Source organism: Microvirga sp. 3-52, assembly GCF_018383585.1.
GTDB lineage: Bacteria > Pseudomonadota > Alphaproteobacteria > Rhizobiales > Beijerinckiaceae > Microvirga.
In genome coordinates, this window is record NZ_JAHAMK010000001.1 from 223407 (window position 1) to 279422 (window position 56016).

General features: G+C 63.3%; 51 protein-coding genes, 1 tRNA gene and 1 other RNA gene (1 of these 53 cut by a window edge). 36 read left to right on the forward strand and 17 right to left on the reverse strand.

Annotated elements, in window-relative coordinates; translation table 11 throughout:
- The first annotated feature begins 254 nt into the window (after window positions 1-254).
- On the forward strand, window positions 255-479 hold the full coding sequence (locus tag KHP60_RS01090) for a hypothetical protein (RefSeq protein WP_213561684.1): 225 nt from the start codon (window positions 255-257) through the stop codon (window positions 477-479).
- A gap of 139 nt (window positions 480-618) precedes the next feature.
- On the opposite strand, the gene KHP60_RS01095 is transcribed toward KHP60_RS01090, so the two are convergent.
- Window positions 619-1539, reverse strand: coding sequence for a 50S ribosomal protein L11 methyltransferase (locus tag KHP60_RS01095; RefSeq protein WP_213561685.1), 921 nt, complete (start codon window positions 1537-1539; stop codon window positions 619-621).
- Window positions 1540-1695: 156 nt separating this feature from the next.
- Between KHP60_RS01095 and KHP60_RS01100 the strand changes: the two genes are divergently transcribed.
- Entirely contained in the window at window positions 1696-2571 is an 876-nt protein-coding gene (locus KHP60_RS01100; RefSeq protein ID WP_213561686.1) for an SDR family NAD(P)-dependent oxidoreductase, read from the forward strand.
- Between the two features lie 29 nt (window positions 2572-2600).
- Here the strand turns inward: KHP60_RS01100 and KHP60_RS01105 are convergent, their stop codons facing one another.
- Entirely contained in the window at window positions 2601-3872 is a 1272-nt protein-coding gene (locus KHP60_RS01105) for a cyclopropane-fatty-acyl-phospholipid synthase family protein (protein ID WP_213561687.1), read from the reverse strand.
- Between the two features lie 18 nt (window positions 3873-3890).
- Between KHP60_RS01105 and KHP60_RS01110 the strand changes: the two genes are divergently transcribed.
- On the forward strand, window positions 3891-4955 hold the full coding sequence (locus KHP60_RS01110) for a manganese catalase family protein (RefSeq protein WP_249688392.1): 1065 nt from the start codon (window positions 3891-3893) through the stop codon (window positions 4953-4955).
- A gap of 126 nt (window positions 4956-5081) precedes the next feature.
- Here KHP60_RS01110 and KHP60_RS01115 read toward each other — a convergent pair whose 3' ends face one another.
- Window positions 5082-7457, reverse strand: a complete 2376-nt coding sequence (locus KHP60_RS01115) for an ATP-dependent helicase (RefSeq protein ID WP_213561688.1) — start codon at window positions 7455-7457, stop codon at window positions 5082-5084.
- A gap of 148 nt (window positions 7458-7605) precedes the next feature.
- Between KHP60_RS01115 and KHP60_RS01120 the strand changes: the two genes are divergently transcribed.
- Complete coding sequence (locus KHP60_RS01120; protein ID WP_213561689.1) at window positions 7606-7887, forward strand: hypothetical protein; 282 nt, start codon at window positions 7606-7608, stop codon at window positions 7885-7887.
- Here the strand turns inward: KHP60_RS01120 and KHP60_RS01125 are convergent.
- A complete protein-coding gene (locus KHP60_RS01125; protein WP_213561690.1) occupies window positions 7884-8426 on the reverse strand; it encodes a thioesterase family protein in 543 nt (180 codons plus the stop codon). The two genes, KHP60_RS01120 and KHP60_RS01125, sit on opposite strands and share 4 nt — an antisense overlap.
- Window positions 8427-8609: 183 nt before the next feature.
- Between KHP60_RS01125 and KHP60_RS01130 the strand changes: the two genes are divergently transcribed.
- Complete coding sequence (locus tag KHP60_RS01130) at window positions 8610-10040, forward strand: FAD-binding oxidoreductase (protein ID WP_213561691.1); 1431 nt, start codon at window positions 8610-8612, stop codon at window positions 10038-10040.
- An 83-nt stretch (window positions 10041-10123) separates the two neighbouring features.
- Window positions 10124-13696: an AsmA family protein gene (locus tag KHP60_RS01135; protein ID WP_213561692.1), complete on the forward strand. Its 3573-nt coding sequence runs from the start codon at window positions 10124-10126 to the stop codon at window positions 13694-13696.
- Between the two features lie 281 nt (window positions 13697-13977).
- Here the strand turns inward: KHP60_RS01135 and KHP60_RS01140 are convergent, their stop codons facing one another.
- From KHP60_RS01140 to fumC, 3 genes are read right to left on the reverse strand one after another with little or no spacing between them, the layout of a single operon-like run.
- A complete protein-coding gene (locus KHP60_RS01140; protein ID WP_213561693.1) occupies window positions 13978-14229 on the reverse strand; it encodes a ribbon-helix-helix domain-containing protein in 252 nt (83 codons plus the stop codon).
- On the reverse strand, window positions 14230-14418 hold the full coding sequence (locus KHP60_RS01145; protein ID WP_213561694.1) for a DUF4169 family protein: 189 nt from the start codon (window positions 14416-14418) through the stop codon (window positions 14230-14232).
- A 15-nt stretch (window positions 14419-14433) separates the two neighbouring features.
- A complete protein-coding gene (gene fumC / locus KHP60_RS01150) occupies window positions 14434-15828 on the reverse strand; it encodes a class II fumarate hydratase (protein ID WP_213561695.1) in 1395 nt (464 codons plus the stop codon).
- Between the two features lie 88 nt (window positions 15829-15916).
- Here fumC and KHP60_RS01155 point away from each other — a divergent pair, with 88 nt between their 5' ends.
- Complete coding sequence (locus KHP60_RS01155) at window positions 15917-17332, forward strand: cytochrome P450 (RefSeq protein ID WP_213561696.1); 1416 nt, start codon at window positions 15917-15919, stop codon at window positions 17330-17332.
- 16 nt (window positions 17333-17348) lie between these two features.
- Here KHP60_RS01155 and KHP60_RS01160 read toward each other — a convergent pair whose 3' ends face one another.
- Complete coding sequence (locus tag KHP60_RS01160; RefSeq protein WP_213561697.1) at window positions 17349-17963, reverse strand: SspB family protein; 615 nt, start codon at window positions 17961-17963, stop codon at window positions 17349-17351.
- Between the two features lie 23 nt (window positions 17964-17986).
- Window positions 17987-18343: a transfer-messenger RNA gene (gene ssrA / locus KHP60_RS01165) on the reverse strand.
- 403 nt (window positions 18344-18746) lie between these two features.
- Here ssrA and KHP60_RS01170 point away from each other — a divergent pair.
- From KHP60_RS01170 to KHP60_RS01215, 10 genes are all read left to right on the forward strand, one after another.
- Window positions 18747-19541, forward strand: a complete 795-nt coding sequence (locus KHP60_RS01170; protein WP_213561698.1) for a thymidylate synthase — start codon at window positions 18747-18749, stop codon at window positions 19539-19541.
- A gap of 6 nt (window positions 19542-19547) precedes the next feature.
- Window positions 19548-19853 carry a DUF2293 domain-containing protein gene (locus tag KHP60_RS01175; RefSeq protein WP_213561699.1) on the forward strand — a complete coding sequence of 102 codons (306 nt, stop codon included), beginning with the start codon at window positions 19548-19550 and terminating at the stop codon, window positions 19851-19853.
- A gap of 37 nt (window positions 19854-19890) precedes the next feature.
- Complete coding sequence (locus KHP60_RS01180) at window positions 19891-20373, forward strand: GNAT family N-acetyltransferase (RefSeq protein ID WP_213561700.1); 483 nt, start codon at window positions 19891-19893, stop codon at window positions 20371-20373.
- Entirely contained in the window at window positions 20370-20882 is a 513-nt protein-coding gene (locus KHP60_RS01185; protein WP_213561701.1) for a dihydrofolate reductase, read from the forward strand. Before KHP60_RS01180 ends, KHP60_RS01185 begins: the two co-directional genes overlap by 4 nt.
- A 135-nt stretch (window positions 20883-21017) precedes the next feature.
- Window positions 21018-22163, forward strand: a complete 1146-nt coding sequence (gene hflK / locus KHP60_RS01190; RefSeq protein WP_213561702.1) for an FtsH protease activity modulator HflK — start codon at window positions 21018-21020, stop codon at window positions 22161-22163.
- Window positions 22160-23092, forward strand: a complete 933-nt coding sequence (hflC, locus tag KHP60_RS01195) for a protease modulator HflC (RefSeq protein ID WP_213561703.1) — start codon at window positions 22160-22162, stop codon at window positions 23090-23092. The genes hflK and hflC overlap by 4 nt, the downstream gene beginning before the upstream one ends.
- Before the next feature lie 7 nt (window positions 23093-23099).
- The gene (locus tag KHP60_RS01200) at window positions 23100-23291 is read left to right on the forward strand and encodes a DUF2065 domain-containing protein (RefSeq protein WP_213561704.1); all 192 of its coding nucleotides are present in this window, start codon (window positions 23100-23102) and stop codon (window positions 23289-23291) included.
- Between the two features lie 122 nt (window positions 23292-23413).
- On the forward strand, window positions 23414-24928 hold the full coding sequence (locus KHP60_RS01205; RefSeq protein ID WP_213561705.1) for a DegQ family serine endoprotease: 1515 nt from the start codon (window positions 23414-23416) through the stop codon (window positions 24926-24928).
- 176 nt (window positions 24929-25104) lie between these two features.
- Complete coding sequence (gene acs, locus KHP60_RS01210) at window positions 25105-27048, forward strand: acetate--CoA ligase (protein WP_213561706.1); 1944 nt, start codon at window positions 25105-25107, stop codon at window positions 27046-27048.
- A 220-nt stretch (window positions 27049-27268) separates the two neighbouring features.
- The gene (locus KHP60_RS01215) at window positions 27269-28090 is read left to right on the forward strand and encodes an alpha/beta fold hydrolase (protein WP_213561707.1); all 822 of its coding nucleotides are present in this window, start codon (window positions 27269-27271) and stop codon (window positions 28088-28090) included.
- A 27-nt stretch (window positions 28091-28117) separates the two neighbouring features.
- Here the strand turns inward: KHP60_RS01215 and serB are convergent, their stop codons facing one another.
- Window positions 28118-29032: a phosphoserine phosphatase SerB gene (gene serB / locus KHP60_RS01220; RefSeq protein ID WP_213561708.1), complete on the reverse strand. Its 915-nt coding sequence runs from the start codon at window positions 29030-29032 to the stop codon at window positions 28118-28120.
- 14 nt (window positions 29033-29046) lie between these two features.
- Here serB and miaA point away from each other — a divergent pair, with 14 nt between their 5' ends.
- The gene (gene miaA, locus KHP60_RS01225; RefSeq protein ID WP_213561709.1) at window positions 29047-29979 is read left to right on the forward strand and encodes a tRNA (adenosine(37)-N6)-dimethylallyltransferase MiaA; all 933 of its coding nucleotides are present in this window, start codon (window positions 29047-29049) and stop codon (window positions 29977-29979) included.
- Here miaA and KHP60_RS01230 read toward each other — a convergent pair.
- A complete protein-coding gene (locus tag KHP60_RS01230) occupies window positions 29957-30784 on the reverse strand; it encodes an RMD1 family protein (protein ID WP_213561710.1) in 828 nt (275 codons plus the stop codon). The two genes, miaA and KHP60_RS01230, sit on opposite strands and share 23 nt — an antisense overlap.
- Window positions 30785-31059: 275 nt before the next feature.
- Here KHP60_RS01230 and KHP60_RS01235 point away from each other — a divergent pair, with 275 nt between their 5' ends.
- From KHP60_RS01235 to ilvN, 3 genes are read left to right on the forward strand one after another with little or no spacing between them, the layout of a single operon-like run.
- A complete protein-coding gene (locus tag KHP60_RS01235; RefSeq protein ID WP_213561711.1) occupies window positions 31060-32832 on the forward strand; it encodes an acetolactate synthase 3 large subunit in 1773 nt (590 codons plus the stop codon).
- Window positions 32833-32846: 14 nt separating this feature from the next.
- Window positions 32847-33527 carry a glutathione S-transferase family protein gene (locus KHP60_RS01240; RefSeq protein WP_213561712.1) on the forward strand — a complete coding sequence of 227 codons (681 nt, stop codon included), beginning with the start codon at window positions 32847-32849 and terminating at the stop codon, window positions 33525-33527.
- Window positions 33528-33556: 29 nt separating this feature from the next.
- Entirely contained in the window at window positions 33557-34114 is a 558-nt protein-coding gene (gene ilvN / locus KHP60_RS01245) for an acetolactate synthase small subunit (RefSeq protein WP_213561713.1), read from the forward strand.
- Here the strand turns inward: ilvN and KHP60_RS01250 are convergent.
- A complete protein-coding gene (locus KHP60_RS01250) occupies window positions 34104-34649 on the reverse strand; it encodes a DUF924 family protein (RefSeq protein WP_213561714.1) in 546 nt (181 codons plus the stop codon). The two genes, ilvN and KHP60_RS01250, sit on opposite strands and share 11 nt — an antisense overlap.
- 282 nt (window positions 34650-34931) lie before the next feature.
- On the opposite strand from KHP60_RS01250, the gene ilvC reads away from it, so the two are divergent.
- The gene (gene ilvC, locus KHP60_RS01255; protein ID WP_213561715.1) at window positions 34932-35951 is read left to right on the forward strand and encodes a ketol-acid reductoisomerase; all 1020 of its coding nucleotides are present in this window, start codon (window positions 34932-34934) and stop codon (window positions 35949-35951) included.
- Between the two features lie 131 nt (window positions 35952-36082).
- A complete protein-coding gene (locus tag KHP60_RS01260) occupies window positions 36083-37834 on the forward strand; it encodes a patatin-like phospholipase family protein (RefSeq protein ID WP_213561716.1) in 1752 nt (583 codons plus the stop codon).
- A gap of 23 nt (window positions 37835-37857) precedes the next feature.
- On the opposite strand, the gene KHP60_RS01265 is transcribed toward KHP60_RS01260, so the two are convergent.
- The 3 genes from KHP60_RS01265 to KHP60_RS01275 all read right to left on the reverse strand — a co-directional run bounded on the left by KHP60_RS01265 (window position 37858) and on the right by KHP60_RS01275 (window position 39053).
- Window positions 37858-38205 carry a hypothetical protein gene (locus KHP60_RS01265; RefSeq protein WP_213561717.1) on the reverse strand — a complete coding sequence of 116 codons (348 nt, stop codon included), beginning with the start codon at window positions 38203-38205 and terminating at the stop codon, window positions 37858-37860.
- A 106-nt stretch (window positions 38206-38311) separates the two neighbouring features.
- Window positions 38312-38467 (reverse strand): hypothetical protein, encoded by a 156-nt coding sequence (locus KHP60_RS01270; RefSeq protein WP_162820167.1) that lies wholly within the window; start codon window positions 38465-38467, stop codon window positions 38312-38314.
- 64 nt (window positions 38468-38531) lie between these two features.
- On the reverse strand, window positions 38532-39053 hold the full coding sequence (locus KHP60_RS01275; protein ID WP_213561718.1) for a DedA family protein: 522 nt from the start codon (window positions 39051-39053) through the stop codon (window positions 38532-38534).
- Window positions 39054-39207: 154 nt separating this feature from the next.
- Between KHP60_RS01275 and pdxY the strand changes: the two genes are divergently transcribed.
- From pdxY to KHP60_RS01305, 6 genes are all read left to right on the forward strand, one after another.
- A complete protein-coding gene (pdxY, locus tag KHP60_RS01280; RefSeq protein ID WP_213561719.1) occupies window positions 39208-40056 on the forward strand; it encodes a pyridoxal kinase PdxY in 849 nt (282 codons plus the stop codon).
- A 138-nt stretch (window positions 40057-40194) separates the two neighbouring features.
- A complete protein-coding gene (locus KHP60_RS01285) occupies window positions 40195-41007 on the forward strand; it encodes an ABC transporter ATP-binding protein (protein WP_213561720.1) in 813 nt (270 codons plus the stop codon).
- Entirely contained in the window at window positions 41007-41798 is a 792-nt protein-coding gene (locus KHP60_RS01290; protein ID WP_213561721.1) for an ABC transporter permease, read from the forward strand. Before KHP60_RS01285 ends, KHP60_RS01290 begins: the two co-directional genes overlap by 1 nt.
- A gap of 38 nt (window positions 41799-41836) precedes the next feature.
- On the forward strand, window positions 41837-42859 hold the full coding sequence (locus tag KHP60_RS01295; RefSeq protein ID WP_213561722.1) for an ABC transporter substrate-binding protein: 1023 nt from the start codon (window positions 41837-41839) through the stop codon (window positions 42857-42859).
- 483 nt (window positions 42860-43342) lie between these two features.
- Window positions 43343-44248 (forward strand): PhzF family phenazine biosynthesis protein, encoded by a 906-nt coding sequence (locus KHP60_RS01300; protein ID WP_213561723.1) that lies wholly within the window; start codon window positions 43343-43345, stop codon window positions 44246-44248.
- Window positions 44245-44958 (forward strand): NUDIX hydrolase, encoded by a 714-nt coding sequence (locus KHP60_RS01305; RefSeq protein WP_213561724.1) that lies wholly within the window; start codon window positions 44245-44247, stop codon window positions 44956-44958. The genes KHP60_RS01300 and KHP60_RS01305 overlap by 4 nt, the downstream gene beginning before the upstream one ends.
- On the opposite strand, the gene KHP60_RS01310 is transcribed toward KHP60_RS01305, so the two are convergent.
- Window positions 44949-45278 (reverse strand): hypothetical protein, encoded by a 330-nt coding sequence (locus KHP60_RS01310; protein WP_213561725.1) that lies wholly within the window; start codon window positions 45276-45278, stop codon window positions 44949-44951. The two genes, KHP60_RS01305 and KHP60_RS01310, sit on opposite strands and share 10 nt — an antisense overlap.
- A gap of 439 nt (window positions 45279-45717) precedes the next feature.
- On the opposite strand from KHP60_RS01310, the gene KHP60_RS01315 reads away from it, so the two are divergent.
- Window positions 45718-47280: a 2-isopropylmalate synthase gene (locus KHP60_RS01315; protein ID WP_213561726.1), complete on the forward strand. Its 1563-nt coding sequence runs from the start codon at window positions 45718-45720 to the stop codon at window positions 47278-47280.
- A 236-nt stretch (window positions 47281-47516) separates the two neighbouring features.
- On the opposite strand, the gene KHP60_RS01320 is transcribed toward KHP60_RS01315, so the two are convergent.
- Window positions 47517-47592, reverse strand: a tRNA-Lys gene (locus KHP60_RS01320).
- Window positions 47593-47849: 257 nt separating this feature from the next.
- Between KHP60_RS01320 and KHP60_RS01325 the strand changes: the two genes are divergently transcribed.
- From KHP60_RS01325 to KHP60_RS01350, 6 genes are all read left to right on the forward strand, one after another.
- Window positions 47850-50162 (forward strand): FdhF/YdeP family oxidoreductase, encoded by a 2313-nt coding sequence (locus KHP60_RS01325; protein ID WP_213561727.1) that lies wholly within the window; start codon window positions 47850-47852, stop codon window positions 50160-50162.
- Entirely contained in the window at window positions 50159-50974 is an 816-nt protein-coding gene (gene fdhD / locus KHP60_RS01330; RefSeq protein WP_213561728.1) for a formate dehydrogenase accessory sulfurtransferase FdhD, read from the forward strand. The genes KHP60_RS01325 and fdhD overlap by 4 nt, the downstream gene beginning before the upstream one ends.
- A 92-nt stretch (window positions 50975-51066) precedes the next feature.
- Window positions 51067-51717, forward strand: coding sequence for a cytochrome c3 family protein (locus tag KHP60_RS01335; protein WP_213561729.1), 651 nt, complete (start codon window positions 51067-51069; stop codon window positions 51715-51717).
- Complete coding sequence (locus tag KHP60_RS01340) at window positions 51705-54635, forward strand: TAT-variant-translocated molybdopterin oxidoreductase (protein ID WP_213561730.1); 2931 nt, start codon at window positions 51705-51707, stop codon at window positions 54633-54635. Before KHP60_RS01335 ends, KHP60_RS01340 begins: the two co-directional genes overlap by 13 nt.
- Window positions 54636-54638: 3 nt before the next feature.
- Window positions 54639-55952, forward strand: coding sequence for an NrfD/PsrC family molybdoenzyme membrane anchor subunit (nrfD, locus tag KHP60_RS01345; protein WP_213561731.1), 1314 nt, complete (start codon window positions 54639-54641; stop codon window positions 55950-55952).
- On the forward strand, window positions 55949-56016 hold the 5' portion of the coding sequence (locus tag KHP60_RS01350; RefSeq protein ID WP_213561732.1) for a DUF3341 domain-containing protein. The gene runs 472 nt beyond the window's last position; 68 of the gene's 540 nt are visible here — the first part of the coding sequence; its start codon is at window positions 55949-55951; its stop codon lies beyond the right edge, outside the window. Before nrfD ends, KHP60_RS01350 begins: the two co-directional genes overlap by 4 nt.

Consider the following 56016-nt stretch of genomic DNA (forward strand, 5'->3'; position numbering starts at 1 on the left):
ACTTTTCGGGTTGTTCCAATGGAAACGCAGGCAGCCGAGTTCCCCACGGATGGTGCTGTATTCTGCGGCGACAGGCCCGCAAAATATGCACAGAGTGCCTGCCAGCTAATCATTTATGAAGGTGTCCTGCAATGGACGCATGACAATCATGTGATCTTGTGACTTCAACTAAAGTCGGACCGAGCTTATCTTCCTGATAACGAAAACAGGGGAGCGCTGAAGGGTCTCAGCACCAATCTGTTGGAGATGAGCCCATGATCACAGCCGTTTTATCGTCCGCCCTCGTCGGTCGCGTACAAGCCCCTTTGAAGCTTTCGCAGATGGCTACACGCTTCGTGAGCGCGCTCGTGGAGAGCCGCGCCAGGAGCGCCGCACGGGAGTTGCGCCGCCACGAGGCTTTCGTGAGCGACCTGAGCCGTAGGCAGGACCATTCATCGCTATTCCTGGGCCAATCCGAGCTTTTGCCCGTCAAGATTTAACAGTTCTCTTTCAAAACGAGACAACACCATAATCATCATCACGGCCATGAAGGCCATCCGCGACGTCTGGGCTGAAAGCCTCAAGCTGCGCAGCGAGCTCGCCAAGCGCTATCCGGGTGTTCTGTCCGAGTAATGAGAATTAGTGGCGGGGTAGCGGACGAGCGTTGCCCCGCCTCAGCACCAGCGCCGCCCAGCCGTCGAGATCGTAGCGGCGCTGCAGATACCAGCCCTGATGGGCATAGGCCGACAGGACTCCGGGAACGTCTCGAGCCAGCAGGCCCGACAGAATGATCGTCCCGTCCCGGCTCGCCACATGCGCCAGCGAGGGTGCCAGCATCCGCAGGGGCTTTGCCAGGATATTGGCAAAGACCAGATCGAAATGGCCCGCACGGTCAGCCTCCGCATGGCGGATGCCGGGGCCTACGTAGAGCTTCATAAAGGCCCCGATCCCGTTCAGCCGCGCATTCTCGCGCGCCACGCGCACCGCTTCCGGATCGATGTCTCCAGCCACCACGGGCCGTTTCAAAATCTTCGCTGCGGCAAAACCCAGAATGCCCGTGCCGGTGCCGACATCGAGCACATGGCGGGGCGTGCGCATCTTCAGCTCATCCACAAAAGCGAGCAGGCAGCCTTTGGTCGTGCCGTGATGCCCCGTGCCGAAGGCCAAGCCCGCCTCGATCTCTATGGCGATGTCGCTGGGGCGGCGCTCGTGACGATCATGCGAGCCATGGACGAATATGCGGCCCGCACGGACAGGCTTGAGACCCTCCAGCGAAGCCTTCACCCAATCCTTCTGTTCGAGCGGAAGGAAAACGCCCTTGTCCGCCTCTGCCCCGACGAGGGGACGCAACAAGTCACGAATTGCTGCCTCGTCGGGCTGATGCGCGAAATAGGCCTCCAGCATCCACGGCCCGCCATCCTTCGTCTCGAAGGAGGCAACGGCCGTCTCGGCCGGATCGAAGATCTCGCCGATCATGTCGGTCATGACGCGTGCGGAGCGCTCGTCCGTGGTGATGCGGAAGACGTGGGTGGGGCGATTGGGGTGCAGACCTTCGAGCATGACCTCGCCTTACCACCCCTCGGGCCGGAGGTCACCTGTCCGTGAGATCCGGCTTTCCCTGGAACCGTCAGGGTGGCGTCCCGTTGTGCCCTCACCTGATGTCGGCCGTGGTCTGCGGATCGACGGCTGCGATTTTTCTCTCCCAGGAGATCCCCAATGCCCGGACGTCTTTTCGATAAGGTGACCATCGTGACGGGTGCCGGTACCGGTATCGGTGAAGCGATCGCGCTCAAGTTTGCCCAGGAGGGCGCGCGTCTTCTCCTTGTCGGTCTGCCGGACGATCCGGTGGAGGATGTCGCTCGCACGATCAACGGAGCCGGTGGCTTCGCGGAGATCTACCTCGGCGACATCGCCGACGAGCACCATGCTCAGGCAGCCGTCGAAGCCTGCGTGAGTGCTTATGGCCGCATCGACATTCTCATCAACAATGCAGGAGTCTTCCTGGCCGTTGCCGAGACGCAGGATTATCCCACCGACAAATTCGACGAGACGTTTCGCTCGAATGTGCGCTCGGTCTTCCTGATGACCAAGTTCGCCTTACCCCATCTGCAGGAGACGCACGGCAACATCATCGCCACGGGATCGGAGGCCGGCATGCTCGGCCACCCAAAAAATACCCCCTATGGCGGCACGAAGGCCTTCATTCATTCCTTCATACGTGGTGTGGCAGCGGAACAAGTTCCCTATGGCGTGCGTGCCAATTGCGTGTGCCCCGGCCCCATCGATACCGCGTGGACGCACAAATCTACGGGGCCAATGGATGCTGAGCTCGCAACCATGATCACGCAGGCGACCCCCATGGGCCGGCGGGGCACGCCGGAGGAGGTCGCGAACGTGTTCTGCTTCCTGGCCTCCGATGAGGCGAGCTTCGTCACGGGCGCGCTTTACACGGTGGACGGCGGCATCACGATTTCGAAAGGACCGGTCGGCGCCAAGGCCTCATCGCATTTCAAGAAGCAACCGAAAGGCAAGCTGCCAACGCGCCACTCGCATGATGGCTTGAAGAACAAGGATTACGAGACCCTGACCTGAGCCGGAATTCGAGGAACTGACGCTCGCTCTCAGGCGGGCGTCAGTTCTCTGGCTCCTTCGAGAACTTTGAGGCGCTCGGCTTCCTTGGCCTTGTACACGCGCTGGGTATCCGTGATGTAATCGCGCACGACGGGCGCTGCATCGCGCTTGCGCGCCAGCTGCATGTGGAACACGAGCTGGCTGCCAGTCGTGAACATGGTCTCGGCGCTGATGAGATAGAACTCGAACATCCGGCAGAAGCGCTCGTCGTACATGGCAGCGATCTTCTCCCGGTTGGCTTCGAAGCGCCGATGCCAATGGTTGAGCGTCATGGCGTAATGAAGGCGCAGGAACTCAAGGTCGGTCACCCACAATTGGTTCTGCTCGACAACCGGGAAAACCTCCGACAGGGCAGGGGAGTAGGCGCCGGGAAAGATGTATTTGCGCAGCCATGGGCTCGCGGTGCCGGGCGGGCTCATCTTGCCGATGGAGTGCAGCACCATGAGGCCGTCATCGTCGAGAAGCGCATTGATCTTGGCGAAGAACTCACCGTAATGCTGCACGCCCACATGCTCGAACATGCCGACCGAGACGATGCGATCGAACTTCTTCTCCACCTTACGATAATCAAGCAGCTCGAAGCGAACACGATCGGACAGGCCGGCTCGCCGCGCCTTCTCGTTCGAGAGTTCGTACTGCTCTTTCGAGAGTGTGACACCCGTGACGTCCACGTCCTCCATTGCGGCGAGGTAGAGCGCGAGGTCGCCCCAGCCGCTCCCGATGTCGAGGATCTTCAGGCCGGGCTTGAGCTGAAGCTTCGAGGCGATGAGTCGCAGCTTGTTCTGTTGTGCCTCTTCCAGCGTGTCGTCGTCGTTCATGAAGTAGGCACAGGAATACTGCATCCCCTTGTCGAGGAAGAGCTTGTAGAAGTCGTTTCCGAGATCGTAGTGATGCGCCACATTCTGCTGCGCCTTGCCGACGGGGTTTGCCTGCTGGAATCGCTTTACGGTCCGCGAGATGCGCTTCAGCACGTTCTGGAGCGGATAATTGGCCAGGGTCGAGCGGTTCATCGAGAAGAGGTTGAGGAAGTCTCTCAAGTTGGAGCCATCCTCGAAGCTCATGCGCCCATCCATATAGGCTTCGCCCGCATGCAGTTCCGGATTGAGAAAGAGCTTATGATAGAGGGAGCGATCCGTGAGCCGCATGGTGACGCTCGGCCCGGGCTTTTCCCCGCCGAATACATGCACGGCGCCCTCCGCGTCGATCACCCTCAGGGTGCCTGCGCGAATAAACGACTTCAGCATATGGGACAGCGGGAACATCGGAGCCTCTTCGATTGCTTGGTTGCACGGGATGGTTCCACAGTTGCAGGCAGGTTGCTAGAGGGAAAACCAGCAGATCAGAACCAGTCTAAAGTGCAGGAAGGACAGCCTATTTGGGGAACAACCATTAGTCGCTCCGGTTGGAAGGCTGACCCTCGTGGGGCCGGGGGCATCATCCAATTCATCGAACAGGAGCAGCCGATGTTCTTCCGTCAGAAGCAAATGGCGTATCACGCCAAGCCGGATAAACCCGATCCCATCTTCGCAAAAATGCTTCAGGAGCCCCTCGGCGGCCAATGGGGCGAGATCAGCGTGATGATGACCTATCTGTTCCAGGGCTGGAACTGCCGCGGTCCGCAGAAATACAAGGACATGATCATGGACATAGGCACCGAGGAAATCGGCCATGTCGAGATGCTCGCCACCATGATCGCGCGCCTGCTCGAAACCTCACCGATCGAGCAGCAGGAGGATATGGCCAAGAACTCGGTGGTCGGAGCCGTGATGGGCGGGGCTCGCGTCGAGGACGCTATCGTTGCCGGCATGAACCCGCAGCATTACATAGTCACAGGCCTTGGCTCCCATCCGAGCGACAGCGTGGGCAATCATTGGACCTCGAAATATACCGTTGCGAGCGGCAATCTTCTGGCCGATTTCCGCTTCAACGTGACGGCGGAGAGCCAGGGCCGCCTGCAGGTCGCCCGTCTTTACAATATGACGAACGACACCGGTGTGCGCGACATGCTCTCATACATGCTTGCCCGTGACACCATGCACCAGAACCAGTGGCTCGCTGCGATCAAGGAACTGGAGGAGGACGGCCTTGAGATGACTCCGGTGCCGTCGAACTTCCCGCAGGAGCTGGAAAAGACCGAAGTTGCTTATCAGTTCCTCAACCACTCCGAGGGCATGGAAAGCCAGCAGGGACAATGGGCACGAGGGCCTTCGCCGGACGGCAAAGGCACGTTCACCTATGTGGATCGTCCGCCGGCCTACACAGAAGACGAGGGGCACCTCAACCCGGTCGATCCACGTACCTACGGTACGCCGCCCGCGCCAGTGCCTCCGGCGGCTGCGGAGTGACAGCGGCAAGGGCCGACTGCGACATTCCTTCATGGCCGGGCTTGTCCCGGCCATCTCACTTCACGAGATCATGCATCTCGGATCGAGATCACCGGCACAAGGCGGCGATGACGAAGGAATGGTCCTCTAGCCCAACGCCTCGACGAAGCTGTCGAGCACCATCTTCCGCCCAGCCTTGTCGAACTCGACAGTGAGCTTGTTGCCGTCGACGGCTTCGATGGTGCCGGGGCCGAACTTGGTGTGCAGGACGCGTCCGCCCACCGCAAAGCCCGAGCCGCCGGTGGATTTGGCGACCAGTTCTCCTTCGATCAGCGTCGGCCCGCGCCTTTCGCCGGACCTGCGGGCGGAATAGCCGCCATCGTCGGCCGAGGCGCGGTGGGCCTGGGCGCGCTGCCAGCCTGGCGTCTGATAGGACGAGCCGCTGAAGGGCTGCATGCGATCGAAGCGCGAGCCGCCGCCGTATCCCCCATAGGAGAAGTTCGCGGGGGCCTCCACGATCTCCACGTTCGTCTCCGGCAGATCGTCGACGAAGCGGCTTGGCACGGTCGAGTTCCACAGGCCGTGGATCCGCCGGTTGGAGGCGAAGTAGATCTTGGCGCGACGCCGGGCACGGGTGAGGCCCACATGGGCGAGGCGGCGTTCCTCTTCCAGTCCTGCGCGGCCGCTCTCGTCGAGGGCACGCTGGTTCGGGAAAAGGCCTTCTTCCCAGCCGGGCAGGAACACCGTGTCGAATTCCAGGCCTTTGGCCGCGTGAAGCGTCATCAGGCTCACGCGCTCGGTGGTGTCACTCTCGTTGGCTTCCATGACCAGGGAGACGTGCTCGAGGAAGCTCTGCAGGTCCGGGAACTCCTCCATGGAGCGCACGAGTTCCTTGAGGTTTTCCAGGCGCCCCGCCGCATCTGCCGATTTGTCCTTCTGCCACATGTCGGTATAGCCGGATTCCTCCAGCACCGTCTGTGCGACCTCGGACTGCGTCATCGTCTCGGACAGCTTCGACCATCGGCCAAAGGAGATCAGAAGATCGCGCAGTGTGGCGCGGGGTTTTGGCTTCAGTTCGTCGGTCTCGACGATGAAGCGAGCAGCCTCCATCAGCGGCACGCGGGCAGCGCGGGCATGGTTGTGCAGCACCTGGATCGTCGCATCGCCCAAGCCACGCTTCGGTGTATTCACGATCCGCTCGAAGGCGAGATCGTCAGCAGGCTGGTTGACGACGCGAAGATACGCCAGCGCGTCGCGGATTTCCGCGCGTTCGTAGAAGCGCGGGCCGCCGATGACGCGATAGGGGACGCCGAGTGTCACGAGCCGGTCTTCGATCTCGCGCATCTGGGCGGAGATGCGCACCAGGATCGCGATCTCGGAGAGCGGGTGCTTCTTGGCATGAAGCGCCTCGATCTCCTCGCCGATGAGGCGTGCCTCGTCCTCGGAATCCCAGGCGCCGGTGATCGTCACCTTTTCCCCCGGCTCGTCCTCCGTGCGCAGGGTCTTGCCGAGGCGGCCCTGGTTCTTGGCGATGAGTCCGGAGGCCGCGGAGAGAATGTGCCCGGTGGAACGATAATTGCGCTCCAGACGGATGACAGTGGCGCCGGGAAAGTCGTGCTCGAAGCGCAGGATGTTGTCGACCTCGGCACCACGCCAGCCATAGATCGACTGGTCATCGTCGCCGACGCAGCACAGGTTCTTGCGCGCCTGGGCGAGCAGCCTCAGCCAGAGATACTGGGCGACGTTGGTGTCCTGATATTCATCCACCAGCATGTAGCGGAAACGGTTCTGATACTGTTCCAGGATATCGGGATGCTCGCGCCAGAGGCGCAGACATTCGAGCAGCAGGTCGCCGAAATCGACGGCGTTGAGAACCTTCAGACGTTCCTGATAGGCACGGTAGAGCCGTCCGCCCTTGCCATTGGCAAAGGCGCCGGCTTCACCGGCGGGAACCTGATCGGGTCCCAGGCCCCGGTTCTTCCAGCCGTCGATATGAGCGGCGAGCTGGCGGGCAGGCCAACGCTTCTCGTCGATGCCCTCAGCTTCGATCACCTGCTTCATCAGGCGAAGCTGATCGTCGGTGCCGAGGATCGTGAAGTCGGAACGCAGGCCGACCAGTTCCGCATGGCGGCGCAGGATCTTGGTGCCGATGGAGTGGAAGGTGCCGAGCCACTGCATTCCCTCGGCCACGGGACCGATCACGGACGTGATGCGCTCGCGCATCTCCCGCGCCGCCTTGTTGGTGAAGGTCACGGAGAGGATCTGGGACGGGTAGGCCTTGCCGGTGGCGATCAGGTGCGCAATCCGGGTGGTGAGCACGCGGGTCTTGCCGGTGCCGGCCCCCGCCAGCACGAGAACCGGGCCCTCGGTGGCCTCGACAGCAGCGCGCTGCTCCGGGTTCAAGCCGTTCAGGTAAGGCGATTGCGGCGTAACCGCCGCACGGGCGCGGGCGCTCAAGGAGCCGGATGCCGGCTCATGGGCAAGGCTATCCTGCGGTTCGGGTCGGTTGTCGGACTGATTCATCGCCGGGACCATGGATCAAAAGGCGAACGGCGTCGAGCCCGAATCCCTGTCGATCCTGCCGCAGGGTCGAACTTCCGGGCTTCAATCTCATTGTCGAAAAAGACTTGCCTTGCCATATGAGTAAGGCAGGCCCGAAGAGGAATGTCCCATGCGTTTCATGGTGGCCCTTGCCATCGTCTCAACCCTTGTCTTGCCCCTGGCCGTACCGGCCGAGGCTCAGACGCGCCTGCCGCGCACGAGCCCTGCGGAGCGGAATACGGATGCGATCAATCGGCGGATCCAGCAAGATCAGCGAATTCTGGGCGTCGAGCAGGACATTCGAAGCGAAAGCAACCGGATCCGGCAGAATATCGAGCGGGACCGCCTTTTCGCTCCTCGGTATCTCCCACCGGTGCCGCGCACGGGTTGCGGGCGGGGAAGAGTTTGCTAGTGCCGGGTCCCCAAGGCCGATAGGGCGTCCTGAATCTCGGCCTTGTGCGGGATGCCGATCACCCGGCCCAGGGATTGTGGCCTCGTCAGCCGGGCATGGGTGATCTTCATGACGGCGAGGTTGGCCGCGATATCGTCCGGGAAGGGACAGACCTTCCGGGTTTCCATCTCCACGTGGAGGGAGAGCCCCTCCATCGTTGCCGCTACCCAGCCCTCAGTGGCATGGCGGATTTCGAGATAGTAGTGGATGCGTTTCTCCTCGAAATCGATGAGCTGGAGCGTGACACGCACCCGGTCATGCATCTTCAGTTCGCGCTTGTAGACCGTGTGAACCTCGGCCGCGAAGAAGGATGCCTTGCGCTTTTCCAGATACTCGTGCCCGAGGCCTACGAGACTGAAACCCTCCTCCACGGCCCGGTCGAAGAGGACATGGTAATAGGCCATGTTCATATGGCCGTTGTAGTCGATCCAAGCGGGTTCGACCCGCATCGTGGAGGACACGAAGGGCGCAAAGAAAAAGACGGGCACCCGCTTCTCCATGATCAATCTCGTGCCTCGATGCCGCTCAGACGGTTGCCCCTCTCCTGTAGGGGTAGGAATGTTAGCACGTTGTCGCAGGCTTTGCATGAGGGATGCGGCATCTTTCTCATCCGGAGTGTTGCCTTTGCAACGGTTCTGATAGCTATGGGTGAAATGAGCATCACAACCGGATCTGAAGCCTCCATGAATGCCCCCCAAGTGGCTGCCCCTCACGCAACTGTCCGCCAGAAAGCGACGGACGCCTCCATTGCCGCTCTGTTGTCCGACCTGTCTCGGCGTTTCGGTGACAGGGTCGCCACCTCGACCGCCGTGCGCGAGCAGCATGGGCATACGCTGACTTGGGTGAAGAACCAGCCGCCGGACATCGTGGTCTATCCTCGGACCACGGAGGAGGTGGCGGAGATCGTGAGACTCTGCGCCACCCACGGGGTTCCGATCATCCCGTACGGCACTGGCACGTCTCTGGAAGGACATGTCAATGCGCCCTATGGCGGAGTTTCCATCGACCTGAGTCTGATGAAGCGCATTATCGCGGTCCATGACGAGGATCTCGACTGCGTGGTCGAGGCGGGCGTGACCCGCAAGGAACTGAACGAGTACCTGCGGGACAAGGGCCTGTTCTTCCCCATCGATCCGGGTGCTGACGCCTCGATCGGCGGCATGGTGGCGACGCGCGCCTCCGGCACCAATGCGGTCCGCTACGGAACCATGAAGGACGTGGTGCTGGCGCTTGCCGCCGTGCTGCCCAATGGCGAGATCGTGAAGACGGCGAGCCGCGCCAAGAAAAGTGCTGCTGGCTATGACCTGACCCGCCTCCTCGTCGGCTCGGAGGGAACGCTGGGCATCGTCACCGAGATCACCCTGAAGCTCCACGGCATTCCGGAGGCGATCTCGGCCGGCATCTGCCCGTTCCCGACGGTGAAGGCCGCCTGCGACGCGGTGATCATGACGATCCAGACCGGCATCCCGGTGGCGCGCATCGAACTGCTCGATGAGGTCCAGGTGAGGGCGGTCAACCTCCATTCCAAGCTGTCCCTGCCGGAGAGCCCGCTGCTGCTCCTGGAATTCCATGGGTCCGAGGCCGGAGTGCAGGAGCAGGCGGAGCGCTTCGGCGAGATCGCGGCCGAGTTCGGTGGCGGACCGTTCGAATGGGCCACGAAGCCCGAGGAGCGCTCGCGCCTCTGGCAGGCCCGTCACGATGCCTATTGGGCGGCCAAGGGGCTGCGCCCCGGTGCACAATCGGTGGCGACCGATGTGTGCGTGCCGATCTCCCGCCTGGCGGAATGTGTCGACGCCACCAAGCAGGACATTCTGGACAGCGGTCTCGTGGCCCCCATCGTCGGCCACGTGGGCGACGGCAATTTCCACGTGCAGCCTCTCGTGAACACGGACGATCCGGCGGAAATCGAGGCCTGTGAAGCCTTCGTGGATCGGCTCGTGCGGCGGGCGGTCGCCATGGAGGGAACCTGCACGGGCGAACACGGCGTAGGCCAGAAGAAGATGAAGTACCTGGAACTGGAGCATGGGCCGGCAGCCCTTGGCCTCATGCGCGTCTTGAAACAGGCGATCGATCCCCACAACATCATGAACCCGGGCAAGATCATTGCGCTTTGACAGTGGAACACACGGAACAAAGCTCCCGGTCCTTGTCGGCATGGGATAAGGACGTGTCCCTGTAACGGAGAAAAGGCAGCCTCTTGCGCGATATCCTGACGATCATCGCATCCATCGTGATCCTGATCCTGGCGGTTGCTGTCGCGGCGCCTCCCTTAGTCAACTGGGAGGCCCATCGCGACACGATCGACCGGATGATCTCGCGCGCATCCGGCACGGAGGCCCAGACGGAGGGCGACATCAGCATCCGTCTTCTGCCCGCACCGAGGGTGACCCTGGGTCGCCTGCGGCTCGGCGGCAAGACGCCGGACTCACCGGTTCTGACCGCCGATTACGTCAGGGCCGAGGTCGACCTGACACCGCTGCTCCGGGGAGAGGTGCGCTTTACGGAGACCCGGGTGGGCCGGGCCGACATCCGTATTCCGGTTTCGGGCGACGGCGAATGGCGCCTGCCGCCGGAGCTGGTGTCGGGCAGTGGCCGGGCCCGCGAGTGGGCCATCGAAAACCTGAATGTGGCCCAACTCCTCGTCACCACGCAGAGCGCGAGCACGGGCCGCACGAACCAGGCCTTCGCCGAGAATGTCTCTATCGAGGGTCAGAAGCTGATCGGCCCCTGGCGGGTGGAGGGAACGACCTCCGGCATACCCTTTCGCTTGGTCACGGGAGAACTGGCCGAGGATAAGAGCGTCCAGGTCAAGCTCTCGGGCGGGGGCGATGTCTATCCTCGCTTCGATCTCGATGCCAGGCTGGGCTTAAGCGAAGGAAACGGCGATGCCGCGACGCCGCAGGTCTCCGGCAAGGCCAAGGTCCTTTTCGGCCCGCCGGCGCAGATTGCGGCCGCAGGAATCCCGATCCCCATTGCGGTCGAGACCGAGTTCAAGACGGTGCCGGGCGCCGTCGAGCTCAACCCGGTCAGCGTGGAGGCGGGCGAGGGCGGCGCGAGCCTGCGCATGACCGGCGAAGGCCGGATCGGGCTCAACGAACCGCGTATCTCCTTGAAGCTCGAAGGCCGCCGGCTCGATGCGGACAGCTTCATCCTGTCCGGAAACGGACAGGACTTCAAAAGCCGGCTGCAGCAATGGTCCCTCCCGCTGATCCGAGTGCCGATCGATCTCGACCTGAAGATCGACAGCATCGGGTTGGGCCAGGAGGACCTGTCGAATGCCGCGTTGCGCCTGTCCCTCGACACAGGCCGGGCGACGCTCGACCGGATCGAATTCAACGCCCCCGGCGAGACGCGGGTCGCGCTCGAAGGACAGCTCGGCCTGACCACCAGGGGCGGGATCAACGGCAAGGTGGCGCTGGCCTCCAACGCATCCGACCGCCTGGCGCGCTATCTCGCCCGCATTGGCCTCAATTCGCCTCTGCTCAGGGTGCTCGATGGGCGTCCGGTCGAGGCCTCGTCGGAAATCGCCTTCTCGAACCCCGTCCTGTCCTTCAATCGCCTGAGGCTGAAGACGGGCGAGTCGGTCCTGACCGGGAACGCCCGCTACACCGCGCCGGAGGCCAATGAGCGCGGCAGGCTGGAGGCCCAGGTCGCAATCCAGGGCCTGAACCTCGATGACCTGCCGCAGGTGTCGAGCGTCTTCCAGGCCACCGAAAATCTCGATGTCGGCTTCATCCTGGATGCGCGCGGGGTCAGCGCCGGGAAGAGCCCTCCCACCGGCCGCATCTCGGCCCGGATCCTGTCCGACGGCCCGGCGCTTCTGGTCGAAACCCTCGATATCGTCGATCTCGCCGGCGCCAATGCCCGCGTGCGGGGCCGCATCGCTCCCAACGGTTCGGGGCAGATCACCGGCAAAGTCACCGCCCAGCGCGCCAGTCCCCTGGTCGACCTGCTGGGGAGCGTGTGGATCGGCGGGATTTCGAAGCTCGTGCCGTACTTCGTGCGCGAGGGCGCACTCGACCTCGATGTCACGTCGGAGCGGGTTGCGCCGGCTCCCGGGTCCACCGAGCTGCGGCTGCGCACGACCGCGAAGGGGCGTGTGGCCGGAGGGCCGTTCGAGGGTCAGGTCGAGTCGCTCGACGGGCGGACCGAAAGCCTCATGATCGGCCTGTCTGCCGACAATACGGGGCGCTGGGTCAACCGGGCAAACATGGCCGGACTGAACCGGCCTTCCAGGGTCGATCTACGCGGGACCCGCGTCGGATCCGGATTGTTCAATGTCACCCTCGCCGGCGACATAGCCGGGGTGAAAGTGGCAACCACGCGGCCCTTCGCCCTGAGTGAGGCCGACGATGTGGTGGATAGCGGCGAGGTCGAAGTCTCGACGCCCGACATCACGCCGTTCCTGCTCCTCCTGGGGGATGGTGCCGGTGTTGCTCCGCCGGTGCCCGTGAACGGGCGGGTGACCCTGGGCCGGGAGAGGGGAGCAACTCTTCTCGACATCAACGGCAAGGTTTCGAACGAGAACGTGCAGGCGCGCCTTGTTGTCGTCTCCCGTTCGGAGATCGGCGGCGAGGTGTCCCTCGGGCGGCTCTCCCTGCCCTGGCTGGTGGCGGCCCTGTCGCTCAACGTGCCGGGGGATCAGAGCGCCACGGCCATCTGGTCCACGGCTCGCTTCGGCCAGAGCGGACGCCTCGTCACCGGCGGCCAAGTCACCTTCCGGGTCGGGTCGCTCGAGCTGGGCCGCGGCCTCCAGGCCAGCCGCGCCTCCTTCGTCGTCGGAGCGCAATCGGACGGCATCTCCATCCGCAGCCTCGACGCCACCATCGGCTCCGGCCGCATCACGGGCTCGGCCACCATCACCCGGCAGGCAGGAACGGCGACCATCGTCGGCGAGGGAGCCCTGGAGAAGGTCCCCCTGTGGGCTCTCACCGGAGCCTCGCCCTTCGAGGCGGTTCTGTCCGGTCCGCTCCGGTTCGGGGCCGCGGGCGCAAGCCTGTCCGAGCTCGTGGCCAATCTCGGTGGCGCCGGCGACTGGCAGGTCACGAATCTCCGTCTGCCCGCAGCCGATCCATCCGTGTTCGACAGGGCCCTCAAGCGCGCGCTCGCCGAGAACGATCCCCTGGCCGAAGGCAAGGCGGAAGCGCTCCTCGGGATCGAGCTCGGACGGGGGCCCTTTAACGCTGCGCCGGTCAAGACCTCGGCGGCGCTCGTGGGCGGCGTGCTGCGCCTGTCGCCTTTCGTGGCGGAAAGCGGCTCGGCCAATTGGCAGGGGTCGATCACCTACGATCTGAAGACCCTGCAGCTCGATGCCCGCGGATCGCTCACCGCCAAGGCATCGCCTCCCGAATGGGTCGGCGCGCCACCGTCGGTGGGCCTTAACTGGCAGGGCTCCCTGACGGCTCCCGTTCGTCAGATCGATGCAGGCCCGTTCCGCAATGGGCTGGCCGCAATCGTGCTCAAGCGCGAGCTGGAAAAGATCGAGGCGTTCGAACGGGCTGCCGCCGAGCGCCAGCGCCAGATCGATGCGCAGCGGGAGGCGGAGCGGCAAAGGGCCAGGGCAGCGGAAGAAGAGGCGCTTCGTCAGGCCAGGGCCCGGGCGGAGGCCGAGCGCGCCCGCCGGGAGGCGGAGCGGCTGCAATGGGAGCACCAGAACCAGCCCGAGGAAGAGCCCGAGGCGGCGCCATCACAGACCTCCGTGCCGCCCTTGTCCCCCCCGGCTCCCATCGGCCCCCCGCCGTCGATCTTTGGGGCTCCGCCGACGCGGTAGGGGCTGGCTGGTAGAGGCTAGGCACCCCCTTGCCCTCGGGAGGCGTGTGCCGCGTCATCCCCGGCGGTCCGCAGGACCGGGAAGGGGATCCATAACGCTGAGCGCGATTGAGGATGCCTTCCCTCGCTCCGCTCGCAGGGGACGACACCCTCCACGTCACGGCCGGGCCTGTCCCGGCCATCCCGATCGGAAGAGCGCCCGTGCTTCATGCCATCGGGATCACCGGCACAAGGCCGGTGATGACGTGAGAGGATGTCATCGACGACTACGCAGGCCTGCACTCAAAGCGGTGAAGTGTCGCTCGACGAAGGAGTGCTCAGGCGATGGCGCAAATCGCTCAGCACAAAAACCCGGATCGCGGAGGAGAGGTTCTGTTCGCCGCGCTCCGCATCGATGCGCCCGATCAGGGACTGAACGGAAATCCTGTCCCGTTCCGCGATTTCCCGCAGAGACGCCCAGAAGGGCTCTTCAAGGGAGATGCTCGTCCGGTGGCCGGCGATGGAGACGGAGCGCTTGACGATGCCGAAGCCCATTCACGGCTTCTCGCCGTCGTCGCGCTTGTGCGAGTCGAGGCGGCTCTTCGCCAGATCCTGCTCAGCCTTCGTCAGGTTCTTCTCGGCCTTGGTGCGGCCGAACGCGATGCGGTTCTCGTCGGCGCGGGCCTCTTTCTCGGCCCGCGCCTTTTGCTTGCGCGCCTGGCGCAGATTGATGATCTCGGCCATGGCGCCTGTTTTATCTCATTCGCCCGGCTGAAGCATCGTCTCGGGACGAACGACGGCGTGGAAGTGATCCTCGGCGACACCGGCCTTCAGGGCCTCTTCCTTCAGGGTCGTGCCGTTCTTGTGCGCCGACTTCGCGATGGCTGCCGCCTTGTCGTAGCCGATGGAGGGAGCGAGTGCGGTCACGAGCATCAGGGAGCGCTGCACAAGCTCGTTGAGGCGTTCCCTGTTCGGCTCGATGCCGACGACGCAGTTGTCGGTGAAGCTGATGGCGCCGTCCGCGATGAGGCGGATCGACTGCAGCACCGCATTGACGATCACCGGCTTGAACACGTTGAGCTCGAAATGGCCCTGGCTGCCCGCGAAGGTCACCGTGGTCTGGTTGCCGGCCACCTGGCAGCACAGCATCGTCATGGCCTCGGCCTGGGTCGGATTGACCTTGCCGGGCATGATGGACGAGCCGGGCTCGTTCTCGGGCAGCGAGATCTCGCCGATGCCCGAGCGGGGGCCCGAACCCATCAGGCGGATGTCGTTGGCGATCTTGAACAGGCCGGCGGCGAGGCTCGCCAGCGCGCCGTGCGTGTAGACCAGAGCGTCGTTGGACGCGAGAGCCTCGAACTTGTTGGAAGCCGAGGTGAAGGGGAGAGCCGTCAGCTCCACCACCTTCGAGGCGAAGCGATCCGCGAATTCCGGATGGGCGTTGAGACCCGTGCCGACGGCGGTGCCGCCCTGGGCCAAGGCGTAGATGCCCGGAAGCGTCTGTTCGATGCGGGCAATGCCGAGCTGCACCTGGGCGGCATAGCCGGAGAATTCCTGGCCCAGCGTCACCGGGGTCGCATCCTGCAGGTGCGTGCGTCCGATCTTCACGATGTCCTTGAAGGCCTCCGCCTTCTCGTTCAGGGCCTTGTGCAGGTGCTTGAGGGCGGGGATGAGCCGGTCGTGAACCTCGCGGGCGACCGCGATGTGCATGGCGGTGGGGAACGAGTCGTTCGACGACTGGCCCATGTTCACGTGGTCGTTCGGGTGAACCGGCTTCTTGCTCCCGCGCTCGCCGCCAAGGCGCTCAATGGCGAGGTTCGAGAGGACCTCGTTCATGTTCATGTTGGACTGCGTGCCCGAGCCCGTCTGATAGACCACGAGCGGAAACTCATCGTCATACTTGCCCTGCACCACATCGGCGGCGGCCGCCGCGATGGCATCGGCCAGGCGCGGCTCCAGCTTGCCGAGATCCTTGTTCACAAGAGCGGAGGCCTGCTTCACGATAGCCAGCGCATGGACCAGGGGAAGCGGCATCCGGTCCGTCCCGATGCGGAAGTTCTGGAGCGAACGCTGCGTCTGGGCGCCCCAGAGCTTGTCGGCTGCCACTTCGACGGGGCCGAAGGTATCTGTTTCGATGCGGGTTGAGGGCGACATCCTGACCTCTTTCGATGGAGTTGCGTGTTCTTATCTCAAATGGTGGCGCTCGCAACCGCGAACGCGCATGGAGGCCTTGTAAATTCGCATGAGCGACACCCTGGAAGCTGCGTCTTTCCACCCGCCTCATCCCAAGCCCCGTACCGAGCCCCTGGGCATGGTGGCGTTCCTGAGGGCCGTGCGCGAAAACCCTCTCAACACCTGGATGGAGGCGCATTTCCAGGAGCCCATCATCACCGGCGAGGGGGCCTTAGGCCGCATGACCGTGGTGAACGACCCTGCAATCATCCGCCATATCCTCCTGGACAACGCCGCCAACTACCGGAAGGACGATCTGCAGATCCGGATCCTCGCGCCCGGCTTGGGGCGCGGGCTCGTCACGGCGGAAGGCGACGAATGGCGGCTGCAGCGCCGCACCATCGCGCCCCTCTTCACGCCCCGGACCGTGAGCAGCTTCTTCCCGGCCATGGTGGAGGCCGCGGAGCGCCTCGTGAGGCGCTGGCGGAGGCGCCCGGAGGGTCGCGTGGTCGATGTGTCCCTCGACATGACCCGGGTGACCCTCGACGTGCTGGAGCGGACGATCTTCACGCAAGGGGTGCCGAAGGACCCCGATGCACTGGGCCGGGCCATCACCCGCTACTTCAACAGCCTGGGGCGGGTCGACCCGCTCGACATCTTCGGCTTTCCCGATTGGGTGCCTCGGCTCGGACGTCTGAGGGCGAGGCCGTCGATCCGGTTCTTCGAGGAGACGGTCAACGAGTTGATCGATGCGCGGAAAGCGCTGCTCGCCCGCGGCGAGCCGGCGCCCCGCGACCTGCTGACCCTGCTGCTGGAAGCGGCGGATCCGGAGACCGGCAAGGGCTTGAGCGATATCGAGGTGCGGACCAATATCGTCACGTTCATCGGGGCGGGGCACGAGACCACGGCCAATGCCCTCTCCTGGTCGCTCTATCTGCTGTCCCAGGACGAGCGGGTGCGTGCTCACGTGGAGCGGGAGGTGGATGAGGTGCTGGGAGAGGGGCCGCTCGAGCCCCACCACCTGGAACAGCTCGTCTACACGCGCGCCGTCATCGACGAGGCGATCCGCCTCTATCCGCCGGCGCCCTATATGAGCCGCACGGCCATCGGCGACGATCGGATCGGGGAAGTGGAGATCCCGGCGGGCTCGATGGTGGTGATCGCGCCTTATGTGCTTCATCGTCACAGGACGCTCTGGGACCAGCCGGATCTGTTCCGGCCCGAACGCTTCCTCCCCGAGAACCGCAGCCGGATCGACCGTTTCGCCTATCTGCCGTTCGGCGCCGGGCCCCGGGTCTGCATCGGCGCGAGCTTCTCCCTGCAGGAGGCCGTGATCGTTCTGGCGACCATCGCGCGCTCGATGCGGCTCGATCTCGTGGAAGGGCACGAGGTCGCGCCCGTGCAGCGGATCACCTTGAGGCCGCGGGGCGGATTGCCCATGCGTCTCACGCAACGCGCCCCGAAAGCGGCGTCAGGAATGGCCTGAAGGTCGCGGGGAGGGCTTAGTTCTTCTTGCGGAAGGCGTCGAGGCTGACGACCTCGGCGGTGCCCGGAGCGCCCTCGGCGGCATCGGCCTTCGAGCCGTCCTCGACTGCAGGATCGATCTCGGCCTTTGCCGCAGGAGCCTTCTCGGGGGCAGGGATCTTGTCCGCGCCGGGTTGGGGCTTGCGGGGCTGCTTCAGCTCGACGGGCTCGGAGGAACTGCCGCGGATGGGCTGCGGCGGCGACGGAGCCTCTTCGATCTCGTCCTCTTCCTCCTCGTCCTGGCTGTCGAACTTGAGCCCGAACTGGACGGAGGGATCGAAGAAGCCGGTGAGCGCATCGAAGGGGATGAGCAGCCGCTCCGGGATGCCGGAGAACGACAGCCCGACCTCGAAGGTGTGTTCGGTGACGTTCAGGTCCCAGAACTGGTGCTGGAGGACGATCGTCATCTCCTGAGGATATTTTTCGCGCAGGCGGTTCGAAAGGCGAACGCCGGGAAAATCCGTCTGGAAGGAGATGTAGAAGTGGTGCTCGCCCGGAAGCCCATCCTTGGCGTCGATCAATACTTTGCGCACGACGCCTTTGAGCGCGTCCTGCACCAGAAGATCGTAGCGGATCAGGTCTTTAACGGCCATGCGCGAGCCCTTGCAGAAACAAAAGTGGAGGCTTCTGTTGCCAGGTGCCTCCGGACCCCGCCTTACGGTGCTAACCGCAAGGGCTTTGAGTCGGCTTTAGGGACCGCTTACGCAGCCACTGCAACCGGAGCATAGTTGTCGTTGGCAACTATAGATTCGGCCCGATAACGGCGGAACCATGCCGAGCGAAAGTCTATCCTTTACGCCCTCGTCGATCCTATTTCGCCCCCGCCGAAACCCAGGTCTGGCCTGAGCTTTGGTGGAGGCGCCGGGTACCGCCCCCGGGTCCGATGGGTTTATTCCGATAGCCGTTTATCGCCATAGCCGGTCGCGAGACCGGCAGATCCAATATAGGCGGCACGGACGGATTTTGAAAGAGCGGGGATAACCCGGACGAGGTTTAAAAGTGACTCGGAAGGGCCGGGATGCTGCCTTATTATGAACCCAGCAGAACAGAGACAGGGTGATTAGCTTGCCGGCCACATCCTGTCTCTCTGAGTCCTGCTGCGGGATGATCATAGGGGTCCAATCCTACGATCTGGCCCAAGCCATCAGCTTCCAAAACTGACGGCTGTACATGAACGAGGGTGTGAGGCACCAAACCTTACGGGGTCAGAGGTCCAAACTCTGACCTTCCTCATCACATACTCTGCACCGCCAAAAGCGGTCAGGCAATGTAGTCGGAAAGGCGCGAGTTCGTAATCCACTATGATATGTCCAACGGGATAAAATCCGACTCGGACGAGCAGCCTCCTTGCCCTATGATCGAGCCAGGAGCACAGTATGCAAGCCTATCTCGATCTCATTCGCCGCATCATGGACGAGGGCGTCCGCAAGGACGACCGGACCGGAACCGGGACGATTTCCGTCTTCGGCCATCAGATGCGCTTCGATCTCAGCCAGGGCTTTCCGCTCGTCACCACGAAGAAGCTGCACCTGAGGTCGATCATCCATGAGCTGCTGTGGTTCCTGAAGGGCGATACCAATATCCGCTACCTCAAGGAGAACGGCGTTTCCATCTGGGACGAGTGGGCCGACGAGAACGGCGACCTCGGCCCCGTCTACGGCAAGCAATGGCGCTCCTGGGCGAAGCCCGATGGCGGCAGCGTCGATCAGATCCGCTGGGTGCTCGACGAGATCCGCCGCAACCCCGACAGCCGCCGCCTGATCGTCTCCGCCTGGAACCCGGCGGAACTCGACAGGATGGCGCTCGCACCCTGCCATTGCCTGTTCCAGTTCTATGTCGCGGAAGGGCGGCTCTCCTGCCAGCTCTACCAGCGCTCGGCGGACGTGTTCCTCGGCGTTCCCTTCAACATCGCGTCCTATGCGCTGCTCACGCACATGATGGCGCAGGCCGCGGGCCTGCAGCCGGGCGATTTCGTCCACTCCTTCGGGGATGCGCATCTCTACCTGAACCACCTGGAGCAGGCGCGCCTCCAGCTCTCGCGCGAGCCGAGGCACCTTCCGAAACTGCGGCTCAATCCCGCGGTGCGCTCGCTCTTCGATTTCACCTACGACGACATCGCCATCGAGGATTATGATCCGCACCCGGCCATCAAGGCACCCGTCGCAGTCTAAGGTGACATGAGCAGGCGCCAGGCTATCGAAAGCGCGGTCCGCATTCTTGCCCCGCGCATTCCACGGCATGAATTCGAGGCCGTGGCCGATCACGCCATGGGCAGCCGGGGCCTGCACGGCGCTTCACCCGAGACGGCCGCCTGGCTGTCTCTGACCGCCTACATCCGGCATAGGCTGACGGATTACGACGAACTTCTGGATGAGGGCTACGACGTGGAAAGCGCCCGCTTCTACGTGCTGGATGACATGAATGCCATTTTGGAGGAATGGGGCTCTCCGCGGCGGGTACAGGTTGAAGACGAATCCGAATAAGCTCGACAGCAACGGTGACTTTCGACACAACGGCCGTATGAGTCCTGTAATCCGCAAAGCCGAAGCAGGGGATGCTCCGGTTATCTTCAGTTTCATTCGCGAGCTCGCCGAATATGAGCGGCTGGCGCATGAGGTCGATGCGACCGAGACCGATATTGCCCGGGCCCTTTTCGGCGCCAATCCGCGGGTCTTCGCGGATATTGCCGAATGGGAGGGCCAACCTGTCGGCTTCGCCCTCTGGTTCTATAATTTCTCGACCTTCCGCGGGCGCCACGGGATCTACCTGGAAGACCTCTTCGTCAGGCCCACCTTCCGCTCCAAGGGAATCGGCAAGGCGCTGCTGCGGCATCTCGCCCGCCGCTGCGTCGATGAGGGCTTGCCTCGTCTCGAATGGTGGGTGCTCGACTGGAACGAACCGGCCCTGCGGGTCTACCGCTCCATCGGCGCCGTTCCGATGGAGGAATGGACCGTGCAGCGCATGACGGGCGACGCTTTAAGACAACTGGCGGAGGAGCCATGACCATCCCTCTCATCCTCGTCGTGGCGGTCGCCGAGAACGGCGTCATCGGGCGGGACAACCAACTCCTCTGGCGCATCAAGACTGATCTCGGACGCTTTCGCAGGCTCACCATGGGCAAGCCGATGATCATGGGGCGTAAGACCTTCCAGTCCATCGGTAAGCCCCTGCCAGGCCGCGAGACGATCGTGCTGACCCGCGATGCCGGTTTCTCCGCCGAGGGCGTGCACGTGGTCCATACCTGGGAGGCGGCGGTCGCCAAGGGAGCGGAGCTCGCAGCCAAAATGGGGGCCGGTTCCGCCGCCGTTGCCGGGGGGGCGGAGATCTACGCCCTGGCGCTGCCGCAGGTGCAGAGCATATTCCTGACAAAGGTTCAGGCTGCGCCGGAGGGCGATGCCGTCTTCCCGGATTTCGACCGGTCACAGTTCCGCGAGACGAGGCGGGAAGATCATCCGAAGAGTCCCGACGACGAGCATCCGTTTACCTTTATTGATCTTGAAAGGCGCCGCTGACCCTGTCCAAGGTTGACGAAGGCCTCTGCAATCCCCAATTCGCAGGCTTGACAGGCGGAATAGGCAACACCCACAACCGTCTTGGAATCTCAGCGGCTGTCCAGCCGGTCTTTAAAGAGTGAGGAAAGGCGTCCTATGCCTTGGAGTAACCAAAGCGGCGGCGGTGGCCCGTGGGGTCAACGTGGCGGATCGGGAGGCGGCAAGAGCCCATGGGGTTCCGGCGGCTCGCAGGGGAACGGATCTCCCCCCGACCTTGAAGATATCCTGCGCCGCAGCCAGGATCGCCTGAAAGATTTCATTCCCGGCGGCTCCATGGGGGGCAGGGGCCTGATCATCCTGGTTCTGGGCGTGATCGCCGTCTGGCTTCTCACCGGCTTCTATACGGTGCGGCCCAACGAGGTCGGCATCAACTTGATTTTCGGCCGCTATACGGGAACGTCGGGCGAGGGCCTGCGCTACAACCTGCCGTATCCGATCGGCCGGGTGATGAAGCCCAACGTCACCGCCCAGCAGCGGGTCGAGGTCGGCTACCGCTCCACGCCGACCGGCCAGGGTCGCGCCCGCGACGTGATCGAGGAAAGCCTGATGCTGACCGCCGACGAGAACATCGTCGACATCGATTTCGATGCGGTCTGGCAGATCAATCCCGCCCGTCCCCAGGATTACGTCTTCAATCTCCAGAACCCCGACGGCACCATCAAGTCGGTGGCCGAAAGCGCCATGCGCGAGGTCATCGGCCGGCGCAACATCCAGGCCATTCTGACCACCGAGCAGGCCAGCGTCGCCCAGGAAGTGCGCCAGATCATGCAGGAGGCCCTGGATGCCTATGGCGCCGGCGTCCTGATCAATGTGGTCCAGCTCCAGGCCGTCCAACCTCCCTCTGAGGTCCGGCAAGCCTTCTTCGATGTGAACGCCGCCCAGCAGGATGCGGTGCGTGTCCAGAACGAGGCCGGCGCCTTCGCCAGCCGCGTCGTTCCCGAAGCCCGAGGCGAGGCTGCCCGCACGGTGCAGCAGGCGGAGGCCTACCGGGAGCAGTCGGTCGCCGATGCGACCGGTCAGGCGGCCCGTTTCAGCCAGGTCTATGAGGAATACCGCAAGGCACCGGATGTGAGCCGCGAGCGCATCTTCCTCGAGACGATGGAACGCGTCTACGGCGGTGTCGACAAGATCATCGTTGACCAGAACGGCCAGGGCGTCGTGCCCTTCCTGCCTCTCACTCAGCAACCCCAGCGCCCGCAGCCGCAGGGCAATGCCGCCAACCCGCAGGGAGCCACGCGATGAACGGTTCGACTCTTCGCACGGTGATCCTGATTGCTCTGGCTCTGGCCGCCATCGTTCTCTACAGCTCGATCTTCATCGTGCAGCAGACCCAGTATGCGCTGGTGCTGCGCTTCGGCGCAGTGCAATCCGCCATCTCGGAGCCAGGGCTGAAGTTCAAGCTGCCGCTGGTCGACACCGTGACCTATTTCGAGAAGCGCGTGCTCGATCTCGATCTGCCGGTTCAGACCCTTCTGTCGGCAGACCGGCAGAACCTGGAGGTCGATGCCTTCACGCGCTATCGCATCATCGATCCGCTGCGGTTCTATCAGGCCGTCGGCAATATCGCTCTGGCCAACCAGCGCCTGCAGAGCTTCACGAACTCGGCCATGCGCAACATCCTGGCAAGCGCCTCGCGCGATGCGATCGTCCGGACCGAGCGCGCAGATCTGATGAACCGCATCCAGGTTGACGTGAACCGGCAGGCGGCAAGCCTGGGCATCGAGATGATCGACGTGCGCCTCACCCGCGTCGACCTGCCTGCGGCCAATAGTCAGGCCGTCTACCAGCGCATGCGCACCGAGCGTGAGCGCGAGGCGGCGGATCTTCGTGCCAACGGTCAGCAGCAGGCACAGACCATCCGTGCCAAGGCCGAACGCGAGGCTACGATTATCCGAGCCGAGGCCAATCAGCAGGCCGAGAAACTGCGCGGTGAGGGCGACGCAAACCGAAACCGCATCCTGGCAGAGGCTTTCGGGCAGGATCCGGAGTTCTTCTCCTTCTATCGCTCGATGCAGGCTTATGAAGCAGGCCTCAAGGGAGGGGAGACCCGCCTCGTGTTGAGTCCGGATTCCGACTTCTTCCGCTATTTCAACGACCCCACGGGTCAACGGGGCCGCGGAGGTGCCACCCAGCCCACTCCAGCGCCGGCTCAGCCGGCTCCAGCCCAATAAGGCCCTGATGTTGGACTTGATTGCAGCCCTCGGCCTCGCTCTTGCGGTCGAGGGCATCCTGTTTGCGGCCTTCCCGGACGGTATGCGCCGGGCCATGTACGAGGCGGCCCACAGCCCGAGCGATCAAATGCGGATCGTCGGCATCATCTCTGCCGTCATCGGCCTCGGAGTGATCTGGCTGGTGCGGCAGTTCGGCTAGAGCCCCGGACCGGATTTTCGGCGCGGCACGCCAGGGCGCGGTCCAGCTTCCGCCGCAATATCCGCTTGAATGGCGGGGCCGAGTACCAATCTATATGCCTATTCTCCGAGAGAGGGTTTTCGATGAACACAGCCACGAATGCGCTGGCGCCTTCCAAGACGGCACTGCCCCAGCGTCCCCTGCGCCGGCTGGCCGCGTCCTGCTTCGCGGTCTTCGCCATTGTTGCAACGGCCGCTATGCCGCTGCCGGTCTATGCCCGTTCGGCGCCCGAATCCTTCGCCGATCTGGCCGACGAGGTCACAGGCGCCGTGGTGAACATTTCGGCCTCGACCACGGTCGAAACCCGCAACCGGACCCTGCCGCAGCTGCCGCCGGGAACCCCGTTCGAGGATCTCTTCGAAGAGTTCTTCAATCGTCGCGGTCAAGGCGGCAACGGCGAGAACAGCCCCTCGCGGCCGCGCAGCTCGAACTCTCTCGGCTCCGGTTTCGTGATTGATCCGTCGGGGATCGTGGTGACGAACAATCACGTGATCGGCGATGCCAACGACATCAGCGTGATCTTCCCTGACGGCACTCGCCTGAAGGCCGAGATTGTCGGCAAGGACTCCAAGGTGGACCTGGCCGTGCTGAAGGTGAAGACGGACAAGCCGCTCAAGGCAGTCAAGTTCGGCGATTCCGATTCCATCCGTCCGGGCGACTGGGTGATGGCCATCGGCAACCCCTTCGGCCTCGGCGGTTCCGTGACCGCAGGCATCGTGTCGGCCCGCGGCCGAAACATCGAATCCGGCCCCTACGACAACTACATCCAGACCGACGCCTCCATCAACAAGGGCAATTCCGGCGGTCCGCTCTTCAACATGAACGGCGAGGTCATCGGCATCAACACGGCCATTCTCTCGCCCACAGGCGGCTCGGTTGGCATCGGCTTTGCGGTTCCCGCTTCCACGGCCGTGCCGATCATCGACCAGCTGCGTCAGTTCGGCGAGACCCGGCGCGGGTGGCTCGGGGTGCGCATCCAGAATGTGGATGATGCGACTGCCGAAGCCCTGAGCCTTGGTACGGCGCGCGGCGCCCTGATCGCCGGCATCGACGAGAAAGGTCCTGCCAAGCCGGCCGGCCTCGAAGTCGGTGACGTGATCGTTCGCTTCGATGGCAAGGAGGTCAAGGATTCCCGCGACCTGCCGCGCATCGTGGCGTCGAGCCCGGTCGGCAAGGCCGTCGATGTGGCCATCGTCCGCAAGGGACAGGAGATGACCAGGCAGGTCACCCTGGGCCGGCTCGAAGACACCGAGAAGCAGGCGAGCCTGCAGCAGCCCTCGACCGAGCCGCCGACTGCGACCCGTCAGGCACTCGGCCTCAACATGTCCGGCATGACGGACGAGTTGCGCCGTCGCTTCAGCCTGAAGGACGATCTGAAGGGTGTCGTCATCACCCGTGTCGACCCGAACTCGTCGGCTTCCGACAAACGGATCCAGGCCGGAGAGGTCATTGTCGAAGTCAATCAGGAACCGGTCGCGAACCCGGCCGATGTGACCAAGAAGATCGATGATCTCAAGGCCCAGGGCCGCAAGTCGGCGCTGCTCCTAGTGGCGAATGCGCAAGGCGAGGTGCGCTTCGTGGCCCTATCGATCGAGTAAGCGATCCAGCCGGGAATTCGGAGGGCGGTCCTTGGGGCCGCCCTTTCTGTTTGACCGCATCGTTCTTTATTAAGAACAATTTGGTTGACATAAAGGTCAACTTTGGGGGATGGAAGAGTGATGTCTTTCCCTGAACCGCAGGCTCCGACCGAGCCTATTGCGAACGATCAGAGCTCATGACCCAACCTGTTTTCCCCGTTCCTGCCGCCCTGAAATCGACAGCCCATGTGGATGCGCAGGCCTATCAGGATCTCTACCGACGCTCCATTGACGATCCGGAGGACTTCTGGCGCGAACAGGCTCAGATCCTGGATTGGGTGAAGCCCTTCACGAGGGTGAAAAGCACGCATTATTCGCCCGATGACGTGACCATCGAATGGTTCGCCGACGGAACGCTGAACGCGTCCTTCAACTGTCTCGACCGTCATGCTCGCACCCGGGGCGACGATGCCGCGATATTGTGGGAAGGCGACACGCCCAGCGACGCCCGGACGGTCACATGGAGCGGCCTGCAGCAGGAGGTCTCGCGCCTTGCCAATGCCCTGAAGAAGCTCGGGGTCAGGAAGGGCGATTTCGTCAGCGTGTATCTGCCGGTCGTGCCGGAGGCCATTGCCGCCATGCTGGCCTGCGCCCGGATCGGCGCGGTGCATTCGGTGGTCTTCAGCGGGTTCTCGGCGGAGGCTCTTGCGGGCCGCATCGAGGATTGCCGCTCGCGGGTGCTGATCACGGCGGATGAGGGCCTGAGGGCCGGCAAGCATGTCCCGCTCAAGGAGAACGCGGATTCGGCGCTCGAAAACCTTCCCTTCGTCGAGCACGTGCTCGTCGTGCGCCGCACGGGCCGCGGCGTTCCCATGACGGCGGGCCGCGACCGCTGGTACGACGAGGCTCTGGCCGAAGTCCCGGCCGAATGCGACCCCTTCGAGGTCGGCGCCGAGGATCCGCTCTTCGTGCTCTATACCTCGGGCTCCACGGGCAAGCCGAAGGGAATGCTGCACACCACCGGGGGCTACCTCGTCCATGCGGCAGCGAGTTTCAGGGCGATGTTCGATTACCACCCGGGCGACATCCACTTCTGCACGGCGGATGTGGGCTGGGTGACGGCCCATACCTACCTGATCTACGGGCCGCTGGCGAACGGCGCCACCATCGTGCTGTTCGAGGGCGTGCCGACCTGGCCCGACGTCTCGCGCTGGTGGCAGATCATCGAGACCTACAAGGTCAACATCTTCTACACCGCGCCGACCGCCATCCGCTCATTGATGCGCGATGGGGAGGGGCCGGTGCGCAAGCACGACCTGTCGTCCCTGCGGATCCTGGGATCCGTGGGCGAGCCGATCAATCCGGAGGCCTGGCTCTGGTATCACGAGGTCGTCGGGGGAGGCCGGTGCCCGATCATCGATACCTACTGGCAGACGGAGACCGGCGCCGTTCTCCTGTGCCCGCTGCCCGGCGCCATGGACCTGAAGCCGGGCTCGGCGACGAAGCCGTTCTTCGGCGTTCGGCCCGCTCTGCTCAACGGTGACGGGACCACCGTCGAGGGCGAGGGGACAGGAAATCTCTGCTTCTCCGATTCATGGCCCGGGCAGGCGCGCACGATCCTGGGTGATCGCGAGCGGTTCCTGAAAACCTATTTCAGCACGTTCCCGGGTTACTACTTCACCGGCGACGGCGCACGGCGCGATGCGGACGGCTATTACTGGATCACTGGCCGTTTGGACGATGTGATCAACGTCTCGGGCCACCGGCTTGGCACCGTCGAAGTCGAGTCTGCCCTGGCGTCGCATCCGTCCGTGGCGGAAGCCGCCGTGGTGGGCATGCCTCACGAGATCAAGGGACAGGGCATCTTCGCCTTCGTCATGCTCAAAGAGGGCATTGCGGAGAGCGATGACCTCCGCCGCGATCTCGTCCGGGTCGTGCGCACGCGCATCGGCCCGATTGCCACCCCGGACCGGATTGAATGGGCGCCGCAGCTTCCGAAGAATCGCTCGGGAAAGATCCTGCGCCGGATCCTCACGCGCATCGCCGCCGGCGATTACGAGGACCATGGCGACACCTCAACGGTTGCCGATCCGACGGTCGTGGCGGAGATCGTCAAGCGGGTCCAGCTGCACAAAACCTGATCAGCGCCCGTCCTTGTCATAAAGGGCCCATCTTGTCAGAATAACCTATGTGAAAGATCGCCGGAGAGGATCGATTCCTCCGGCGCCACGTCGCGTCCAATCGTTCAGTTCCAGTATCCCGCATCCGATTTGTTGCAAGCAAAAGGGCCAAAGCCGCCGGCCATGCGGTCGTGCGCGCGACAATGAAGCCCGGTTTCAATGGGGCGATCAGGAGCAAGCCATGAGCACGATCAAGACAGGGGACGGCACCGAGATCTTCTATAAGGATTGGGGCTCAGGACAGCCCATCGTCTTCTCCCATGGGTGGCCGCTGAGCGGGGACGCCTGGGATGCTCAGATGATGTTCTTCGGCGAGCGCGGCTATCGCGTGATCGCGCACGACCGGCGCGGGCACGGGCGCTCGGCGCAGACTTGGACCGGCAACGACATGGACACCTATGCGGACGATCTCGCGGCACTCATCGAAGAGCTGAACCTGCGGGATATCATCCTCGTCGGGCATTCGACCGGCGGCGGCGAGGTCACCCGCTATATCGGCCGGCATGGAACGCAGCGGGTCGCCAAGATCGTGCTGGTCGGGGCGATACCGCCCCTGATGCTGAAGACGGAAGCCAATCCGAATGGTCTGCCGATCGAGGTCTTCGACGACCTCCGCAAGAGCACCTACGAAAACCGGTCGCAGTTCTTCTACGATCTCAGCATGCCCTTCTACGGTTACAATCGCGAGGGCGCAAAGGCATCGGATGGCATCCGCATGAACTTCTGGTTCCAGGGCATGCAGGCCGGCATCAAGCCCGCCTACGACTGCATCAAGCAGTTCTCGGAGACCGACCTCACCGAGGATCTGAAGAAGTTCGACGTGCCGACGCTGTTCCTGCACGGCGACGACGATCAGATCGTGCCGATCGTCGCGTCGGCGATGATCTCATCGAAGATCGTGCCCAACGCGACGCTGAAGGTCTATCCCGGCAGCCCACACGGTCTGGCACAGGTTCAGGCCGATCGGTTCAACAATGACGTTCTGGCGTTTATTCAAGGCTGACGGCGCAGACGGCGCCAGGAGTGCATATCACACTGGCGCCGTGACGATTTCATCCGCCCTGTATCCCTGGGCATAGAGCAGTGCCGATAAATCAGCATGGTCGATCCGCGCATGAGCAGCAACGGCCACCGCGGGCTTGGCGCGGAAAGCCACGCCCAGGCCTGCTTCACCCAGCATGGCAAGGTCGTTGGCGCCGTCTCCCACGGCCATCGTCTCGTGCGGCACCAGGCCGAAGCGGGTGCGCAGCTCGATCAGGGTCGCGAGCTTCGCCTCACGGCCCAGGATGGGCTCCTCGACCTGGCCTGCGAGCTTCTCGCCATCCAGGATCAGATGGTTGGAGCGGTGCTCGTTGAAGCCGATCTTGGCCCCGATGGGGCCGGTGAACAGGGTGAAGCCGCCTGAGACGAGGCAGGCATAAGCCCCGTTGGCGCGCATGGTCTGGACGAGGGCGCTGCCGCCGGGCGTGAGCGTGATGCGTCTCTCGATGATCTCGTCGACCACGTTGACCGGCAGGTTCTTCAAGAGCGCGACGCGCTCGCGCAGGGCCGGCTCGAAGGCGATCTCGCCGCGCATGGCCCGCTCGGTGATCTCGGAAACCTCCTTCTTCAACCCGACGTAATCGGCGAGTTCGTCGATGCATTCCTGGCCGATCATGGTGGAATCCATGTCCGCCAGGAACAGGCGCTTGCGGCGGGTCGCCAGGGGCTGCACCACGATGTCGATGGGCAGGCCGTCAAGAGCCTGGCGCAGGGTGTTCTCAATGGCTGTCGCATTGGGCGGGGCGGGGACGATCAGATCCGCTGCGATTCCCCTTGCCAGGACGGAGCGTTCCGTCTCATGTCCGAGCGACGTTGCGGCGAGCGCCACGATCTCATCCGTGAGAGCCGGTTGAGACGGGTTGGCAACGAGGGTCGCAACGAGGGAATTCGAGGAAGACGCCATTGGGAGACCTGGCTGTGAGTGACGTTGGTGTCGGCGCGGTTCTCATCGCAGGGCCGACCGCGTCAGGCAAGTCCGCATTGGGCATCAAACTGGCTCAAAGGCTCGATGGCCTCGTGATCAATGCCGATTCCATGCAGGTCTACCAGGATCTGCGGGTGATCACCGCCCGGCCCGCGCCTGCCGAGGAGGCCGAAGCCCCGCACAGACTCTACGGCCATGTGGATGCCGCCGTGAACTTTTCCGTGGGCCGCTACGTGGCCGATGCGACCCAGATTCTGCAGGAGATCAAAGGCCGAAAGCTCCCCATCTTCGTGGGCGGGACCGGGCTCTACTTCAAGGCTCTGACGGAAGGCCTGTCCGACATGCCCCCTGTTCCGGAAGAGGTGCGCGAACAGGTGCGCCGGGACAGCGAAGGGTTGGAAACGTCCGAACTCCACCGCCTGCTGTCGGAGCGCGACCCCGAGACAGCCCGGACCCTGCGTCCCTCTGACCGCCTGCGGGTCCAGCGGGCGCTCGAGATCTTCGCCGCGACCGGGCAGCCGCTCGTCTCCTTTCACGGGGCACGCCAGCCGGGGCCTCTAGCCGACGTCTCGGTGATCAAGCTTTTCCTGGAACCGGACCGGGACGAACTGCGCCGGCGCATCGACCAGCGCTTCCTGACGATGATCGAGCAGGGCGCCCTCGATGAAGTGAAGGCTTTGGGCGAGCGAAATCTCGATCCCATGCTCCCGGCCATGCGCGCTCACGGCGTTCCAGGCCTCCTGGCTCACTTGCGGGGCGAGATGTCGCTCGACGAGGCCATTACTAAGGGGCAGGGCGACACCCGGCGCTATGCCAAGCGCCAGTTCACCTGGTTTCGTCATCAGTTGCCCGATTGGCGATGGGTCGAGCCGGAACAGGGCTTCGAGGCCGTGATGGCCCGGATCAATGCCCAGCAGCGCCCGTGAACATCTGGTAGAAGGTGATGAAGATCTCGAACACGATCAGCAGGACGATGATCAGTTCGAGGCGCAGGGACCGTTCGGTATCGATGATGTCGGTGAGAGCCTGGGCCGTGTCGCCGAGCACCTCGAGCTTGCGGTGGAGCGCCGTGGCGCGTTCCTTCAGCTCGTATTCGTCTTCCAGGCGGGCGTAGAGGCGCTCGAGGTCCGGACGATCCCACAGGACGTCCGGCTTTTCCTCCACGGCCACGCCGCCTGACATGCGCTGGCGGACCAGAAGGGCCTGGCCGACCTGTTTGAGGATCCTGCGACGATCCCGCGGACGCCGGCCCTTTTCCGCGAGGTGCTGGACGGATGGTTCCACCAACTCGAAGGCGGCGGTGGCCTCCCGCTCGTCGCGGGCCAGGGTCGCACTCTTGGACAGGGCATCCGCGATGACGATCAGGCGTTCGGTCGAGAGCTGCTTGATGTAGATCGGGCCTCCCGGCGGGATCTGGTCGTCCCGGTCCGGCGTGATCTCGATGATCGCGGTCTCTTCCTCGTGCCGCGCGAACTCGCCCCGGATGCGCTGGCGCAGGCTGCGAATGACCTCGTCCTCCTCAAGGGGCGTCAAACCGACGAGTACAGCCACGCCGTAACGGAAGAGGGCGACGAAGCCGTCCTGGCCGGCCCGGAAGGCCAGGGGGGTGGTGGAGAGCACGTCGCTGCGCTCCAGCCCCGCCACATCGAGGCGGTCGCCCAGGAGCAGGGCGCGGGCCGTAAGGCGCAGGTTCTGGATGGGCGCGCCGGTGGAGGAGATGGTATCTGACATGGTCATACGACTAAAATAGGGGCCCTAAGCTAAAAGCTAAGCAGGTTTGAGCCAAGTCACCCCCGCTTGACCGAATGAAACGGATCGTTTAGCGTCGGCGCAACTTTTGAACCGAGAGCTGCCCCCATGCGCAAGCTTATTCTCGTAGTACGAGCGCCATCGACGGAGCGGGATTGACCCGCAGGTCCGGCGATGGCGCACAGGCCCCCTCAGGGGCCTTTTTTATTGCCCGAATTCCAAGACAGTGATGCGAAAGACCCCAGGGAGCGAGTGAGATGAGCGAGACGATGACCGGAGCCGAAATGGTGATCCGAGCCCTGCAGGATCAGGGAGTTGAGCATATCTTCGGTTATCCGGGCGGCGCGGTGCTTCCCATCTACGATGCGCTCTTCCATCAGGAGAAGGTTCGCCACATCCTGGTCCGCCATGAGCAGGGGGCGGTGCACGCGGCCGAGGGCTATGCCCGCTCCTCCGGCAAGCCGGGCGTGGTGCTGGTGACCTCCGGTCCCGGCGCGACCAACGCGATCACGGGTCTCGCCGACGCGATGATGGATTCGATCCCGCTGGTCTGCATCACCGGCCAGGTGCCGACCCATCTCATCGGCTCCGACGCCTTCCAGGAGTGCGACACGGTCGGCATCACCCGGCACTGCACGAAGCACAACTATCTCGTCAAATCCATCGAGGATCTGCCGCGCGTCCTGCACGAGGCCTTCTATGTGGCGCAGAACGGTCGCCCGGGGCCGGTCGTGGTCGATCTGCCGAAGGACATCCAGTTCAAGACCGGCTCCTATGCCCGTCCTCTCAGCAACCAGCACAAGACCTATCGCCCGACCGTCAAGGGCGATATGGACCATATTCGCGCGGCTGTGGAACTGATGGCCAACGCCAAGCGCCCGGTTTTCTATACCGGCGGCGGCGTCATCAATTCAGGCCCCCACGCCGCAACGCTTTTGCGCGAGCTCGTGCAACTCACGGGCTTCCCCATCACGTCGACCCTGATGGGCCTCGGCGCCTATCCGGCCTCCGGCAAGCATTGGCTCGGCATGCTCGGCATGCACGGTACCTACGAGGCCAATCTCGCGATGCATGAATGCGACGTGATGATCAATATCGGCGCGCGCTTCGACGACCGGATCACGGGCCGCCTCGATGCCTTCTCGCCCTTCTCCAAGCGCATCCATGTGGACATCGATCCGTCCTCCATCAACAAGACCGTGAAGGTGGACATCCCGGTCGTCGGCGATTGCGCACATGTGCTGGAAGACATGGTGCGCCTGTGGCGCCAGAATGCCCACCAGTCGGACAAGGTCGCCCTCGCGGATTGGTGGGGCAAGATCGAAGGCTGGCGTTCCCGCAACTGCCTGGCCTTCCGCAACTCCACCGAGACCATCAAACCGCAATACGCGTTACAACGCCTTTACGAATTGACGAGGGATCGTGAGGTCTATGTCACGACGGAAGTGGGACAGCACCAGATGTGGGCGGCTCAGTACTTCAAGTTCGAGGAGCCGAACCGCTGGATGACCTCGGGCGGGCATGGCACGATGGGCTACGGCTTGCCCGCCGCCGTCGGCGCGCAGTTGGCGCATCCTGATGCGCTCGTCATCGACATCGCCGGGGAAGCCTCGATCCAGATGATGCTGCAGGAGATGTCGACCGCTTTGCAGTACAACCTGCCGGTTAAGGTGTTCATCCTCAATAACGAGTACATGGGCATGGTGCGCCAATGGCAGGAGCTGCTGCATGGCGGACGTTATTCGCAGAGCTATTCGGAATCGCTGCCCGATTTCGTGAAACTTGCCGAGGCCTACGGCGGCGTCGGCATCCGGTGCGATAAGCCCGGCGATCTCGATGCGAAGATACTCGAGATGATCAATGTGAACCGTCCGGTAGTCTTCGACTGCATCGTCGACAAGACCGAGAACTGCTTCCCGATGATCCCATCGGGCAAGGCGCATAACGAAATGCTGCTTAACGACTATCTCGGAGAGACCGGGGCCGATATCGGTTCCGTGATCGACGAGAAGGGCAAGATGCTGGTCTGATGAGGATTTGAACCATGCCGACCCTCGTCATCGCCAACAAGTGCTACTCCTCGTGGTCGCTGCGTCCCTGGCTGCTGATGAAGCAGCTCGGGATTGCCTTCGACGAGATCACCGTTCCGCTGGATCTTCCGGACACGAAAGCCAAGGTGCTCAAGCACTCGCCGGCCGGCAAGGTGCCGATCCTGATCGATGGCGATGTGACCGTCTGGGAGAGCATCGCCATCATGGAGTATGTCGGCGAGGCCTATGGCGTGCCCGTGTGGCCTGCGGACCGCAAGGCCCGTGCCATGGCGCGCTCGATTGCGGCAGAAATGCATTCCGGATTCTCGGCACTGCGCTCCGCATGCCCAATGAACCTCGGCAAGAAATTTGCGCAGAAGGATCGAGGCGAAGCCGTTGCCCGTGACGTCGCCCGCTTCAGCGAGATCGTTCGTCAGGCGCGCGAGCATTTTCGCGCCGGTGGTCCGTTCCTGTTCGGCGCCTTCTCGGCAGCCGATGCCATGTATGCGCCGCTCGTGACGCGTCTCGATACCTATTCCATCGCGCTCGACGTTAACACGCGCGCCTATGGGGATGCGATCCAAGCTCTGCCGGCTTTCCAGGAATGGCGCTCTGCAGCCATGGAGGAGGAATGGATCGTCGGGGCCGATGAGGTCGACGAGGAAGCTATCGAAAATTATCGCAAGGCGGCTTGAGGCCGGATCAGAATTGGGGAAACCAGACCATGCTTCAGATGAAAACCCATTACCCCGATGCGACCCGTGTCGAGCCGTCGAACCGGCACACGCTCGCCATCGTCGTCGACAACGAGCCAGGCGTTCTTGCGCGCATCGCCGGCCTATTTTCAGGGCGCGGCTACAACATTGAGAGCTTGACCGTCACCGAGACGGAGCATGAGGCGCATGTCTCGCGCATCACCATCGTGACGACCGGCACCGACAGCATCATTCAGCAGATCAAGAGCCAGTTGGAACGACTCGTGCCTGTGCATCGAGTGGTCGATCTCACGCTGACCGGTGAAGCCGTCGAGCGCGAGCTCTGCCTGGTGAAGGTCGTCGGCAAGGGCGATTACCGGGTGGAGGCGATGCGTCTCGCCTCGGCCTTCGGCGCCCGTACGATGGACGCGACGCTGACCTCATTCGTCTATGAGCTGACCGGCACGACGGATGAGGTCGAGCGCTTCATCAAGCTGATGACGGCAGTAGGATTGGTCGAAGTCTCCCGCACCGGCGTCGCCGCCATGGCGCGCGGTGCGGAAGGAATGGGTGGTCTCAGCCCCTGAAGTCGTTTTCCTTGAGGAACGCCTCCTCCTCCGGTGTCGACTCTCGTCCGAGGATGGCGTTGCGGTGAGGGAAGCGGCCGAAGCGGGCGATGATGTCGTGATGGTGCCGGGCCCACTTGATGGAATCGTGGCCGAGGGCTTCGTTCAGAATCACCGAGCGCTCCTGATCCGCCAAGGACTCGGAGTGCATGAAGGGCAGGTAGAAGAACCGACGGAACTCGGGTTCCACCTGACCGTCGAACCCTCTCTCGATGGCGCGGTCCGCGGCCATCAGGGCGACCGGGTCGGCTTTGTAGGTTTCGCGCTTTCCCCGGAACATGTTCCGGGGAAGCTGGTCGAGGAGGAGAATGACGGCAAGGGCGCCTTCCGGGGTCAGCTCCCATTCGTTGAGATCGCCCCGTGCGGCGGCCTCGTAGGTGGGCAGAAAGCGGTCGCGGCAGACTTGGTCGAAGGACTCGTCCTTCGAGAACCACTTCTCTGGTCCGGCCTCGCGCCAGAAACTGAGCACTTCGTCGGGAGTGGCAAGGCGCTGCATGCGGCTTCGTCCTTCTCGGGGAAAGAGATTTAAGATCAATCTAGAGCATCGGAGAGCCGTTTGAACTCTCCGGGCTTGGATCGCTTGTTGACAGAACTGGCAGGATCTTGCGCTGAGCGCAGGCGAGGCCCGCAGTTTTGCTACAAGCCACGACTTGTCAGCGCAGTTTTATTCGCTAAAAGCGGCGCCTGATAACACGAATGTTGCGCAGCCCTTTACGGGACCGTGCGGCGAAGACGAGGACGGGGGAAAGCCCCCTTTGAGATGAGGGACTTGAGGACCATGCGTGTCTATTACGATCGCGACGCAGACATCAATCTGATCAAGGGCAAGAAGGTTGTCATCGTCGGCTACGGCAGCCAGGGCCATGCCCATACCCTGAACCTGCGCGATTCCGGCGTGAAGGACATCGTCGTGGCGCTCCGCAAGGGTTCGCCCTCCGCGGCCAAGGCCGAGAAGGCCGGTCTCAAGGTCATGGAAGTGGCTGAGGCCGCCAAGTGGGGCGACGTGGTCATGATGCTGACCCCGGACGAGCTGCAGGCCGACATCTACCGCAACGAGCTGAACGACAACATGAAGCAGGGCGCGGCGCTGCTCTTCGCCCATGGCCTCAACGTTCACTTCAACCTCATCGAGCCCCGCAAGGACCTCGACGTGCTCATGGTCGCCCCGAAGGGCCCGGGCCATACGGTGCGCTCCGAGTACCAGCGTGGCGGCGGCGTGCCGACCCTCATCGCGATCCACCAGGACGCCACCGGCAACGCCCATGACATCGCGCTCTCCTATGCCTCCGCCAATGGCGGCGGCCGCGCCGGCATCATCGAGACCACCTTCAAGGAAGAGTGCGAGACCGATCTCTTCGGCGAGCAGGTGGTGCTCTGCGGCGGTCTCGTCGAGCTCATCAAGGCGGGCTTCGAGACCCTGGTCGAGGCCGGCTACGCCCCCGAGATGGCCTATTTCGAGTGCCTCCACGAGGTGAAGCTGATCGTCGACCTCATCTACGAGGGCGGTATCGCCAACATGAACTACTCGATCTCCAACACGGCCGAGTATGGCGAATACGTCACGGGCCCACGCATCATCACACCCGAGACCAAGGCCGAGATGAAGCGCGTTCTGGAGGACATCCAGAGCGGCAAGTTCACCCGCGACTGGATGCTTGAGAACAAGGTCAACCAGACCTCGTTCAAGGCGACCCGCGCCCGCAATGCGGCCCACCCCATCGAGGACGTGGGCTCCCGCCTGCGTGACATGATGCCGTGGATCAAGGAAAAGGCCCTGGTCGACAAGAGCCGGAACTAAGCCGTTCAAAGGGCGGCGCGGCCGGTTCGGGTCGCCCGAAATCACTGCAGCTAAGCCGAATGCGGGTTTGTCAGCTCGGCTCAATCCCGCTAGAGCATCGAAGGGATCCCTTCGATGCTCTTTTTATTGCGATGAGCACCACGAACTTGCTTGAAGAATTATCTGAGTTCGACCTGCCGCTTTGGGCCGGGCTGGATCCGGTCGCGCGTCGTGAGCTTCAGTCTAAGCTTCAGCGCATCATTCTTCCCGGTGGCGAGGTTCTCTTCCGGGAGGGTGATCCGGCGGATGTGCTCTACATGCTCGTCTCCGGCGCTCTCGGGGTGTCGGTGCAGGGAGACCATGGCGAGCAGCGACGAATCGCCCGCATCGCGCCGCCCGAGACCATTGGAGAGATGGCCCTCATCTCCCATGCGCCCCGCTCGGCGACCGTCACGGCCCTCAGGGATTCCGTTCTGCTCACCCTGGCCCGCACGGATTTCGAACGCCTGATCGAGCGCTGGCCTTCCGTGATGCTTTATCTCTCGAAGCTGTTGGCCGATCGGCTTCGCGCGGCGACACGCTTCACGCCCGCCACCTTTACCCCGACGACCTTTGCTATCGTCCCTGTCACGCAAGGGGTGGCAGTTTCCGAGTTCGCGCAAGCCTTCCTTGCGGAGATGCGGCGCATCCATGGCGGCGGGGTCGACCTGGCGGCTGCGATGCCGGCCCAGGAGGACGAGAGCTGGCTCTACCGTTTCGAGGCCAGCCGCGAGCGCGTGATCTATGTCGCACCGGAGTCTTCGGGAACCTGGACGGAGCGGTGCATCCGCCACGCTGACCATGTCGTGTTGCTCGCGCGCCCTGGCGAACCGCTGACCTGCGAGGCTGAGGCGCTGACGAATGCCGTATCGTCCTGGCGGCGTCACGATCTCGTTCTGCTGCAGAAGCAGGATGCCAGACGTCCCGCGCCGGCACATCCGTCATTGCAGCGGCTCCCCGTTCATCAGGCGCTCCAGGTGCGCGAGAAGAACCTGCCGGATCTCCAGCGGCTTATCCGCACTTCAAGCGGAAGAGCCATCGGCCTCGTCTTGGCCGGGGGAGGAGCACGCGGATTTGCTCATCTTGGAGCCATTCGAGCTCTGCACGAATACGGCATTCCTATCGATCTCGTCGGTGGAACGAGCATCGGTGCCGTCATGGCAGCTGTTTGCGCTATTCAGATCAGCCTCGACGATGCGCGCGATCTGATGATGGAGGCCTTCGTTCGAAGTCCGCCGCTGAACGACTATACCCTTCCGCTTATCGCTCTGATCCGTGGCCTCAAGGTCGATGCGCGGCTGATCGAGCATTTCGGCGAGCGTAATATCGAAGACCTCTGGCTGCCGTTCTTCTGTATCTCGTCCAACCTCACGACAGGGACGACCCATGTGCATCGCCAGGGATTGCTCTGGCGGGCCCTGCGGGCGAGCCTTGCCATTCCCGGACTGCTCCCGCCCGTGATGGAGCCAGAGGGAGTGCTTGTGGATGGAGCCATGATGAACAACCTGCCAGCCGACGTGATGGCTGATCTCCAGCGGGGGGCGGTGCTCGGCATCGATGTGGCGCGGGATGTCGCCTTCACCAGTTCGGGAGACGAGGAGAAGAAGGCGCCGCTGCTGCGCAGGATTCTGGGCTTGCCGACCAACGCCCCGGATATCGTCAATCTGCTCTACCGCTCGGCCACGATTTCCAGCGACGCCCAGACCCTCAAGGCGCGCGCTCATGCCACCCTCGTGATCCACCCACCTCTCGCCGATGTGCCGCTTCGGGGATGGGAGCAGTTCGAAAGGGTGGTGGAAATCGGTTACCGGCACACGCGGGAGCGTATTGAGGCGGGCGCGCTCGATGCTTTCAGAATTCCCTGAGAGAAGCGGGCGAGCGATCCGGATCACATGTAATGCAACATCATCGCTGCACTTGCCACGACAAGGCCGAGAACAATGCCGAGTGTTGCCGAGCGATGGTTCCAGAAGCGATAGATAGCAAAGGAGCAGACAAGGGTGGCCAGGAGCGCGGCGAAATCCTGCGTCAGATGGTTCACCTTCGTCGGACCTCGGAGCGGCCCGGCTTCCTCCCAGCTTTCCAACATCCAGAAGACTGAGAAGATGAGAGACGCGGCACACCCGACGCATGGCCACCAGGCATCCGGTAGGCCGATTCCCATCGGATTGACCGCCTCACCGGTGGAGGTCGTGGAACGGAGGTCTTCGTAAGAACCGAAGGAAGAAGGTGCCACAGCAACGTTTCCGTGATGTTATAGCTGTGCTGTTAACATCACGGAGGGCTGCTGCCACCTCTCGAGAAAGAGGGGAATGGCGGCTTATCAGATGAGCCGCCGGGTTCTACTGCTTGTTGCTCTTCGTGTTCTGTGCCTTGTTGTTGTCTTGCTTGCCTGGGTCGACGCGGTTCTTCATGGTGCCGCCCGAGCCGCGGATGTGATCGCCGGGGTGCTTCTTGCTCTCGCCGGAATTGTCGCCGTTCATCTTGCCTTTGCCCATGAGGACCTCCTTTGGTGATGGAGGTTAATGACCCCTGGGACACCCGGTTCCCGGCTGACCTCAGCTACCACAGCAGATAATGCGCGAGCCCCGCGCCTGGCGCGAGGATCACGAAGGCCCAGACGGAGGCCGAGGCCAGATTGGCGGCCTGGAACAGGACCTGAGGCATCAGGAAGATCCCTGCTATCAAGGCGATGACGGCGCGGATCGGTCCGAAGAACCGGCCCAGGAACACGGCCCAGGGGCCGAAGCGCTGGAAGAAGCTCTCGCCGCGCGCGATCAGCTTCGGGTTGCGGGACAAGGGCCAGAGTTCGTAGGCGGTCTTCTTGTAGCGCTGACCGATTTCGTAAGAGAGCCAATTGCCGAGGAAGGCGCCGCAGACGGCTCCGGCCCAAGCCTGCCAGAAAGGGATATCGGCTGCCGCCAGCACGAACCCCGCCGCGATCAGGATCGTCATGGTCGGCAGAAGAAGGGACACGAAGGCAAGGGATTCGGCAAAGGTCATGAGACCCAGCACAAAGGGTGCGTAGCTCCTATGGTTCTGCACAAATTCCAGAATGCCGGTCTTCAGAAACTCGATGTCCATGGTGCCGGTGAGTGTCCTGTTGTGGTTATGGCGCCAGGGTCAATACGTGCCATGACGGAAAGAACCAACTGCCTTTGTGATGAATGGGATCACATCAGGCAATTTGAAGCGGGGCGGTAGTTGCGGTAACCGGGAGGCGAAAGGGGCCAGAGCCATGAACGTTCTCTCGATCCAGTCCCATGTCGCCTACGGCCATGTGGGTAACGCCTCCGCGGTCTTTCCGATGCAGCGCCTCGGAGTCGAGGTCTGGCCCATTCACACGGTGCAGTTCTCCAACCATACCGGCTACGGCTCCTGGAAAGGCCGCGTCTTCGACGGGCCGGCCATCGAGGACCTCGTGGAGGGCATAGCGGAGCGCGGGGTGCTCGAGCGCTGCAACGGTGTTCTGTCAGGCTACATGGGGTCCGCCGATATCGGTAACGCGATCCTCTCGGCCGTGGCGCGGGTCCGTGCCCTCAATCCGGAGGCTCTCTATTGCTGCGATCCCGTCATCGGGGACGTGGGCCGGGGCGTGTTCGTGCGACTGGGCATTCCGGAATTCATGCGGGAACAGGCCGTGCCTGCCGCGGACATCATCACGCCGAACCAGTTCGAGCTCGATTTTCTGTCCGGCCTCGCGAGCCAGACCTTGGCCGATGTGAAGCAGGCGGTCTCGATCGTGCAGGGGATGGGCCCCAAGGTCATGCTCGTGACCTCGGTCGAGACGAAGGAGACCCCTGCCGACTGCGTCGATCTCGTCGCCGGCGAGGGCGGGCGCTTCTGGCGGGTCCGTACGCCGAAGCTTTCCTTGAGCGTCAACGGGGCTGGCGACGCCATCGCAGCGCTCTTCTTCGTTCATTATGCCCGTTCGCGCTCGGCGCCGACGGCTCTCGCCGAAGCCTCGGCCTCCGTCTACGGCCTGCTCAAGCGCACGGAGGAGGCAGGCTCCCGCGAAATTCTGACCATCGCGGCGCAGGATGAGTTCGTCTCGCCCTCTCACCGCTTCGATGCGGTAGAGATTTGAGCCGTTCCCAGTCCGCAGGATCTTATTCGGCGATGCCAGTGCGAGGCGAATAGGCCGAAGGGCGAAGCCGAACTGCCTTGCGGTCTTTCTTCCGCCGGTCCTAGAATGCCGCCCGAAAGAGGGATCATGAGGACCGGGATGGATCAGGCAACCTCCCTTGCGGCGGTGGCGCTCAACGATGTCGCCATCACGTTCGGGTCGAAAGTGGGTGGTTACACGGCGGTCAGCGGCATTGATCTCTTGGTTCGCCCGGGCGAGTTCGTGGCGATCGTCGGGCCGACGGGATCCGGCAAGTCCACGATTCTCAATGCGGCCGCCGGCCTGCTGAAGCCGTCCGCAGGTCGGGTCAGGATCTTCGGCAGCGATCTGTCCAATCTCAATCTGCGTGCCGGATATCTCTTCCAGCAGGACGCGCTGATGCCGTGGAAGACGGCTCTCGACAATGTGGCTGTCGCTCTCGAATCGAAGGGCGTCTCGCGCAACGACGCCTTGCAGCGCGCAAGGGATTGGCTGGTGCGCGTCGGGCTCTCGGCCTTCGTCGATCGGTATCCGCACATGCTCTCCGGCGGCCAGCGCAAGCGCGTGGCGCTGGCCCAGGTTCTGATCCGCGATCCCGAGATCCTTCTGATGGACGAGCCATTCGGGCCTCTCGATGCGCAGACGCGGCAGATCATGGGCAATCTGCTTTTGAGTTTATGGGCGGCGGATCGCAAGGCGGTGATGTTCGTCACGCACGATCTGGAGGAGGCAATTGCCCTGGCCGATCGTGTGGTTCTGATGTCGGCGGGGCCCGCCGCGGGGATCATCGGCGACTTTCCGGTGGACCTGCCCCGGCCACGCGACATTGCGGAAGTGCGCATGGAGCCCACGTTCCACCGCATCCACAAGGAGATCTGGGCGAGCCTGCGCGTCGAGGTTCAGAAGGCCTACAGCCAAGGGGAGGGAACGTGATGCCGCGTCTGAAACTGACCGTTCTCCAGATCGGCGTGGGTCTGATCTTCCTTCTGCTGTGGCATGTACTGACCGTCTATCCGATCTCCGGAACGGCCAAGCAGGTCCAGTTCTTCTTCTCGACGCCGCTCGACGTTCTGAAACGGTGCTGGACCCTCTTCGCCAGCGGAGAGATCTGGGGGCATCTCTGGATCACATTGGTCGAGACGATCCTGGCCTTTCTGATCGGCGCAGGCGGCGGGATCATTTTCGGATTCCTCTTCGCACGGAAGGAACTGCTTGCTGCGGTCTTCGATCCTTACATCAAGGCCGCGAATGCATTGCCACGCGTTGTGCTTGCCCCGATCTTCGCTCTCTGGTTCGGCCTCGGCATCTGGTCGAAGGTGGCGCTCGGCTTCACGCTCGTGTTCTTCATCGTATTCTTCAACGTGTATCAGGGCGTCCGCGAAGTGTCGCCCGTCGTGCTCGCCAATGCGCGGATGCTCGGAATGAACGAACGCCAGCTGCTTCGGCACGTCTATTGGCCTTCGGCGTTGACCTGGGTGTTCTCGTCACTTCACACCTCGGTGGGGTTCGCCCTCGTGGGTGCCGTCGTGGGCGAATATCTCGGATCGTCTGCCGGCCTCGGCTACAAGATCCATGAGGCCGAGAGCGTTTTCGATGTGACCGGCGTCTTCGCCGGCATGCTGATCCTGTCCGTCTTCGTCATCTTGATCGACATGCTCGTGACGAGGATCGAAAACCGCTTCCTGGTCTGGCGGCCGCAGACGTCCCTGGCCGCTCGAACATAGGATGTATAACGAACACAATCAAAGCAGGGAGAAACGCCATGGAACGCCGTACATTTCTGAAAAGCGCAGGAGCTCTCGGACTTGCCGCAGCTCTGGGCCCGAACGCATTCGCCCAAGGGGCGCCGGAGAAGGCGAAGGTTACGCTCGGCGTCGGCGGCAAGCCTCTGCTCTACTACCTGCCGCTCACCATTGCGGAGCGGAAGGGCTTCTTCAAGGAGCAGGGTCTTGAGGTCGAAATCAATGATTTCGGCGGCGGCGCGAAGTCGCTCCAGGCGCTCGTCGGCGGCTCCGTCGACGTGGTGACCGGAGCCTACGAGCACACGATCCGGATGCAGGCCAAGGGTCAGGATATTGTGGCCGTTACGGAACTTGGCCGCTTCCCAGCCATCGTGATCGCGGTCAAGAAGGACAAGGCCGGGCAGATCAAGTCGGCTGCGGATTTCAAAGGTCTGAAGATCGGTGTCACGGCCCCCGGATCCTCGACTGCGCTCACCGCGCAATACGCCATGGTGAAAGCCGGCCTGAAGCCATCCGACGCTGCCATCATCGGCGTCGGCTCGGGCGCCAGCGGGGTGGCTGCCATGAAGAAGGGCGAGATCGACGTGATCTCCCATCTCGATCCGGTCATCGCCAAGCTTGAAGCCGATGGGGATATTCAGATCCTGATCGACACCCGCACGGAGGCGGGAACCCGCGCTCTCTTCGGCGGCTCGAACCCGGCAGCAACGCTCTATACGAAAAAGGACTTCGTCGAGAAGAACCCGCAGACCACGCAACGCCTCGTCAATGCCTTGGTGAAGAGCCTGAAATGGCTTCAAAGCGCGAAGCCTGAGGATATCGCCGCCACGGTGCCGGAAGAGTACTACCTGGGTGACAAGCCGCTCTATCTCAAGGCCGTGCAGAACTCGCTCGAGAGCTATTCGCGCGACGGCATCATCCAGATGAGCGGCATGCAGAGCGTGCTCGAAATGCTGCGCCAGCTCGATCCCGAACTGAGGGATGCCAAGGTGGATCTCGCAGCGACCTTCAACGACCGCTTCGTGCGGCAGGCGACGATCTAAGCCCGCACGGGCAAACACAAAGGATGTTGCCGGCACGAGACTTGTGGCGGCGGCTCCTCGACGTCCGGCCTGTAAATACCATGCGCTATCTTTCCCTCTCCCTTGCGGGGAGGAGTTAGAGATGGGGGAGGTGCAATTGGATGAGACCTTTCCAGCCTTGTGCCGGCCATCCTTATCCTGTGAGGCTCGACGCTTCATGCCATCGGGATCACCGGCACAGGGCCGATGATGACGTGGCGGGGAGAGCCGTGCCAGACTTACCCAGGGCATTGCTTGGACTCTGCGACGCGCACCCTTGTTCTCCCCGTATGGGCAAGGGAAACACCTGTGTCTCCTGTTTTGAGCCTGACTCTCAGGTTCATGTCATAGAGTGACTTCACCTCTCACACGACAGCACGTTCGGTTGACAGAAAGGCGCGTGGCAGTACCTCATCCGGTGCTGAAGAATCGATGTTCTCCTGCCCTTGAAGAGGTCTGGTCCGCATGTCCCGTCGCTTTGTCACCCTCGACGTCTTCACTTCCGAGCGCTTTGCCGGAAATCCACTTGCGGTCGTTCTGGAAGCCGAGGGGCTCGATACGGCAGGCATGCAGAGGATCGCCAAGGAGTTCAACCTCTCCGAGACCGTCTTCGTCTTCCCGCCATCCGAGCCGCGTCAGCGCGCCGATATCCGCATCTTCACGCCGGCGCGCGAATTGCCCTTTGCCGGGCACCCGACCGTGGGAACGGCGGTGCTGCTGGCACTTCTTGATCAGAACGGCGAGAACGGCGCCGTGGCCTTTGGCCTAAAGGAGCAGGTCGGCATCGTCCCCTGTGCGGTCGAGGTGAAGGATGCGACGGGCGGCACGGCGCGGTTTCGCCTGCCGCGCTTGCCCTTCGTGTGGGGGGAGGGCAAGGACTCTACGACATGTGCTTGGGCACTCGGCCTCGATCCCACGGAAATCGGCTTCGACCGCCATGTTCCGAGCCGTCATTCGGCAGGCGTCGCTTACGATCTCGTGCCGGTCTCCTCTCTCGACGCGCTGGCGAAATCAAAACCGCAAGGCGAGGCCTTCGACAAGGCCTTCGGCGACAGTGACCACCCGGCGCCTTATGTCTATGCCCGGATCCCTCAGTCAGACGGCCTGCGTTTCCGCGCCCGCATGTTCGGTTTGGGGATGGGCATCGCGGAAGATCCGGCGACCGGCTCCGCTGCGGCCGCCTTCGCGGGCGCGCTCATGCAGTGCGAGCCCCTGGGCGACGGCGAGCACAACATCGTCATCGAGCAGGGCGTCGAAATGGGGCGTCCGAGCGAGATCGTCCTGCAGATGGTGATCAAGGACGGAGCCCTCGTCTCGGCGGAGATCGGTGGCCACGCGGTGATGATGAACCGCGGCGAGATCCTGGCGTGAATCGTGAGCCTCAGATCCGGCGCGTCACCCGCGTCGAGGCATTCTGTCGTCCGCTGGATTGGGCATGGCCGAAGCAGAACCGGGAATTCATTGAGGAGAACTGGAAACGGCGCACGGCAGGCAAGCCGCAGATGTTCAACGGACGGGTGCTGCTGCTCCAGGATGTGGAATACGAGCAGGATCTGTGCCGCAACACCTATTTCGCGGTCGATTACGCGGATTTCGTGGCCTGGATCGACAAGGGTTATCCGGACCCCGCCATCGCCAACGGATTTGCCATGGGAGCGCTGCGCGGCTCCGACGGAGCCTTCATCTGCGGGGTCATGGGGAACGGCACGACCAATGCGGGCCGCATATATTTCGCCGCGGGTACGCCCGATCTTTCCGATCTAAGGCCGGACGGCACGGTCGATCTTGCCACCAGTCTCACGCGAGAACTGGCTGAAGAGACAGGTCTTTCCGAGGATGATTATCACGTGGACGATGAATGGATTGTCGTCCAGCGATGGCCGACAATTGCGCTGCTGCGGATGGTGACCCTGCCGGTCACGGCGGAGGAGGGCGCTGCAAGAATCCGCGCCAACATCGCGGCCCAGAACGAGCCCGAATTGCAGGATGTACGGATCGTCCACGGGAAAGAGGACATCGATCCGGAACGGATGCCGCTGTTCCTGCAATCGTTCTTCGGCTGGGTCTTCGATCAGAGATAGCCGTGACGGGACTTCGTGGCATTGACCATGCGCACGGCTTCCGCATTGCGCCCGCCGGCGCAGGCGGCCTCCGCTTGGCCGATCTCGCGGTCGACCTGGTTGTAGACCGACTGGTTCACGTGCCCCATGGCAAGATCGTTGCTCATCACGGCGCGGTATCGGTCGATCTCGCCCTTGCAGCCCGATCCTTCCGGCATGCGGAAGCCGGAGGGCGTGGCGCTGGTGCTCGCGGGGGCAGGGGCCGAAACGGTCTGATTGCAGGCGGCCAGGGGCAGCGCCAGCAATCCCGTCAGGTACAGGGAAAGGATCGCTGTTCTCATGAAAACACTCCTGGTTAGGCGAGGGAGGGGAATAACGGCCAAGCTTCATCCGATCTAGGGCAATTTGGCCGTAAACCAGCCCCCCATGGCTCGAGTCATAACCCATACGTTCGTCGAGCTTTGACTTTTCGTTTGTTTCAACGGCTTGCCATCTGAACGAAGCCCCGTTACAAACAAACCCGTTGTTCGCGGCTTCAAGCCCGCGGCCGAGGAGGATTTGGGCAGCGATGATAATCGGCTTCCCCAGCGCATGGACGAACGGACCCGCTCCCGCGGCCGATCGCGCGCGTCTTCCTGGCCTCCTTCTCCTTAGCTGCCCCTGAGGGTCGGCTGGGCGTTGCCGCCTGGGCTCTCAGGGGTTCTGGACCAGCAGGAACAACCTTGAGCGCCCAGGATCACACTTCCGACGGCCTCGCCCCCTCCGAGAAGGACTAGAATAATGACCGCTTCCGTATCCGGCTCCTCCAAGGACCGCGTTCTGATCTTCGACACGACCCTGCGCGACGGCGAGCAGTGCCCCGGCGCCACCATGACCCTGGAGGAGAAGCTCGAGGTTGCGGACCTGCTCGACACCATGGGGGTCGACATTATCGAGGCAGGCTTCCCGATTGCTTCTAACGGCGACTTCGAGGCCGTCTCGCTGATTGCCAAGCAGGTGAAGCGGGCCACCGTCGCCGGCCTCGCCCGCGCCATCTCGGCCGATATTGCCCGTGCGGGCGAGGCCGTGCGCCACGCTGTGAGGCCCCGCATCCACACCTTTGTCTCCACCTCGCCGATCCATCTGGCGCATCAGATGCGCAAGTCGGAAGAGGAGGTTCTGGAGATCATCACCAAGACGGTGACCCAGGCGCGGAACCTGATCGAGGATGTCGAGTGGTCGGCCATGGACGCTACGCGCACGCCCCTCGACTACCTGTGCCGCTGCGTGGAAGCCGCCATCAAGGCCGGGGCCACTACCATCAACCTGCCCGATACGGTGGGCTATGCCACGCCGGACGAGTATCGCGCCATGTTCCGGGCGGTGCGGGAGCGGGTGCCGAATGCCGACAGGGCGATCTTCTCGGCCCATTGCCACAACGACCTGGGTCTTGCGGTCGCCAACTCCCTTGCCGCCTTGGAGGGCGGGGCCAGACAGATCGAGTGCACTCTCAACGGCATCGGCGAGCGTGCGGGCAACGCGGCTCTGGAAGAGATCGTCATGGCGATCAAGACCCGCGGCGACGTGTTGCCCTACGAGACGGGCATCGAGGCGACCATGCTGACCCGCGCCTCGAAGCTGGCCTCGGCAGCCACGTCTTTCCCGGTGCAGTACAACAAGGCCATCGTCGGCCGGAACGCCTTCGCCCATGAGAGCGGCATCCATCAGGATGGCATGCTGAAGAACGCCCAGACCTACGAGATCATGACCCCGGAGAGCGTCGGCGTATCCAAGACCTCTCTGGTCATGGGCAAGCATTCGGGCCGCGCAGCCTTCCGCAACAAGCTGGAGGAGCTGGGCTACAGCCTCTCCGACAACCAGTTCCAGGATGCCTTCGAGCGGTTCAAGGAGCTCGCCGACCGCAAGAAGCACGTCTATGACGAGGATATCGAGGCGCTGGTCGACCAGAACATCGCCATGGCCCACGACCGCATCAAGCTGGTCTCGCTCCATATCGTGGCCGGCACCCGTGGGCCGCAGCGCGCCACCATGCGGCTTCAGGTCGACGACAGGATCGTCATCGAGGAGCAGGAGGGCAACGGTCCGGTGGACGCCACCTTTAACGCCATCAAGGCCCTCGTGCCCCACGAGGCGGTTCTGGAGCTCTATCAGGTTCACGCGGTGACTGAGGGCACGGATGCCCAAGCCGAGGTCTCGGTACGTCTCTCCGCGGACAACCGTAGCGTGACCTCCCGCGCGGCCGATCCGGACACCTTGGTCGCCTCCGCTCAAGCTTATCTGGGCGCCCTCAACAAGCTTATGAGCCGCGGCGCACGCCTGCACGCCCAGCACGCGGCGGAGTAACGTTCCTTCATGCTCGTGCATCCCCGGTTCGTGCCGGGGATGCGCGGCCGATAGCGACTTTTCTGATTGCGGACATCGCTGTCTGCAGTGAGCATCGAAGCCGGAGAATGTTTCGAAGTAGCAAGGTTACCGCTTGCTGACGGCTCGAACTGCTCGAGAGATCGCCGAACGCGGCCTTGCCGTTTGGCATGGCCGATCTGGTCTGACCCGTTCTGGAGTGGTGTTCCTGAAGAGATTGGTGGGTGTGCAAGGATTCGAACCTTGGACCCGCTGATTAAGAGTCAGCTGCTCTACCAACTGAGCTACACACCCGTCGCCGAAGCGAGTTCAGCGGCGCGATGTCCGCTGAAGAGGCCGTGCGTGTAACAAACCGCATGCCCCCTGTCTAGCCTGTTTGATGAGGTTTTTCGGCATCAGGCCGCAGATTCTAGCGATGTGCCGTCGCCGATGTCCTGCCCGTGACTTTCATCGCCTTGGTCCGCCTCCTCGGAACGGTCAGGCTTTCCGATCATTGACATAAGTTGTGTCGACCGCCGCGCGTGAACGGCGGCAAGCGGGAGGCTGGCCCCATGAGCGACGAGCCAAAGATCCAACCCTATCCTGGGCCTGCAGGGGGGTGGGGATCTCTTAAATCCGTCGAGAGCATCCTGACCAAGGAGGGGCGTCTTGTCAGCGGCAATGCGATTCTGCTCAAGCAGAACAAGCCGGACGGCTATGCCTGTGTGAGCTGCGCCTGGGCCAAGCCGGCGGATCCGCACCCCTTCGAATATTGCGAGAACGGCGCCAAGGCCACGGCGTGGGAACTGACCACCAAGCGGGTGACGCCCGAGTTCTTCGCCGAGCATACCCTCTCGGAGCTCAGAACCTGGTCCGATCACGATCTCGAGGAGGCCGGACGCCTGACACATCCCATGCGCTGGGACGCGGCCTCGGATACCTATGTGCCCGTCAGCTGGGAGGACGCGTTCCACGAGATCGGCCAGGAGCTGAAGGGTTTCGATCCGCGCCAGGTGGTTCTCTATGCGTCTGGCCGCGCGTCGCTTGAAACTTCCTATATGTGGGCGCTCTTCGCCCGGCTCTATGGCACCAACAATCTCCCCGATTCCTCCAACATGTGCCACGAGAGCACCTCGGTGGCTTTGCCTCAAAGCATCGGCGTTTCCGTAGGCACTGTGATCCTCGACGATTTCGAGAAATCTGACTGCATCCTGTTCTTCGGCCAGAATGTCGGCACCAACAGTCCGCGAATGCTTCACCCGCTCCAGGAGGCTTCGAAGCGCGGCGTCCCCATCATTACGTTCAATCCCCTGAAGGAGCGCGGACTCGAGCGCTTCACCAATCCGCAGGCGCCGACCGAGATGCTGACGGGCTCGGAAACGCGCATCTCCTCGCAGTATCATCAGCTGAAGATCGGCGGCGATATCGCAGCGCTCATGGGGATGGCCAAATCCCTGATCGAAGCCGATGACCGGACAGGGGAGGTTGGCGGCAAGCCCGTTCTCGACCATGCCTTCATCGCCGAGCATACCCATGGCTTCGAAGAATTCGCCCAGGCCGCGCGGCAAGCGTCGTGGCCCGAGCTGGAGCGCCGCTCCGGTCTCCCGCAGGCAACACTGGAGGCGGCTGCCACCGCTTATGCTCGGGCGAATGCCGTCATCGGGATCTACGGCATGGGGCTGACGCAACACAAAGCCGGTGTCGAGAACGTGCAGATGCTTGTCAATCTGCTTCTCCTGCGCGGCAATATCGGCAAGCCGGGTGCCGGCATCTGTCCGGTGCGCGGGCATTCCAACGTGCAGGGACAGCGCACCGTCGGCATCGCGGAAAAGCCCGAACTGGTGCCTCTCGACAAACTCAAGGAGCAATACGGGTTCGAGCCGCCACGCTGGAAGGGCATGACGACTGTCGAAGTCTGCGAAGGCATCATCAAGGGCGAAGTCAAGGCTTTCGTCGCTCTCGGCGGAAACTTCGTGCGGGCCGCGCCTGAGACGGCGGCTCTGGAACGGTCTTGGACCCGCTTGCGGCTTTCCGTGCAGATCTCGACCAAGCTCAATCGCAATCACCTTATCCCCGGTGAGATTTCCTACATACTCCCATGCCTCGGACGCATCGAGATCGACGAGCAGGAAACGGGACCTCAGGCCGTGGCCGTCGAGGATTCAACGGCTTGCATCCACGGCTCCAAAGGCGTTGCCAAGCCCGCAAGTCCGGATCTTCTGTCAGAACCGCGCATCGTCGCGGAGATCGCGAAGGCGACGCTGCCGGTAAACGAAAAGGTACCCTGGGACGAGTGGGTGGCCGATTATGCTCGCGTTCGCGAAGCGATCGAGGAAACCTATCCGGAAGATTTCCGCAGCTTCAATGACCGCATGTGGCAGCCGGGGGGCTTCCACCGTCCCATCGCGGCACGCGAACGGCGCTGGAAGACCAAGACGGGCAAGGCCAACTTCATCGTGCCCAAGAGCCTCGAAGCAGACCTCGGCATCGCAGAGCAGGATACTGATGTCTTCCAGCTCATGACGGTGCGCTCCAACGATCAGTTCAACACGACCGTCTACGGCTATCACGATCGCTTCAGGGGCGTGAAAGGCACCCGCATGGTGCTCTTCATGAACCGCAACGACATTGCTCGTCTGAAGCTGGCGGAGGGAGATGTTGTCACTCTCACGACCGCCGTCGATGATGACGTCCTGCGTCAGGTGAGCGGCTTGCGCGTTACACCCTACGAGATTCCCGAAGGCTGCTGCGCAGCTTATTATCCGGAATGCAATCCGCTGATCCCGGTTTGGCATCATGCGGATCAAAGCAAGGTCCCGGCGGCGAAATCGATTCCGATCCGTATTGAACTTCTGCAGCACCAGCAGCCGGAGGCGGCGGAATGACCTTGCACCTGTCGCCCGTCATCCGCCTGCCGCGCATGAGCGTGGCACAGGATGCTTGTGTCACCGGTGAGCGGATGGTGCCGGAGGAAACGCCCGTGGCCCTGACCTACAACGGGTCGACGCATGCGGTGATGATGGCGAGCCCATCCGATCTGGAGGATTTCGCCCTCGGCTTCAGCCTGTCCGAAGGGATCGTCTCCGACCCCGCCGATCTTGGGTCAATGGAGATCGTCGAGCACGATCTCGGATGTGAGATCAGGATGTGGCTGTCGGATCGATGTGGTGGCTCCTACCAGATGCGCAGGCGCGCATTGGCAGGTCCTGTCGGCTGCGGGTTATGCGGTGTGGAATCCCTTGCCGAAGCCGCGCGCCCGGTCAGGCCGGTCACAGGCTCGCTTCGGTTGCGGCCCGGCGCCATCAAAGCTGCCATGGCTGATCTCTCGGAGGCTCAATGCCTGAATCGCGAGACGCGAGCCATACATGGCGCGGCCTTCTGGCGCCCGGATAAAGGCGTGGTCGCCATTCGGGAGGATGTTGGACGGCACAATGCGCTCGACAAGCTCGCCGGAGCCCTTGCCAAAGCACGAGAGCCGGGTTCCGATGGTATCGTGTTGCTGACCAGTCGCGTATCCGTCGAGATGGTTCAGAAGACAGGGCGTATGGGCGCATCGATCCTGGTAGCGATTTCTGCGCCGACAGCTCTGGCCGTGCGGGTGGCGGAGAGCTGCGGGATCACCTTGGTAGGCATCGCTCGGAGCAATGCCTTCGAGGTGTTCACCCACCCTGACCGCATCGACCTTCGAACATCCTGAGGGAACGAAGCTCCGCTGAACCGATTGTGTCAACAGCGAAGCTTCTTCTCGGGCTCATTGCCTGATTCAGCAAAGGGTGCGCGGCACTGGCGATGGCGCAGCTCTTCACACCGGCGGCAACCACCCTGTTCCGGGTGGCCATCGTGCTCACGTGCCTGGGGATCGTGGCCGGGGGTGCCATGGCCTATGTCTGGGCACGTTCCGGCAGCACCTGGAATGTCGGCAAACCGGCGGCGCAGCCAATCCCTTTCCGGCATGATCTGCACAGCGGATCGCTCGGTATCGATTGCCGATACTGTCATTCAACCGTGGAGCGTGCGGCGGACGCTGGCATGCCGTCCGCCCAGACCTGCATGTCGTGCCATTCGCAGGTGTGGGTGGGGGCGAGTGTTCTCGAACCGGTCCGATCGAGTTTCATCCTCGGTCAGCCGATCGAGTGGGCCTCCGTCCATCGCCTGCCGGACTATGCCTATTTCCACCATGCGGTTCACGTGACCGAGGGGGTCGCCTGCGAGACCTGCCACGGCCGGGTGGACCAGATGCCGAAGACGGTGAAGACCCAAACCATGTCCATGGGATGGTGCCTTGATTGCCACCGCAATCCGGTGCCGCACCTTCGACCGCGGGAGGCGGTGTTCGAAATGGGTTATGAGCCGCACGGCAAAGGCCTGCCGGAGGACGTGCGCGCCTTCTATCAGGAGGCGTCCCGGCGTCTCACCAGCTGCAACACATGCCACCGGTAGAAGCCATGGGTGAGGGAGCGCCATTCGATCTCGACGCCCTGCGGGCCCGCCTCGCGGCCGAGGATGGATCGAGACTCTGGCGCAGCCTGGAGGAACTGGCCGACGCGCCGGAGGTGCGCCGCTATGTGGAGGCCGAGTTCCCGGACATCGTGCAGGCCTCGTCCATCGACCGGCGAACCCTGCTCAGACTCATGAGCGCCTCCTTGGCTTTGGGAGGTCTTGCTGCCTGCAACGGCAGTGAGGCCGGCAGGAACGCTCCGCTCCTGTCCCAAAGTCACAATATGCCCGGCTACACGCCGGGGGTGCCGGTCACCATTGCCACATCGCTGCCGTTGAACGGCTATGGCCGGGGCGTTCTGGTGAAGGCTCAAGAGGGGCGACCGATCAAGATCGAGGGAAATCCGCTGCATCCGGCAAGCCTCGGGGCAACGGACGTGTTTGCCCAGGCAGAGATCCTGTCCCTCTATGATCCGGACCGGTCCGACACACCTCTGCAGAATGGCTTCCCGAGAAGCTGGGAGGAACTCACGAGCTTCATCCGCCCCGTCCGAAACGAACTCGTTGTCGCCGAGGGACGGGGGCTTCATATCCTGACGACGCCGACTTCGTCGCCGACCCTGCAGCGGCTTATGGCACAGGCGCGGCAACTCTTTCCACTTGCCCAATGGCATGTGTTTTCACCCATCGCCGACGACAACAGACGGGTCGCCGCCACGGCGGCATTCGGCCGGGACCTCGACCTCGTCTACGATCTGACCCAGGCCGACGCCGTCGTCACCCTCGGCGGCGATCTTTTTGCCGAGGAGCCGGGGCATCTGCGCCATGCGGCCGACTACCAGGCACGCCGGCGGATGCAGGATCGCGCGCTGCCTCGTCTTTTCGCCGTCGAGACACGGCCGAGTCTTGTCGGGGCCCGCGCGGACGAGCGTATTCCTCTTCGGCCGAGGGACTTCGAAGCCTTCGTTCAGGCGCTGGCGGCCGCTCTCGGCACAGGCCCTGCGCCTATCCCCGCGCCGCATCCGTCTATCTCGAAACTGGCGGACGAACTGCGCGGTGCCGGGTCCCGCAGTCTTGTCGTGGCAGGGCGTGAGCAATCGGCCCGGGTTCATGCTTTCGTGCATGCGATCAATGCCGGGCTCGGCGCTTTCGGAACGACGATCCGTGCCATCGAACCTGTCAGGACGATGGCGGAGGATCTGCGCACGCTCGCCGATCTGGCAGGGGCCATCGAGGCCGGTGAGGTATCCCGTCTCGCTATTCTCGGCGGCAATCCAGTCTATACCGCGCCTGCGGACATCGATCTGGCCTCGCTCATTCGCCGCGTTCCGCTGTCTCTGCATCTCGGGCAGCATCGGGATGAGACAGCCGCCGTCTGCCAATGGCACATTCCCGAAGCCCACCCGCTTGAAAGCTGGGGGGACCTGCGAGCCTTCGACGGCACGGTGGGGCTGAGACAGCCTGTGGCGATGCCGTTGAAGCCGGGATTGAGCGTAGAGGAGTTCCTCGGCCTCATGGCGGGGCAGAATCTGGATGGGCGCGCGCTCGTTCAGGCCACGTGGCGCGAGGCCTGGGGCGACGGGTTCGAACAGCGCTGGGCACACTCGCTCGAGGATGGGGTGGTCGAGGGTTCGGCGTCACCGACGGTCGCGTTGACCGAACGGTTCGGTGTGACAGCCGAACTGGAAGCTCCTGCCACATCGGGTGGAATCGATGTGGTCTTCGCTCCCGACCCTTCCGTCTGGGACGGCTCCTTCGCGAACAATGGCTGGCTGCAGGAACTGCCGAAACCTTTGACCAAGCAGGTCTGGGGCAACGCGGCCCTCATCGGGCCTGAGACGGCGGCCATCTTCGGCTTGTCCTCGGGCGATGCCATCGATCTCACGGTCGAAGGGCGCGTGATCCGCGCACCCGTCTGGATCCTCCCGGGCCATGCGCCCGGTACCGTGACGCTGACGCTGGGCTATGGCCGCCAGCTCGCAGGCAGGATCGGCAACGGCATCGGGTTCGATGCCTATGCGGTGCGCCCGTCGCGCCAGCCCTGGACCGCCACGGGCGAGATCAGGACGGCCGGCGAGCGGCTTCCGGTCATCTCGACGCAGCAGCACCATTCGCTGCAGGGCCGCGACATCGTGCGTGTGGTAGCACCCGACCAGGCCCCCGTTCCGGAGCGAACGGAGCATCCCTCGCTCTATCCGGAATGGCCTTATGAAGGCCATGCCTGGGGCATGGCCATCGATCTCGATGCCTGCATCGGCTGCAATGCCTGCGTCATCGCCTGCCAGGCCGAGAACAACATCGCCGTCGTCGGGCCGGAGGAAGCGACAAGGGGGCGCGAGATGCATTGGCTGCGGGTCGACCGTTACCATGCTGGTGATCCCGCCAATCCGGATACCTATTTCCAGCCCGTGCCCTGCATGCATTGCGAGAAGGCTCCCTGCGAGGTGGTCTGCCCGGTCAACGCCACCGTGCATTCGTCGGAGGGGCTCAACGACATGGTCTATAACCGCTGCATCGGCACGCGAACCTGCTCGAACAATTGTCCCTACAAGGTGCGTCGCTTCAACTTCCTCGACTATCAGGGTACGGACTACACCGCCTCTCCCGATGCCATGAACCCGCAGGTGACGGTCCGGGATCGCGGCGTCATGGAAAAGTGCACCTATTGCATTCAGCGCATCGGCACGGCCCGTGCCGATGCGCATGTCGAAGGCAGGCCCGTGCGCGATGGCGAGATCGTGACGGCCTGCCAGCAGGCCTGCCCGACCCGGGCCATCGTGTTCGGCGACATCAACGATCCCGGCAGCGCCGTGAGCCGGCTGAAGCGAGATCCGCGCGATTATGCGCTGCTCGGCAACCTGAACACGAAGCCGCGGACGACCTATCTCGCCCGTATCGAATCCTCTCGCGAGAAGGGATAGCCGATGGGGAGCGAGGCCCAAGCCGTCACGAGCACGGTCGCGGAGGTTCCGCTCTCCCGTCGCTTCGGTCGGATCTGGTGGATTGCGCTCCTGGCCTCCGGCGCGCTCGTGCTGCTCCTCGGCTATACGCTGGTCTCGGTCACGATCCTCGGTGTCGGTGTCTGGGGTGTGAACATCCCCTTCGTCTGGGGCTTCGACCTGATCAACTATGCCTGGTGGATCGGCATCGCCAACGGCGCCAGCCTCTTCGCGGCCATTCTGGTATTGCGCCGCCACGATCTGCGAACGGCGGTGAACCGCTTCGCCGAAGGTGTCGCGCTGTTCGCCGTCATCTGTGCGGGAATCTTCCCGATCTTCCATCTCGGGCGTCCCTGGCTGTTCTACTGGACATTCCCGTATCCTGCGACCTTCGAGGTTTGGCCCCAGTTCCGCAGCACCCTGACCTGGGATTTCTGGGCCATCAGCACCCATGCCATCGTCACGAGCCTGCTCTGGTACGTCGGTCTGATCCCCGATCTCGCGACCTTGCGCGACCGCGCCCGGCGTAAGGCCGTGAAGCGCATCTACGGCGTCTTCGCCCTCGGCTGGCGGGGCTCGGTGCGCGATTGGGCGTATCACCAGCGCGCCTACCGCCTCGTCGCCATCCTGGTACTGCCTCTGATCCTCATCATGCAGAGCACGGTCGCCTTCGAATTCGCCGTGACTCTCGTGCCCGACTGGCACGAGACCCGCCAGCCGCTTCACTTCGTGGCCACTGGCCTGGCCCAGGGATTGTCCATCGTACTCCTGGTCACCGTGCTGCTGCGCTGGGGCTTGCGGCTCGAGCGGTACATCGACGAAGGAGACATCGACCTTCTAGGCAAGCTCGCCCTCGCAAGCGCCCTCGTGTCGGGCTATCTCTATCTCGACGAGATCGTTTCGGCCCTCCTGGCGGATCGAAGCGCGCAGGAGGCGACGTTCAACCGGATGACCGGCGAGTATGCGGGTCTCTACTGGACGGCCATCGTCTACAGCATCCTGATCCCGCAGCTCCTCTGGCTGAAGGCGGCGCGCCGGAGCACCATCGCCGGAGTGTTCGTCGGCTTCTCCATCGGCGTCGGAATCTGGTTCGACCGCTACTCGATCATCGTCGGCGGGCTCCAGATGGATCATCTGCCATCGATCTGGCGGACCTACAGCCCGACCCTTGCCGAGACGGGACTCTTCCTTGGAACCGTCGGCCTGTTTGCGGCGCTCCTGCTGCTGTTCGTTCGCTTTCTCCCGGTGATCTCCATGTTCGAGACCCGGCATGACGAGCATCAGGAGAAATCCTCATGACGCAGCGCCTCTATGGCATCATGGCCGAATTCAGGAGCCCGGAAGCCCTGACGGATGCCGTCAA

What these genes read in the sequence shown, in the direction of transcription:
- KHP60_RS01090 (WP_213561684.1), top strand. Translation starts at nt 255, where the DNA reads ATGATCACAGCCGTTTTATCGTCCGCCCTCGTCGGTCGCGTACAAGCC.
- KHP60_RS01095 (WP_213561685.1), bottom strand. Translation starts at nt 1,539, where the DNA reads ATGCTCGAAGGTCTGCACCCCAATCGCCCCACCCACGTCTTCCGCATC.
- KHP60_RS01100 (WP_213561686.1), top strand. Translation starts at nt 1,696, where the DNA reads ATGCCCGGACGTCTTTTCGATAAGGTGACCATCGTGACGGGTGCCGGT.
- KHP60_RS01105 (WP_213561687.1), bottom strand. Translation starts at nt 3,872, where the DNA reads ATGTTCCCGCTGTCCCATATGCTGAAGTCGTTTATTCGCGCAGGCACC.
- KHP60_RS01115 (WP_213561688.1), bottom strand. Translation starts at nt 7,457, where the DNA reads ATGAATCAGTCCGACAACCGACCCGAACCGCAGGATAGCCTTGCCCAT.
- KHP60_RS01120 (WP_213561689.1), top strand. Translation starts at nt 7,606, where the DNA reads ATGCGTTTCATGGTGGCCCTTGCCATCGTCTCAACCCTTGTCTTGCCC.
- KHP60_RS01125 (WP_213561690.1), bottom strand. Translation starts at nt 8,426, where the DNA reads ATGGAGAAGCGGGTGCCCGTCTTTTTCTTTGCGCCCTTCGTGTCCTCC.
- KHP60_RS01130 (WP_213561691.1), top strand. Translation starts at nt 8,610, where the DNA reads ATGAATGCCCCCCAAGTGGCTGCCCCTCACGCAACTGTCCGCCAGAAA.
- KHP60_RS01140 (WP_213561693.1), bottom strand. Translation starts at nt 14,229, where the DNA reads ATGGGCTTCGGCATCGTCAAGCGCTCCGTCTCCATCGCCGGCCACCGG.
- KHP60_RS01145 (WP_213561694.1), bottom strand. Translation starts at nt 14,418, where the DNA reads ATGGCCGAGATCATCAATCTGCGCCAGGCGCGCAAGCAAAAGGCGCGG.
- fumC (WP_213561695.1), bottom strand. Translation starts at nt 15,828, where the DNA reads ATGTCGCCCTCAACCCGCATCGAAACAGATACCTTCGGCCCCGTCGAA.
- KHP60_RS01155 (WP_213561696.1), top strand. Translation starts at nt 15,917, where the DNA reads ATGAGCGACACCCTGGAAGCTGCGTCTTTCCACCCGCCTCATCCCAAG.
- KHP60_RS01160 (WP_213561697.1), bottom strand. Translation starts at nt 17,963, where the DNA reads ATGGCCGTTAAAGACCTGATCCGCTACGATCTTCTGGTGCAGGACGCG.
- KHP60_RS01170 (WP_213561698.1), top strand. Translation starts at nt 18,747, where the DNA reads ATGCAAGCCTATCTCGATCTCATTCGCCGCATCATGGACGAGGGCGTC.
- KHP60_RS01175 (WP_213561699.1), top strand. Translation starts at nt 19,548, where the DNA reads ATGAGCAGGCGCCAGGCTATCGAAAGCGCGGTCCGCATTCTTGCCCCG.
- KHP60_RS01180 (WP_213561700.1), top strand. Translation starts at nt 19,891, where the DNA reads ATGAGTCCTGTAATCCGCAAAGCCGAAGCAGGGGATGCTCCGGTTATC.
- KHP60_RS01185 (WP_213561701.1), top strand. Translation starts at nt 20,370, where the DNA reads ATGACCATCCCTCTCATCCTCGTCGTGGCGGTCGCCGAGAACGGCGTC.
- hflK (WP_213561702.1), top strand. Translation starts at nt 21,018, where the DNA reads ATGCCTTGGAGTAACCAAAGCGGCGGCGGTGGCCCGTGGGGTCAACGT.
- hflC (WP_213561703.1), top strand. Translation starts at nt 22,160, where the DNA reads ATGAACGGTTCGACTCTTCGCACGGTGATCCTGATTGCTCTGGCTCTG.
- KHP60_RS01200 (WP_213561704.1), top strand. Translation starts at nt 23,100, where the DNA reads ATGTTGGACTTGATTGCAGCCCTCGGCCTCGCTCTTGCGGTCGAGGGC.
- KHP60_RS01205 (WP_213561705.1), top strand. Translation starts at nt 23,414, where the DNA reads ATGAACACAGCCACGAATGCGCTGGCGCCTTCCAAGACGGCACTGCCC.
- acs (WP_213561706.1), top strand. Translation starts at nt 25,105, where the DNA reads ATGACCCAACCTGTTTTCCCCGTTCCTGCCGCCCTGAAATCGACAGCC.
- KHP60_RS01215 (WP_213561707.1), top strand. Translation starts at nt 27,269, where the DNA reads ATGAGCACGATCAAGACAGGGGACGGCACCGAGATCTTCTATAAGGAT.
- serB (WP_213561708.1), bottom strand. Translation starts at nt 29,032, where the DNA reads ATGGCGTCTTCCTCGAATTCCCTCGTTGCGACCCTCGTTGCCAACCCG.
- KHP60_RS01230 (WP_213561710.1), bottom strand. Translation starts at nt 30,784, where the DNA reads ATGTCAGATACCATCTCCTCCACCGGCGCGCCCATCCAGAACCTGCGC.
- KHP60_RS01235 (WP_213561711.1), top strand. Translation starts at nt 31,060, where the DNA reads ATGAGCGAGACGATGACCGGAGCCGAAATGGTGATCCGAGCCCTGCAG.
- KHP60_RS01240 (WP_213561712.1), top strand. Translation starts at nt 32,847, where the DNA reads ATGCCGACCCTCGTCATCGCCAACAAGTGCTACTCCTCGTGGTCGCTG.
- ilvN (WP_213561713.1), top strand. Translation starts at nt 33,557, where the DNA reads ATGCTTCAGATGAAAACCCATTACCCCGATGCGACCCGTGTCGAGCCG.
- KHP60_RS01250 (WP_213561714.1), bottom strand. Translation starts at nt 34,649, where the DNA reads ATGCAGCGCCTTGCCACTCCCGACGAAGTGCTCAGTTTCTGGCGCGAG.
- ilvC (WP_213561715.1), top strand. Translation starts at nt 34,932, where the DNA reads ATGCGTGTCTATTACGATCGCGACGCAGACATCAATCTGATCAAGGGC.
- KHP60_RS01260 (WP_213561716.1), top strand. Translation starts at nt 36,083, where the DNA reads ATGAGCACCACGAACTTGCTTGAAGAATTATCTGAGTTCGACCTGCCG.
- KHP60_RS01270 (WP_162820167.1), bottom strand. Translation starts at nt 38,467, where the DNA reads ATGGGCAAAGGCAAGATGAACGGCGACAATTCCGGCGAGAGCAAGAAG.
- KHP60_RS01275 (WP_213561718.1), bottom strand. Translation starts at nt 39,053, where the DNA reads ATGGACATCGAGTTTCTGAAGACCGGCATTCTGGAATTTGTGCAGAAC.
- pdxY (WP_213561719.1), top strand. Translation starts at nt 39,208, where the DNA reads ATGAACGTTCTCTCGATCCAGTCCCATGTCGCCTACGGCCATGTGGGT.
- KHP60_RS01285 (WP_213561720.1), top strand. Translation starts at nt 40,195, where the DNA reads ATGGATCAGGCAACCTCCCTTGCGGCGGTGGCGCTCAACGATGTCGCC.
- KHP60_RS01290 (WP_213561721.1), top strand. Translation starts at nt 41,007, where the DNA reads ATGCCGCGTCTGAAACTGACCGTTCTCCAGATCGGCGTGGGTCTGATC.
- KHP60_RS01295 (WP_213561722.1), top strand. Translation starts at nt 41,837, where the DNA reads ATGGAACGCCGTACATTTCTGAAAAGCGCAGGAGCTCTCGGACTTGCC.
- KHP60_RS01300 (WP_213561723.1), top strand. Translation starts at nt 43,343, where the DNA reads ATGTCCCGTCGCTTTGTCACCCTCGACGTCTTCACTTCCGAGCGCTTT.
- KHP60_RS01310 (WP_213561725.1), bottom strand. Translation starts at nt 45,278, where the DNA reads ATGAGAACAGCGATCCTTTCCCTGTACCTGACGGGATTGCTGGCGCTG.
- KHP60_RS01315 (WP_213561726.1), top strand. Translation starts at nt 45,718, where the DNA reads ATGACCGCTTCCGTATCCGGCTCCTCCAAGGACCGCGTTCTGATCTTC.
- KHP60_RS01325 (WP_213561727.1), top strand. Translation starts at nt 47,850, where the DNA reads ATGAGCGACGAGCCAAAGATCCAACCCTATCCTGGGCCTGCAGGGGGG.
- fdhD (WP_213561728.1), top strand. Translation starts at nt 50,159, where the DNA reads ATGACCTTGCACCTGTCGCCCGTCATCCGCCTGCCGCGCATGAGCGTG.
- KHP60_RS01335 (WP_213561729.1), top strand. Translation starts at nt 51,067, where the DNA reads ATGGCGCAGCTCTTCACACCGGCGGCAACCACCCTGTTCCGGGTGGCC.
- KHP60_RS01340 (WP_213561730.1), top strand. Translation starts at nt 51,705, where the DNA reads ATGCCACCGGTAGAAGCCATGGGTGAGGGAGCGCCATTCGATCTCGAC.
- nrfD (WP_213561731.1), top strand. Translation starts at nt 54,639, where the DNA reads ATGGGGAGCGAGGCCCAAGCCGTCACGAGCACGGTCGCGGAGGTTCCG.